Source organism: Streptomyces misionensis (assembly GCF_007896895.1).
Classification (GTDB): domain Bacteria; phylum Actinomycetota; class Actinomycetes; order Streptomycetales; family Streptomycetaceae; genus Streptomyces; species Streptomyces misionensis_A.
This window is the reverse complement of the sequence record NZ_VOGW01000105.1, coordinates 1-56,731: the sequence shown is the minus strand read 5'-3', so window position 1 is coordinate 56,731 and position 56,731 is coordinate 1. Positions and strand designations below refer to the sequence as shown.

At 70.5% G+C, this 56,731-nt stretch carries 49 protein-coding genes and 1 tRNA gene; 21 read left to right on the top strand and 29 right to left on the bottom strand.

Annotated features, from left to right (window positions below; translation table 11 throughout):
- Window positions 1-93 precede the first annotated feature (93 nt).
- On the bottom strand, window positions 94-1,326 hold the full coding sequence (locus FRZ03_RS18845) for an ROK family protein (protein WP_146466334.1): 1,233 nt from the start codon (window positions 1,324-1,326) through the stop codon (window positions 94-96).
- 311 nt (window positions 1,327-1,637) lie between these two features.
- Here FRZ03_RS18845 and FRZ03_RS18840 point away from each other — a divergent pair, with 311 nt between their 5' ends.
- From FRZ03_RS18840 to FRZ03_RS18820, 5 genes are read left to right on the top strand one after another with little or no spacing between them, the layout of a single operon-like run.
- Window positions 1,638-3,455, top strand: a complete 1,818-nt coding sequence (locus FRZ03_RS18840) for a peptide ABC transporter substrate-binding protein (RefSeq protein ID WP_146466333.1) — start codon at window positions 1,638-1,640, stop codon at window positions 3,453-3,455.
- A 50-nt stretch (window positions 3,456-3,505) separates the two neighbouring features.
- A complete protein-coding gene (locus tag FRZ03_RS18835) occupies window positions 3,506-4,465 on the top strand; it encodes an ABC transporter permease (RefSeq protein WP_146466332.1) in 960 nt (319 codons plus the stop codon).
- Window positions 4,462-5,361 (top strand): ABC transporter permease, encoded by a 900-nt coding sequence (locus FRZ03_RS18830; protein WP_146466331.1) that lies wholly within the window; start codon window positions 4,462-4,464, stop codon window positions 5,359-5,361. The genes FRZ03_RS18835 and FRZ03_RS18830 overlap by 4 nt, the downstream gene beginning before the upstream one ends.
- Window positions 5,358-7,088 (top strand): dipeptide ABC transporter ATP-binding protein, encoded by a 1,731-nt coding sequence (locus tag FRZ03_RS18825; RefSeq protein WP_146466330.1) that lies wholly within the window; start codon window positions 5,358-5,360, stop codon window positions 7,086-7,088. Before FRZ03_RS18830 ends, FRZ03_RS18825 begins: the two co-directional genes overlap by 4 nt.
- A 17-nt stretch (window positions 7,089-7,105) precedes the next feature.
- Window positions 7,106-8,053 carry an ROK family protein gene (locus FRZ03_RS18820; protein WP_398660663.1) on the top strand — a complete coding sequence of 316 codons (948 nt, stop codon included), beginning with the start codon at window positions 7,106-7,108 and terminating at the stop codon, window positions 8,051-8,053.
- Window positions 8,054-8,150: 97 nt separating this feature from the next.
- Here the strand turns inward: FRZ03_RS18820 and FRZ03_RS18815 are convergent, their stop codons facing one another.
- The 3 genes from FRZ03_RS18815 to FRZ03_RS18805 are packed head-to-tail and all read right to left on the bottom strand — an operon-like array spanning window position 8,151 to window position 13,942.
- Window positions 8,151-11,072, bottom strand: a complete 2,922-nt coding sequence (locus FRZ03_RS18815) for a hypothetical protein (RefSeq protein ID WP_146466328.1) — start codon at window positions 11,070-11,072, stop codon at window positions 8,151-8,153.
- A gap of 2 nt (window positions 11,073-11,074) precedes the next feature.
- Window positions 11,075-12,922: an HSP90 family protein gene (locus tag FRZ03_RS18810; protein ID WP_146466327.1), complete on the bottom strand. Its 1,848-nt coding sequence runs from the start codon at window positions 12,920-12,922 to the stop codon at window positions 11,075-11,077.
- Between the two features lie 42 nt (window positions 12,923-12,964).
- On the bottom strand, window positions 12,965-13,942 hold the full coding sequence (locus FRZ03_RS18805) for a hypothetical protein (RefSeq protein ID WP_146466326.1): 978 nt from the start codon (window positions 13,940-13,942) through the stop codon (window positions 12,965-12,967).
- Between the two features lie 220 nt (window positions 13,943-14,162).
- Here FRZ03_RS18805 and FRZ03_RS18800 point away from each other — a divergent pair, with 220 nt between their 5' ends.
- Window positions 14,163-14,885, top strand: coding sequence for a maleylpyruvate isomerase family mycothiol-dependent enzyme (locus FRZ03_RS18800; protein ID WP_186785491.1), 723 nt, complete (start codon window positions 14,163-14,165; stop codon window positions 14,883-14,885).
- A 131-nt stretch (window positions 14,886-15,016) separates the two neighbouring features.
- Here FRZ03_RS18800 and FRZ03_RS18795 read toward each other — a convergent pair whose 3' ends face one another.
- A complete protein-coding gene (locus FRZ03_RS18795; protein ID WP_261399252.1) occupies window positions 15,017-16,183 on the bottom strand; it encodes an MFS transporter in 1,167 nt (388 codons plus the stop codon).
- A 100-nt stretch (window positions 16,184-16,283) separates the two neighbouring features.
- Here FRZ03_RS18795 and FRZ03_RS18790 point away from each other — a divergent pair, with 100 nt between their 5' ends.
- Complete coding sequence (locus FRZ03_RS18790; RefSeq protein WP_146466324.1) at window positions 16,284-17,216, top strand: LysR family transcriptional regulator; 933 nt, start codon at window positions 16,284-16,286, stop codon at window positions 17,214-17,216.
- A gap of 124 nt (window positions 17,217-17,340) precedes the next feature.
- A complete protein-coding gene (locus tag FRZ03_RS18785; protein ID WP_146466323.1) occupies window positions 17,341-18,567 on the top strand; it encodes a cytochrome P450 in 1,227 nt (408 codons plus the stop codon).
- Window positions 18,568-18,670: 103 nt separating this feature from the next.
- Here the strand turns inward: FRZ03_RS18785 and FRZ03_RS18780 are convergent, their stop codons facing one another.
- The 6 genes from FRZ03_RS18780 to FRZ03_RS18755 form a co-directional block, all read right to left on the bottom strand.
- Complete coding sequence (locus FRZ03_RS18780) at window positions 18,671-19,927, bottom strand: cytochrome P450 (RefSeq protein ID WP_146466322.1); 1,257 nt, start codon at window positions 19,925-19,927, stop codon at window positions 18,671-18,673.
- Window positions 19,924-20,541, bottom strand: coding sequence for a GTP-binding protein (locus FRZ03_RS18775; RefSeq protein WP_146466321.1), 618 nt, complete (start codon window positions 20,539-20,541; stop codon window positions 19,924-19,926). Before FRZ03_RS18775 ends, FRZ03_RS18780 begins: the two co-directional genes overlap by 4 nt.
- Window positions 20,522-20,878, bottom strand: coding sequence for a DUF742 domain-containing protein (locus FRZ03_RS18770; RefSeq protein WP_070022374.1), 357 nt, complete (start codon window positions 20,876-20,878; stop codon window positions 20,522-20,524). Before FRZ03_RS18770 ends, FRZ03_RS18775 begins: the two co-directional genes overlap by 20 nt.
- On the bottom strand, window positions 20,875-21,294 hold the full coding sequence (locus FRZ03_RS18765; RefSeq protein WP_261399251.1) for a roadblock/LC7 domain-containing protein: 420 nt from the start codon (window positions 21,292-21,294) through the stop codon (window positions 20,875-20,877). Before FRZ03_RS18765 ends, FRZ03_RS18770 begins: the two co-directional genes overlap by 4 nt.
- A 120-nt stretch (window positions 21,295-21,414) precedes the next feature.
- Window positions 21,415-23,235, bottom strand: a complete 1,821-nt coding sequence (locus FRZ03_RS18760) for an ATP-binding protein (RefSeq protein WP_146466319.1) — start codon at window positions 23,233-23,235, stop codon at window positions 21,415-21,417.
- Between the two features lie 428 nt (window positions 23,236-23,663).
- Window positions 23,664-24,575: a LysR family transcriptional regulator gene (locus FRZ03_RS18755; RefSeq protein WP_186785490.1), complete on the bottom strand. Its 912-nt coding sequence runs from the start codon at window positions 24,573-24,575 to the stop codon at window positions 23,664-23,666.
- A gap of 137 nt (window positions 24,576-24,712) precedes the next feature.
- Between FRZ03_RS18755 and FRZ03_RS41235 the strand changes: the two genes are divergently transcribed.
- The 6 genes from FRZ03_RS41235 (at window position 24,713) to FRZ03_RS18725 (ending at window position 30,445) form a co-directional block, all read left to right on the top strand.
- Window positions 24,713-24,796 (top strand): putative leader peptide, encoded by an 84-nt coding sequence (locus FRZ03_RS41235; protein ID WP_350720278.1) that lies wholly within the window; start codon window positions 24,713-24,715, stop codon window positions 24,794-24,796.
- Between the two features lie 198 nt (window positions 24,797-24,994).
- Window positions 24,995-26,113: a dimethylsulfone monooxygenase SfnG gene (sfnG, locus tag FRZ03_RS18745; protein ID WP_146466317.1), complete on the top strand. Its 1,119-nt coding sequence runs from the start codon at window positions 24,995-24,997 to the stop codon at window positions 26,111-26,113.
- Between the two features lie 110 nt (window positions 26,114-26,223).
- Complete coding sequence (locus tag FRZ03_RS18740) at window positions 26,224-27,441, top strand: acyl-CoA dehydrogenase family protein (protein ID WP_146466316.1); 1,218 nt, start codon at window positions 26,224-26,226, stop codon at window positions 27,439-27,441.
- 57 nt (window positions 27,442-27,498) lie between these two features.
- On the top strand, window positions 27,499-28,053 hold the full coding sequence (gene ssuE, locus FRZ03_RS18735; protein WP_070022390.1) for an NADPH-dependent FMN reductase: 555 nt from the start codon (window positions 27,499-27,501) through the stop codon (window positions 28,051-28,053).
- A 3-nt stretch (window positions 28,054-28,056) separates the two neighbouring features.
- Window positions 28,057-29,241: an SfnB family sulfur acquisition oxidoreductase gene (locus FRZ03_RS18730; protein WP_146466315.1), complete on the top strand. Its 1,185-nt coding sequence runs from the start codon at window positions 28,057-28,059 to the stop codon at window positions 29,239-29,241.
- Window positions 29,242-29,302: 61 nt separating this feature from the next.
- A complete protein-coding gene (locus FRZ03_RS18725; RefSeq protein ID WP_146466314.1) occupies window positions 29,303-30,445 on the top strand; it encodes an LLM class flavin-dependent oxidoreductase in 1,143 nt (380 codons plus the stop codon).
- 274 nt (window positions 30,446-30,719) lie between these two features.
- Here FRZ03_RS18725 and FRZ03_RS39185 read toward each other — a convergent pair whose 3' ends face one another.
- From FRZ03_RS39185 to FRZ03_RS18700, 5 genes are all read right to left on the bottom strand, one after another.
- The gene (locus tag FRZ03_RS39185) at window positions 30,720-31,373 is read right to left on the bottom strand and encodes a hypothetical protein (protein ID WP_186785489.1); all 654 of its coding nucleotides are present in this window, start codon (window positions 31,371-31,373) and stop codon (window positions 30,720-30,722) included.
- A 280-nt stretch (window positions 31,374-31,653) separates the two neighbouring features.
- Window positions 31,654-32,037 (bottom strand): RidA family protein, encoded by a 384-nt coding sequence (locus FRZ03_RS18715; protein ID WP_070022394.1) that lies wholly within the window; start codon window positions 32,035-32,037, stop codon window positions 31,654-31,656.
- A 61-nt stretch (window positions 32,038-32,098) separates the two neighbouring features.
- Entirely contained in the window at window positions 32,099-33,592 is a 1,494-nt protein-coding gene (locus FRZ03_RS18710) for a carboxylesterase/lipase family protein (protein ID WP_146466313.1), read from the bottom strand.
- Window positions 33,593-33,614: 22 nt separating this feature from the next.
- Complete coding sequence (locus FRZ03_RS18705; protein WP_146466312.1) at window positions 33,615-34,529, bottom strand: MBL fold metallo-hydrolase; 915 nt, start codon at window positions 34,527-34,529, stop codon at window positions 33,615-33,617.
- A gap of 307 nt (window positions 34,530-34,836) precedes the next feature.
- Complete coding sequence (locus tag FRZ03_RS18700) at window positions 34,837-37,038, bottom strand: FUSC family protein (RefSeq protein WP_261399250.1); 2,202 nt, start codon at window positions 37,036-37,038, stop codon at window positions 34,837-34,839.
- An 856-nt stretch (window positions 37,039-37,894) separates the two neighbouring features.
- Here FRZ03_RS18700 and FRZ03_RS18690 point away from each other — a divergent pair.
- Together FRZ03_RS18690 and FRZ03_RS41230 are read left to right on the top strand one after the other, a co-directional pair.
- Window positions 37,895-40,681, top strand: coding sequence for a helix-turn-helix transcriptional regulator (locus FRZ03_RS18690; protein ID WP_146466309.1), 2,787 nt, complete (start codon window positions 37,895-37,897; stop codon window positions 40,679-40,681).
- 277 nt (window positions 40,682-40,958) lie between these two features.
- Window positions 40,959-41,288 (top strand): hypothetical protein, encoded by a 330-nt coding sequence (locus FRZ03_RS41230; protein ID WP_222443392.1) that lies wholly within the window; start codon window positions 40,959-40,961, stop codon window positions 41,286-41,288.
- A 718-nt stretch (window positions 41,289-42,006) separates the two neighbouring features.
- Here FRZ03_RS41230 and FRZ03_RS18670 read toward each other — a convergent pair.
- On the bottom strand, window positions 42,007-42,216 hold the full coding sequence (locus FRZ03_RS18670) for a DUF397 domain-containing protein (protein ID WP_146466308.1): 210 nt from the start codon (window positions 42,214-42,216) through the stop codon (window positions 42,007-42,009).
- 104 nt (window positions 42,217-42,320) lie between these two features.
- Entirely contained in the window at window positions 42,321-42,620 is a 300-nt protein-coding gene (locus FRZ03_RS18665) for a hypothetical protein (protein WP_146466307.1), read from the bottom strand.
- 690 nt (window positions 42,621-43,310) lie between these two features.
- Here FRZ03_RS18665 and FRZ03_RS18655 point away from each other — a divergent pair.
- Entirely contained in the window at window positions 43,311-44,528 is a 1,218-nt protein-coding gene (locus FRZ03_RS18655; RefSeq protein ID WP_146466305.1) for a helix-turn-helix transcriptional regulator, read from the top strand.
- A gap of 66 nt (window positions 44,529-44,594) precedes the next feature.
- Here FRZ03_RS18655 and FRZ03_RS18650 read toward each other — a convergent pair whose 3' ends face one another.
- From FRZ03_RS18650 to FRZ03_RS18620, 8 genes are all read right to left on the bottom strand, one after another.
- The gene (locus FRZ03_RS18650; RefSeq protein ID WP_146466304.1) at window positions 44,595-45,950 is read right to left on the bottom strand and encodes a DUF3987 domain-containing protein; all 1,356 of its coding nucleotides are present in this window, start codon (window positions 45,948-45,950) and stop codon (window positions 44,595-44,597) included.
- An 88-nt stretch (window positions 45,951-46,038) separates the two neighbouring features.
- Window positions 46,039-46,731, bottom strand: a complete 693-nt coding sequence (locus FRZ03_RS18645) for an Lsr2 family DNA-binding protein (protein ID WP_146466303.1) — start codon at window positions 46,729-46,731, stop codon at window positions 46,039-46,041.
- Between the two features lie 192 nt (window positions 46,732-46,923).
- The gene (locus FRZ03_RS18640) at window positions 46,924-47,394 is read right to left on the bottom strand and encodes an HNH endonuclease (RefSeq protein ID WP_222443391.1); all 471 of its coding nucleotides are present in this window, start codon (window positions 47,392-47,394) and stop codon (window positions 46,924-46,926) included.
- Between the two features lie 310 nt (window positions 47,395-47,704).
- Window positions 47,705-48,055, bottom strand: a complete 351-nt coding sequence (locus FRZ03_RS18635; protein WP_261399249.1) for a hypothetical protein — start codon at window positions 48,053-48,055, stop codon at window positions 47,705-47,707.
- Window positions 48,056-48,173: 118 nt separating this feature from the next.
- Entirely contained in the window at window positions 48,174-49,082 is a 909-nt protein-coding gene (locus FRZ03_RS18630; protein WP_146466301.1) for a phage major capsid protein, read from the bottom strand.
- 15 nt (window positions 49,083-49,097) lie between these two features.
- The gene (locus FRZ03_RS18625) at window positions 49,098-49,442 is read right to left on the bottom strand and encodes a hypothetical protein (protein WP_146466300.1); all 345 of its coding nucleotides are present in this window, start codon (window positions 49,440-49,442) and stop codon (window positions 49,098-49,100) included.
- A gap of 335 nt (window positions 49,443-49,777) precedes the next feature.
- The gene (locus FRZ03_RS39180) at window positions 49,778-50,377 is read right to left on the bottom strand and encodes a hypothetical protein (protein ID WP_186785488.1); all 600 of its coding nucleotides are present in this window, start codon (window positions 50,375-50,377) and stop codon (window positions 49,778-49,780) included.
- A 66-nt stretch (window positions 50,378-50,443) separates the two neighbouring features.
- Window positions 50,444-50,596: a helix-turn-helix domain-containing protein gene (locus FRZ03_RS18620; RefSeq protein WP_146466366.1), complete on the bottom strand. Its 153-nt coding sequence runs from the start codon at window positions 50,594-50,596 to the stop codon at window positions 50,444-50,446.
- A 148-nt stretch (window positions 50,597-50,744) separates the two neighbouring features.
- Between FRZ03_RS18620 and FRZ03_RS18615 the strand changes: the two genes are divergently transcribed.
- Together FRZ03_RS18615 and FRZ03_RS18610 are read left to right on the top strand one after the other, a co-directional pair.
- Complete coding sequence (locus tag FRZ03_RS18615; RefSeq protein WP_146466299.1) at window positions 50,745-51,314, top strand: hypothetical protein; 570 nt, start codon at window positions 50,745-50,747, stop codon at window positions 51,312-51,314.
- An 8-nt stretch (window positions 51,315-51,322) separates the two neighbouring features.
- The gene (locus FRZ03_RS18610) at window positions 51,323-52,594 is read left to right on the top strand and encodes a tyrosine-type recombinase/integrase (protein ID WP_146466298.1); all 1,272 of its coding nucleotides are present in this window, start codon (window positions 51,323-51,325) and stop codon (window positions 52,592-52,594) included.
- A gap of 88 nt (window positions 52,595-52,682) precedes the next feature.
- On the opposite strand, the gene FRZ03_RS18605 is transcribed toward FRZ03_RS18610, so the two are convergent.
- Together FRZ03_RS18605 and FRZ03_RS18600 are read right to left on the bottom strand one after the other, a co-directional pair.
- Window positions 52,683-52,770: transfer RNA gene (locus FRZ03_RS18605), tRNA-Leu, on the bottom strand.
- A gap of 257 nt (window positions 52,771-53,027) precedes the next feature.
- Window positions 53,028-53,975 (bottom strand): beta-ketoacyl-ACP synthase III, encoded by a 948-nt coding sequence (locus FRZ03_RS18600; RefSeq protein ID WP_146466297.1) that lies wholly within the window; start codon window positions 53,973-53,975, stop codon window positions 53,028-53,030.
- A 299-nt stretch (window positions 53,976-54,274) separates the two neighbouring features.
- On the opposite strand from FRZ03_RS18600, the gene fdhD reads away from it, so the two are divergent.
- Window positions 54,275-55,123 (top strand): formate dehydrogenase accessory sulfurtransferase FdhD, encoded by an 849-nt coding sequence (gene fdhD, locus FRZ03_RS18595; RefSeq protein ID WP_146466296.1) that lies wholly within the window; start codon window positions 54,275-54,277, stop codon window positions 55,121-55,123.
- Between the two features lie 606 nt (window positions 55,124-55,729).
- Here fdhD and FRZ03_RS18585 read toward each other — a convergent pair.
- Entirely contained in the window at window positions 55,730-56,167 is a 438-nt protein-coding gene (locus tag FRZ03_RS18585; RefSeq protein WP_146466294.1) for a MarR family winged helix-turn-helix transcriptional regulator, read from the bottom strand.
- Window positions 56,168-56,295: 128 nt separating this feature from the next.
- Between FRZ03_RS18585 and FRZ03_RS18580 the strand changes: the two genes are divergently transcribed.
- The coding region (locus FRZ03_RS18580) for an alcohol dehydrogenase catalytic domain-containing protein (RefSeq protein ID WP_186785487.1) at window positions 56,296-56,731 on the top strand (436 nt) is incomplete at its 3' end.

The window sequence follows — 56,731 nt, the reverse complement described above, 5'->3', positions numbered from 1 at the left end:
TGTGCCGCTAGGGGGAGGGCGGAGTTTCTGCGCGTGTGGGCGGGCGGCGGCGGTGCGGGATTCCGACATGGCTCCTCGTAGGGGTGTGGTGCGTCAGCGGGTGCGGGGGGCGGCGCGGCCGGGGCGCGCGGCGCCCGGCCCGGTGCCGCCGAAGTCGCGCACGGCGTGGGCCATGCCCTGTTGCAGGGCGAACTGTCCGGCGCCGACGACTCCGGCGTCCGCGCCCAGGCGGGCCCGTTCGATGGTGAGGTGCTCGGTGACCAGCGGGTGGCAGCTCTCGTACAGCTGGCTGCGGACCGCGGCGACGAAGGGTTCGAGGGTGGAGAGGATGCCGCCGAGGTAGACGGCGTCCGGGTTGAAGAAGTTGACGTTGGCGGCGAGGACCTGCCCGAGGTGCTCCCCGGCCCGGCGGACCGCGCCGGTGGCCTCGGGGTTGGCGTCGACGGCGAGGCGTACGACGTCCTCGATGCAGCCGACGTCGGCGCCGCGTTCGCGCAGGATGCGCACCAGGGCGGCGCCGGAGGCCACGGTCTCCAGGCAGCCGGTCTTGCCGCAGGAGCAGGGGATGTCGGCGGCGCCGTCGATCCGGATGTGGGTGATGTCGCCGGCGGCGCCGGTCGCGCCCCGGTAGAGGCGGCCGTCGACGATGACGCCGGCCCCGATCGCCGAGCCCATCTTCACCATGATCGACTGCCGGTGCTCGGCGGGCCGTACCGTGTGCTCGCCCATCGCCATGCAGTTGGCGTCGTTGTCGACCGCGCTCGGCACGCCGAAACGGTCCTCCAGCCAGGCCGCGACCGGGAAGCGGTTCCACCCGGGCATCCGCGACGGGAGCACGACGGCTCCCGCTTCGATGTCCACGGGGCCCGGCAGGGAGAGCCCGACGGCCCGCATCCGGTCGCGTCCGCGCTCCTCGGCCAGCGCCTCCAGGGCTTCGGCGAGCCGGGGCAGCGCCTGCTCGGGGCCGTCGGCGATGACGAACGGCACGGTGGAGACCTCGCCCAGCCGGCCGCCGGGCAGCACCACGCCGATCCGGGCGTGCCGGCCGCCGAGGTCGGCGGCGACGGCGAACTCGTCGGTGCCGCCGAGCCGCAGCACCTTGCGGGGGCGCCCGCCGGTGGACGACTGGGTGCCCTCCTCGGCGATCAGCCCGCGCTCGACCAGCTGACCCACGGCGACGGAGACGGTCGAGGCGGCGGCGCCGAGCAGTGCGGCGAGTTCGGCGCGCGACGACGCCTGGCCCGAGGCCACGAGTTCCAGGACCCGGACGGCGAGGGGGGAAGTCCCTTTCGCGGGCTGGCGGTTCGGGGCACTTATTTCAGTCATGTACGAAGTAACTTCCGCAACAGTTGGTGTGACGCAGACAGTACGCCCGCACAACGCGGACGGGAACCACTTCTTGGACGTCATTGCCGTGACAGGCAGCCCGGCAAATCACATCAAAGGCTGTGCTTTCGGGAACCGGACAAGCCCTCAAGGGCTTATGTCAGAACCGCAGAAACTTACTTGTTATTAATTCGTGTTTGTTTGTTCGGCGCGTGGGTCGTTGACTGTCCACCACGCGGCGCCGATCCCTCCGGCGCCCGCCCCGGCCTGCACCGGGACGCATCGCGGGTTTTTTCGATCCGAGGAGAATCATGTTTCTTGCTCGTACGGCGACCGGCCGCCGCTGGGCCCTCGTCGCAGGCGCCGCCGTCACGTCCGGCGCCCTGCTCACCGGTTGTTCCGGGGGCGGCACCTCGTCGTCCGGCAGAAACTCCAGCGACACCATCAACTACGCGCTTCCGGCGAACTTCACGCCGAACTGGATCCTCCCGGTCGGCACGGCCGCACACCTCAACACCAACAACTCCTCCATATCCCAGGTCCTCTGGGAGCCGCTGATCGCCTACGACGGCTCCACCGGCCAGGTCGGCTGGAACAAGGACAACTCCCTCGCCACCGCCGCGGACTTCGGCAAGGACGGCAAGAGCGTCACGATCACCCTCGGCAACCGGCACTGGAGCGACGGAAAGCCGATCACCTCGCGCGACGTCGAGTTCTGGTTCAACCTGGTGAAGGCCGACAAGGCCGACTGGGCAAGCTACAGCCCGGGCAAGGCGCCGGACAACTGGACCTCTCTGAAGATCGTCGACGACACGCACCTCACGATCACGTTCGACAAGGCGTACAACCAACAGTGGATGCTCGCCAACGAGTTGAGCATGATCCGCGTGATGCCGCAGCACGTCTGGGACAAGACCAGCGACTCCGGCGCCGTCTCCGACCTGGACCGCACCCCCGCCGGCGCCAAGCGGGTCTGGACGTACCTCAACAACGCCGCCAAGAACATCTCCGGTTACGCCACCGACCCGCTCTGGAAGACGGTCAGCGGTCCCTACACCCTCAAGTCCTTCTCCACCGCGGGCAAGGTCGAGCTGACCGCCAACGCCAAGTACGACGGCGGCGGCAAGGCCAACATCAAGAACGTCAACCTGCTGCCGTTCACCACGACCGACGCCGAGGAGAACGCGCTGCGGGCCGGCACGGTCGACTACGGCTACATCAACGCCACCGACCTCGGCCAGGAGGCCTCCTTCAAGTCGCGGGGCTACACGGTCAAGCCGTGGGCGGGCTGGGCGATCACCTATATGCCCTACAACTTCAACAACCCGGCCATGGGCGCCGTCTTCAAGCAGCTGTACGCCCGCCAGGCGATCCAGATGTCGGTCGACCAGACCAGCCTGTCCAAGGTGGTCTTCAACGGCACCGCGGTCCCCACCTACGGCCCGATCCCCCAGGGCCAGGCCTCCGACTTCGTCTCCCCGAAGCAGAAGGACAACCCGTACCCGTTCGACACCGCCAAGGCCAGGCAGCTGCTGACCTCGCACGGCTGGACCGAGCGGAACGGCACCATGGTGTGCGACCACGCGGGCAGCGGCAGCGACCAGTGCGGCGCGGGCGTCGCCAAGGGCACCACGTTCGAGATGCAGGTGCTGTCCCAGTCCGGTTCGACCGTGACCGACAACATGATGAGCGCGCTCCAGTCCTCCTTCGCGAAGACCGGCATCAAGTTCACCATCAAGACCGCCCCGGTCAACTCCGTCCTCTCGCAGGCCGGCCAGTGCACCTCCGGCCAGTCGGGCTGCAAGTGGCAGCTGTCCTTCTTCGGCACCGCGGGCAGCTGGTACTTCCCGGCGTACCCGAGCGGTGACGCGCTCTTCCAGACCGGCGGCGGCTCCAACTTCGGCAGCTACTCCAACCCGTCGGTGGACAAGCTGATCACCGAGACCACCACCTCCGGCTCCACCGCCGCCGTCCAAAAGTACAGCGCCGCGCTGGCCGAGGACCTGCCGGTGATCTGGCTGCCGGAGCCCGACTACCAGGTCTCCGTGGTCAGGGACGGGCTGGGCGGCTTCGCCCAGGACTCGCTCGCCAACTTCCACCCCGCCATGTGGAAGTGGACGAACAAGTGAGCCCGTCCGGCGACCCCGCGCACACCTGAGCCGAAGCGACCGGAAAACACATGAGTACTCCCTCGTACCTGATCAGACGCGTCCTCCAGGCCGTCGCGGTGATCCTCATCGTGACGATCGTGGTCTTCGGTCTGCTGCACGCCCTGCCCGGGGGCCCCGCCCGCGGCATCCTCGGCCCGCAGGCCACGGCACAGCAGATCGCCCGGTTCAACCATGAACAGGGCCTCGACAAGCCCTTGCCCGTGCAGTACCTCTACTACCTGAACCAGCTGCTGCACGGCGACCTCGGCACCTCGTACACCCTGAACGCGCCGGTCGCCCGGCTCATCGGGGAGCGGCTGCCCAAGACCCTGGTCCTCACCGTCCTGTCGGCCGTCATCGGCCTCCTCCTGGCGATCCCGCTGGGCATGTGGCAGGCCGTGCGGCGCAACAAGCCGGTGGACTACGTCATCACCACGCTGAGCTTCATCGCCTACTCCACGCCCGTGTACTTCCTCGGGCTGATCCTGGTGCTGCTGTTCAGCCAGGTGCTGCCGTGGTTCCCGTCCCAGGCGCCGCAGGGGGACACGCTCGCCCAGGTGTTCTCCGACCCGCAGGCCCTGGTGCTGCCGGTGGTCGCCGGCGCCGCCTCCATGGTCGCGGTGTTCAGCCGCTACATGCGCGCCGCCACCCTGGAGAACCTCTCCGAGGACTACGTCAGGACGGCGCGGGCCGGCGGTTCCCGCCCCCGCGCCATCCTGCGGCGGCACGTCTTCCGCAACTCCCTGACCCCGGTGGTCGCCATGCTCGGCTACTACGTGCCGGTGCTCTTCGGCGGTGCGCTGGTGGTGGAGCAGCTCTTCAACTACCCCGGCATGGGGCTGCTGTTCTGGACCGCCGCGCAGGCCTCCGACTACCCGGTCCTGCTGGGCTGCGTGCTGGTCATCGCCGTCGCCACCGTGGTCGGCACGCTGCTCGCCGACATCGTCCAGCGGATCATCGATCCCCGAGTGAAGGCAGGCCGGTCATGAGCACCGTCATCCAGCCGGCCGAGACGCCCGGCACGGCCGGCGCCCCCCGTGAGACCTCGGGCGCCCGGCTCGCCGTCCGGCGCTTCCTGCGCAACCGGCTCGCCGTCGCCGGCCTGTGCGTCGTGGCCTTCTTCGTCCTGTTCTGCTTCGTGGGCCCGCTGGTGTACTCCACGGACCAGACCCACACCGCGCTCCAGCAGGTCAACCTCTCCCCCAGCGGCGCCCACTGGCTCGGCACCGACGCCGTCGGCCACGACGAGCTGGGCCGGCTGATGTACGGCGGCAAGGTGTCGCTGATCGTCGGTCTGGCCGCGGGCGTCCTGGCCACCGTGATCGGCACCCTGTGGGGCGCGGCCGCGGGCTACGCCGGCGGCTGGATCGACGCGGTGATGATGCGGATCGTGGACGCGGGCATCGCCATCCCCGCCCTGTTCATCCTGCTGGTGGTCTCCGCCATCACCACACCCGGCCTCGGCGGTCTGATCCTCATCCTCGGCCTGGTGTCGTGGCTGGTGCCGTCCCGGCTGATCCGGGCCGAGACCCTGACCCTGAAGAACCGCGACTACGTGCTGACCCTGCGGGCCATCGGGGGCACGCACGCCCGCGCGATCCTGCGGCACATCCTGCCCAACTCCGTGTCGACCGTCATCGTCGCCACCACCTTCCAGATCGCCGACGCCATCCTCCTCGTCGCCTACGTCTCCTACCTGGGCCTGGGCGTGCAGCCGCCGGCCACCGACTGGGGCGGCATGCTCTCGGCGGGGCTCACCGCCGCCTACTCCGGCTACTGGTGGCTCATCGTGCCGCCCGGCCTGGCCATCATCCTGGTGGTGTGGGCGTTCAACGCGATCGGGGACGGGCTCCGTGACGCATTCGACGTGAGGGGACGCGGATGACCGCCACCCAGGCCAGTGCCGCTGCGACGGCCGAGCCGATTCTCGAACTCGACGACCTCGCCGTCGTCTTCACCACCGAGTCCGCCCGGGTGCCCGCCGTACGGGGCGTGTCCCTGCACGTCCGCCCCGGCGAGACCCTCGCCCTGGTCGGCGAGTCGGGCTCCGGCAAGTCCACCGTCGCGCTGGCCGCGATGGGGCTGCTGGCCGGCAACGCCCGGGTCACCGGCCGGGCCGTGATCGACGGCACCGACATCGTCGCCGCCGACGAGGCCCGTCTCGCCGCGCTGCGCGGCAGGACCGTCTCCATGGTGTTCCAGGAGCCGGCCACCGCGCTCGACCCGCTCACCCGGATCGGCAAGCAGATCGCCGAGGTGATCCGCAACCACCGCGACGTCTCCGCCCGGGACGCCGCCGACCAGGCCGTCGACCTGCTGCGCAGGGTCGGCATCCCGGAGCCGGAGAAGCGCGCGGCCGCCTACCCCTTCCAGCTCTCCGGGGGCCAGCGGCAGCGGGTGGTCATCGCCATGGCGATCGCCAACGACCCCGCGCTGCTGATCGCGGACGAGCCGACCACCGCGCTCGACGTCACCGTGCAGGCCGAGATCCTCGACCTGCTGCGCAGGCTCGCCGCCGAGACCGGCACCGGCGTGCTGCTCGTCACCCACAACATGGGCGTGGTCGCCGACTTCGCGGACCGGGTCGCGGTGATGTACCACGGCCGGATCGTGGAGACCGGCCCCGTCGAGGACGTCCTGCTGCGCCCCTCGCACGACTACACCCGGCGGCTGCTGGCCGCCGTGCCCCGGCTGTCGGTCGCCGAGGCCGACCGGCCCGCCCCGGACCGCGAGCCCGCCCCGGAGGGCGCATCCGGCAGCGCGACCGACGTCGCACCGGTCGTCGAACTGCGCGGCGTCTCCGTGGTGTTCGGCCGCGGCAGGCGCGCGGTGCGCGCCCTGGACGACGTCTCGCTCGCCGTCCGCCCCGGCGAGACGCTGGGCCTGGTGGGCGAGTCGGGCTCCGGCAAGTCCACCGCGGCGCGGGTCGCGCTCGGCCTGATCACGCCGACGTCCGGCACCGTGTCCCTGTTCGGCGCCGACCTCGCCCGCACCCGCTCCCGCGCCCGCCGGGCGCTGCGGTCCGGCATCGGCGTGGTGCTCCAGGACCCGGTCGCCTCGCTCGACGCCAGGATGACGGTCGGCGAGTGCGTCGCCGAGCCGCTGCGGGTGCACCGCCGTGAGCTGTCCGCGCAGGACCGGCGCGGCCGTGTGGAAGCCGTGCTCGACCGGGTCCGGCTGCCCCGCGACATCGTCCGCCGCGCCCCCGGCGAGCTCTCCGGCGGGCAGCGCCAGCGGGTCAGCCTGGCCCGCGCCCTGGTGCTCGAACCCCGGCTGCTGGTCGCCGACGAGCCCACCAGCGCCCTCGACGTGAGCGTGCAGGAGTCCGTGCTGGAGGTCATCACCGAGCTCCAGGACGAACTGGGCTTCGCCTGCCTGTTCGTCTCCCACGACCTCGCCGTCGTCCAGCACTTCGCCCGCCGGGTCGCCGTCATGCGGGCCGGGCGGATCGAGGAACAGGGACCCACCGGCACGACGCTGCTGCACCCGGAGACCGGCTACACCCGGCGGCTGCTGGCCGCCGTTCCGGTGCCCGACCCGGTGGTCCAGCGCGGGCGCAGAGCCGAGCGCCTGGCCACCCTGGCGGCCGGACGCACGGAGGGCGAGGCGTGAGCGAGCACGACCGGACGCTGTACGCCGGCGTGGACATCGGCGGGACCACCACCCAGGTGGTGCTCTGCGACGACGACCTCACCGTGCTGGCCCGGGCCGAGACGGGCACTCCGGCGGCCCGTGGCGGACAGGCCATGATCGACGCCGCGCTCGGCGCGCTGACACCGCTGCTGCGCCGCGTCCCCGGCCGGCTGGCCGGCGCCGGCGTGGGCGCGGCCGGGGTGGTGGACTCCGCCGCGGGCCGCATCCTGGTGGCCAGCGACTCCTTCCACGGCTGGGCGGGCTTCCCGGTCACCGCGGCCGTGGCGGACGCCCTGGGTGTACCGGCGTACCTCGACAACGACGTCAACGCCTTCCTGCGCGGGGAGGTGGCCTCGGGCGCGGTCCGGGGCGAACGCGACGTGCTGGGCATCGCGTTGGGTACGGGCGTGGGCGGCGCCGTGTGGACGGACGGCCGGCTGTTCGCCGGACCGCACGGCGCGGCCGGCGAGATCGGGCACATCCCCGGGTTCGGCGACCTGGGCTGCACCTGCGGCGGCCGCGGCCACCTGGAGACGCTGGCCTCCGGCCGCTCCATCGGCGCGCGCTACGCCGAGCGCACCGGCCTTCGCCGCACCGCGCGGGAGGTCGCCGACGCGGCCGCGCACGGCGACGAGGACGCCCTCGCGGTGTTCCGCGCGGCGGGCGCCGGGCTCGCCCGGGCGGTCGTCATGACGGCCGGCCTCGTCGACATCACCACGGTGGTGATCGGCGGCGGCGTCAGCCGCGCCTGGCACCTGCTCGAACCGGCCGTCCTCGCCCGGCTCGCCGAGGAGCCCCCGGTCAGCGGTCACCCCGTCCGCCTGGTCCGGGCGGGACTCGGCACCGACGCCGTACCGGTGGGCGCCGCCGCCCTCGCCCGCCTGGGCACGACCTCTGACGGGGGCGCGCGCCCCGCCCTGTCGGCATCGGCGCGCGAGCGCTGACGCGCGGCGCTCGACAACCGGCGCAGGCCGATGGGACAGCCCCGCCGAGCGGGGCTGTCCCATCGGTCTGCGCCACGGGGTCGCGTGCGGTGCGCGGTCAGCCCTCGCGCAGCCGGGCCGCCAGCGAGGTCAGCGGCTTGGTCTCCTCGGTGTGCCCCAGGGCCGTGAGACGGGAGAGGGCTTCATCGAGGCGGGCGCGGGCGGGGTCGGGGCGCTCCAGGTAGATGCCCTCCACGGCGGCCGCGAGACGGACGCACTCGGCCCACTCGCCGGCGTGGTTCTCGTCGGCGCCCGGTTCGCCGAGCAGGGTGACGGCCTCCTCCAGGGCGGCCAGGGCGGTCTTGTACTCCCCGGCGTAGGCGTTGACCCGTCCGTGCTCGTAGGCGAGGGCGCTGTCCAGGCCGCGGCCGCGCGCCCGGTGGTTCGCGGCGCGGGCCTCGTCGGCGATCCTTCCCGCGTCGGCGAGGAAGGCAAGGGCTCCGGCCAGGCCCTCGGCCCCCTGCCGCTCGGCCTGGAGGCGGGCGAGTTCGCGCAGGCAGTTGCTGAGCTGCTCGTAGCGCGGGGCCCGGACGTGGGCGGCGAGGGCCTGGTCCGCGGCCTCGCGTGCGCGGCCGAACTCGCCGGACTCCGCGAGGAGCACGGCGGTCTCCGCGGCGATCATCGCGTGGCTCCCCGGGTCGTCGTCCCAGCCGGCCGACTCGGCCGCGAGGGCGGCGAACTCCACCTTGGCGGCCTTGAGGTCCTCCCCGGCGTGCAGGGCGCGGGCGCGGGTCAGGCGCAACTGGGCGACGAGCCGGTCGTCCAGCGCGCCGGCGGTGACGTCCGGTTCGGCCAGGAGGGAGTCGAGCAGAGCGATGCAGTCCTCGATGCGGCCGAGGTCGAGGCCGAGCTGCGCCGCGTTGGCGTAGGCGCAGAACGCGTCCGTCCGGCTGCCGTGGCGCAGTTCCGTCTCCGCCGAGCGCGTCAGGTGCCGCAGTGCCTCGTCGGGCCGGCCCAGGCGCATGCACGCCTCGGCCAGATCACCGTGGAGGCGGGCGGTGCCGAGCGTGCCGGAGGGCCAGTCGGAGGCCAGTCGCAGGCCCTCGGTCAGGTCCGCGTGCGCGGCCTGCGCGTCCTTGAGGCCGAGCCGTATCCGGCCGCGCAGCCCCAGCGTGCGGGGCAGGTGCCAGGCGGGGCCGTGCGCCCTCAGCCGGTCGAGGAGGGCGTCGATCTCCGTGGCCGCGACGGGCAGCTCGCCGGAGAGGGCGTACGTACTGGCCCGCAGCATCAGGGCGCCGGAGATCTGCCCGTCGATCTCGTGCCGGGTGGCGAAGGCCAGCAGCAGGTCCGCCTCGGCGAGGACGGGCGCGATGTGCTCCTCGTTCCTCGACGTCTGCAACCGCAGGCCGAGCGCGGTCGCCCGCAGCCGCAGCAGACGGGCCTCCTGGTACGGGGCGAGGCCGGACGTCTTCTCGTGCAGCTCCACGAGAGCGGCGTGGGCCGCGGTCAGCGCGGCGGCCTGCGCCTCGGCACCGTCGCCCCGCTCCTCGGGGACCCGTGCCGCGAGGAGCAGGGCGCAGGCGCGGGCGAGGACCGCGTGCCCCGGCGCTCCGGCCTCGTCGTACAGGCTCGCGGCCTCCTCGTACCGGGCGGCGGCCGCGTCGAACTCGTCCTTGTCGCCCGCCAGGCTCGCCTCGTCGGCCAGCAGGTCCGCGCGCAGCAGTACCAGCGGTCCGAGGGCCGGGTCGTCGGGGTGGGCGTAGTCGGGGGCGGCGACGAGCGTGCGCAGCCGCGCCCAGCAGGCCGTCGCGTCCGGATGGCCCCGCTCGTCCGACTCCCGGGCCCGGAGGATCAGTTCGGGCAGCGTCTCGGGGAGGGCGGCCGCCGCGCGGGCGGCGGGCGCGGCGACCGGGGCCATGTCGTCGAGGCCGCGGGTGCGCAGGGTCAGTTCCAGTGCGTCCAGGAGGGGGGCGCGGTCGAGGCGGGCCCTGCGCCGGTCGGTGTGGGCCGTGGTCCCGTTGCGGGCGTCGAAGCGGGCGGCGAGGTCGTCGGCGCGGTCGCGCACCTCGGCGCGCAGGCCGGTCACCGTCCAGGTGCGGCCCGCGTACCCGGCGACGCGCAGTTCGCCGTGGCCGAGGAGATCGACGCGCTGCAGGAGGACCTCCACTCCGGTGAGGAAGTCGAGCAGGTCCAGCGGCGAGTCGACGTCGTCGAACAGGTTCCGGTTCTCGGCGAGCAGTTCCAGGCCGCGTGCCTCGTTGCCGGTCAGCGCGCAGAACTCCAGGTGCCGGCCGACCTCCCCGGACATCGAGGAACTGCGGCGGCAGGCCCGGTAGCCGGTGAGGTGCAGTGCGCGGGCCCGGTCGGCGTGGCCGGTACGCAGCAGCGGAAGCAGCGCGTACGAGATGGAGCGGGCGGGCTCCTCCTGGCAGGACTCCGCCCCGGCCAGGACGGGCTCCCAGGTGCGCAGCGCCCGCTCGTCGTCGCCCGCCGCGAGGTGGTACAGGGCGCGTTCGCAGATCTCGCAGGCCTCGCAGTCGCTGAGCCCGGTGCGGGGCCGGGCCGCCCACAGCTCGTAGGCGAGGTCGGTGCCCTCGCCGACGTGGGCGGCGAGCTGGTAGGCCTGCCCGTAGTAGGGCTGGAGGCCGAGGCCGGCCTTCTCGTACCGGTCGCGCATCTCCGTCAGCCACTGGCGAAGGCCGGTCAGCGGTACCTCGGGCAGCGCGCGCAGGGCGTGCGCCACCCACTTGAACCGCCAGAACAGCGTGTGGCGCAGCCGCTCGTCGAAGACGTCGGGCTGCTCGTCGAAGAGGGTCAGCAGGCGGGCGAAGACGACGGGCGACTTCCGCGGTTCGGCGCCGTAGTTGTACGCCTCCTGGAGTTCGAGGAGCGCGTGCACGAGCGGGACGGGGTCGGCGAACCGCTCGGCGGCGTCGACCAGTTCCTCGGCGGTGACGGTGCGGGTACGGCCGTAGGGGCGCCGGTCGTTCTCCTCGAGCGCCCGGTACAGCTCGTCGGTGGTCTGGGGTGCGGTCGGCATCGTCAGCTGTCCTTGCGGAGGGCGTGGGCGAGGAGGTCGAGGAAGGAGCGGTTGATGAGGCTCGACTCGGCGGGCCTGAGCGGGCGCCTGGACAGCATCGCGGCCTGGCCGTAGAGGGCCTCGGCGCTGGTGCGGGCGAGTTCGGGCTCGTCGATGGCGACGGCCGTCCGGACCAGGGGATTGAGCTGGTTGAGGATCAGCTGGGCGCGCGGGGCCTCCTGCCGCAGGTGGCCCAGGATGTCGCCCCACACGCCGCCCTGCTGCTCGCGGGCGAGTTGGGAGCGGGTGCGCTCGTGCCGGGCCTCGCGGCTGTCGAGGAGGAGGGCGGGCGCGGAAGCGGGCTGGAAGGTGCGCAGCGCGACGTCGCAGTCGAAGACCGCGAGGGCGTCACGGGCCAGGGCCAGGTAGGACGCGGCGGCCAGTTCCGTCTCCCGGTCGACGGAGTCGAGGTGAGCGGTGAGCGTCGCCGGGTCGAGGTCGGCGACGCTGACCTCCGGCCGTATCTCCGGCAGCCGGTGGACCAGTTCACGGTCGTAGGTGTAGCCGCCGTTGACGACCCCGAGCCCGGCGGCCGAGGCGATCGCCGCGACCTGCCGGAACTCCTCCACGCTGGACGTCACGAGGACGGTGCGGTGGGTGCGCGCGAACTCGTCCAGCGTGGCGTGTCCGTCGGTGGTCTCGAACGGCAGCCAGGGCAGCAGCATCCGCATGATCTCGTCGTCGTGCACCGCCAGCGACTTCACGGCCAGGTGGTGGACGCGGAGGAAGCTGCCGAGGAGTTCGGGGTCGCTGGCGGCGATCCGGGCGATCCACGCCCGCAGCCGTTCGGCGAGGGCGTCACGGACCGCGGCGAGGGTGTCGTCCTCGTACAGGGACTCGCGGGACGCCGTCGGGCGCAGGCTCTCGGCGTCGACGACGCAGCGGACGAAGAACGCCCACTCGGGCAGGATCTCCTCGGCCTGCTCGGCCAGCAGCATGCCCTTGACGTGCACGCGGTGGCCGTGGCGGCGCCCGGCCGGCACCGCCTCGGGGAGCACGCACGCGACGCCCCTCAGGCCCACGGCGGGCAGATCGAGTTCGATGGTGTCCAGCGGCGTGAAGCCGAAGACCTCCTCGCCGTACGCGGCCAGCGCGCGGGTGCGTGCTCCCGGCGTGGGGTACGCGCGCGCCCAGGGTGCGGGCTCGGGATTGACGGCCGCGCCCGGACCGCCCGTGCCGTCGTCGAAGGTGACCGGGTGGCGCAGCAGGGAGCCGAAGTGCCGGGCCAGCGCGTGCACCCGCACCGGCCGGGTCCACTCCTGCGCGTCGGCGCGGGGCGTCAGCGTGATGGTGGTGCCGGGCCGCGGGCGGGCGGAGGCGGGCAGGGTGCGCACGGAGTAGCTGCCGTCGCCGCGGCCCCGCCACTCGACGACGGGGGCGTCCGGGGTGCGGGCGGAGCGGCTGCGGACATGGATCTCGTCCGCCACCAGGAAGCAGGAGAGCAGACCGATGCCGAACTGGCCGATGAAGTCGGCGCGCTGCTCGGCTATCGCCTCGGCGCGCTTGCTGCTGCGGCCGATCGTGGAGAGGAAGGCGTGCACGTCGGCCTCCGTGAGACCGACTCCGTCGTCCTCCACGCGCACGTGCGAACCGTCGGCGTACAGGCGGATGCCGAACGCGCCGTCGGTGGCGGCCGGTTCGAGGCCGTACCGCGCGGTCGTTGCGTCCACCGCGTTCTGCAGGAGTTCGCGCAGGTAGACGCGGGGGCTGGAGTAGAGGTGGTGGGAGAGGAGGTCGACGAGGCCGCGCAGATCCACCTGGAAGGTGCGATCGGTGCCGGCCGGGCTCGAAGGGGTGTCGGGCAGAGTCATCGGGCAGTCCGGGGTGAGATGAGCGGCGGGTGGGCAGCGGGTTCAGGCATTGCTCCGGGCGCGGGCGTACGCCTTTTCCGGCTGTCCCATGTACTGCCAGGGCCACGCGGTGTAGGCGCCCTTCAGCTCGCGGAAGACGAGCGGCAGCGCGATGCGCTCGCAGGCCAGGGACAAGGCCATGGCGAACATGTTGAAGTCGTGCTGCCAGCCGGGCCGCCGCACATAGGCGGGGTGCAGGATGCTGCGCTCGGCCGCTTCCAGCAACTCGTCCTGGATCTCGGGGGTCATGAGGCAGTTATCGCGTCCGGTCTCGACCCAGTCCTCGATGTGCGCCATGGCGATCACGCATCCGAGTCGATGGCCGTCGGGCGCGGCGGCGAACGCCTGGCGGGCGAACGCCAGGGCCTCGCCGGGCTCGCCGCCCCAGCGGGGCTGCAACTGCGACACCCACTGGACGTGGGTCTCCAGGTCCAGCGGAGCGCGGCGCAGGGCGGCGTCGAGCCGGGTCTCGTTGACGGCGGGGCCCAGCGACATGCCGCGGCCGGAGGTGAGGAGGCGGCGCCATGGCGTGACCCAGTCCGGCCGCAACTCGGCGGCCTCGAAGAGCTGTTCCTCGGCGAGCTGGAGGCGCTCGTGGAAGACCCTCCACTGCTCCTGTGTGACGTCCGCGGCACGCGCGCGGGTCCGCGCCTCCCAGCCCCAGACGATGTGGCGCGCGCCGGAGATCAGCAGGGCCGTCGCCCGGTGTTCCTTGTCCTCCTCGACGGCCCGGCCGATCCAGTCCTGCACACCACTGACGTCGGCCAGCTCACCGAGGACCTGATCGTCGCGGCCCAGGTCGAAGGGGGCCAGCGCCGCCCTGACCCCCGCCCAGTCACCCGCGGCCGCCGCGTCCACCAGCGTCAGCACGCGCGCGTCGCCGAGCGCGCGCAGGGTGTACATCCCGTTCCTCTGCCACCGCGGGACGGGCAGGGCGTGCGGATCCGCCGCCGGTCTCTCCCCGAACAGCTTGTCGAACATGCCGCGCCCTCCCCAGGTTCCGCGTGATCGTCCGGTGCAGCATAAGCGGACCCACCGACACCACCTCCACGGGATCTCCGCCGGTACTTCACCACGCCGGTACCGCCCTCGCGCCCCGCCCGTTCCGGGGCCGGCTCCGCGCATCCGCCCGACGAGCGACGTGCCGGGCGCCGCGGCCGGGGAACAGGGGAGGCGACGCGTCGTCACCGATCGGAGACCCATGCCCGCCGACAGCCCCGCCTCGCTCCTGCCCCTGCTGCGCACCCGCGTCGACCGGTTGCTGGCGACCGCCGCCGTGCTGTCGGACGAGGAGGTACGGGCCCCGTCGCTGCTGCCCGGGTGGACGAACGCCCACGTCCTCACCCATCTGGCCCGCAGCGCCGACTCCCGCCACCGGCTGCTCGCCGCCGCCCGCTCGGGGCTCGACCTGCCGCAATACGCCGACGAAGCCCAGCGGGCGCGGGAGATCGAGGAGGGTGCCGGCCGGCCCGCCGCCGTCCTCGTCGACGACATGGAGACCGCGCTGCGCGGCTTCCTCGCCGCGGCCGGCGACCACCCGGCGGACGCCTGGGAGGTGCCGGTGCGCTGGCTCGGCGGCGGCCTGCGGCCGGTGCGCGGGGCCGTCGGGAGCATGCTGCGCGAGGTGGAGGTCCACCACACCGACCTGGCCACCGGTCATGGCCCGGACCGCTGGCCCGCCCTCCTCGTCGCCCGTGAGCTTAGGACGACCGTGCAACGTCTGCGCGACGACCCCGCCGCCCCGCCGATGACGCTGGTCGCCGTCGAGGACCGGGTCCCACGGGTGGTCGGAGCCGGAGCGGGGCCACGGGTGACCGGTCCTGCGGCGGAGTTGCTGGGCTGGCTCACCGGGCGGACCGACGGCGGGTCACTGGCCGTCGAACCGCCCGGCCCCCTGCCGACTCCGCCGGTCTGGCGCAGCTGACCGGGCCTCGGCCCGGAGCGAGGCCCCGCGCCCCGGCCCGGCGGCGCTGTCATGGGCGGGACGAATCCCCGATGCATTCCCCTACGGCTCGTTCGGCGGCTCGACGGCTCATTCGGCGGCGCCGGAACGTGTCACGGCGTGCGGGCTCGCGTCGGCCGGCCGGCCTGGAACGCGGCGAACCCGGCGTGGGCCAGGGCGAGCAGTGCGACGGCCGCGAGCAGCACCGGCGTCGTCGTGAGGCGGCCGAGGAGCGTGAGGACGTACGGGGTGAACATACCGAGGTAGGCCACCGCCCAGAACCGGGCCGTCCAGCGGGCGAGCCGGTGGGGCGGGGCGAGGGCGGCTGTGCGGGTGAGCCCGTGGGTGAGGGCCAGTCCGTAGCCCGCGCCGAGCACGATCGCGGCGAGGAGGGCGAGGGGCTCGTTCCCCCGCGCGGCGGCGACGGCGGCGGTGGCCGTGCCGGCCGCCACGAACAGGAGGCCCGCGGTGGGCGTGGACCGGGCGTGCCGGGCGGTGAGCAGACCGGTACCGGGGACGACGGCCGTCGCGAGGCCCGTGAGGACCAGACCGGTGTGGAGGGAGCTCGGCAGCGTGACGAAGCCGATGGTGGGGGCCGCGAAGACCCAGGGCGCCAGCGGCAGCACGGTCCGCCGGAAGCGGTGCCCGGTGTGTTCGTGGGCGGCCGCGACGCCGTGGGCGGGGGCCGGCCTGTGCGTCTCCGGTGCGGCCAGCGCGAACCACCCCGCCGCCACCCCGAGGACGACGTGCGGGACGTACGCCGTCACCATCGGCCAGGGGGCCCAACGGGCTATGAGCGCCGCCGCGAGGCCGCCGGTGGCGAAGCCCGCGGAGACGAACAGGCCGGGGCGGCGCGGCGAGCCGGAGAGCTCCTTGACCCAGGCGCTGCCCGCGGCCAGCAGCGCGCCCGCGCCGACACCGGTCAGGAAGCGGCCGGGCAGCAGCGGCCAGGTGTGGCCCCACGCGCCGCCGGCCATCAGGAACAGGGTGGACAGGACGTTGAGCGCGAGGGCCGTGAGCGCCACCCCGCGCCGTCCCCCGCGGTCCGCGAGCGGGCCCGCGATCAGCAGCCCCGGGATCAGACCGACGACGTACACCGCGAACAGGCCGGTCACCGAGGACTCGGTGAGGCCGAAGTGGCCGCGGTAGGCGCCGAGCAGGGCCGAGAACTGGTTGGCGCTCCAGCCGGAGGCCAGCATGATCCAGGCGGCGCGGGCGCCCCGGGCGACGGCGGTCGCGGGAACGGCGGCGGCGGGAGCGGTGGCAGGGGGTGCGGTCATGCTCCCCTTCGTACGTGCCCGACCGTTCGGCGCGCGCCGCACCTTCACGATTCGTGAACGGCCCGCGCCCCCTGCCCGGCTCCCCGTCTACCCTGCTCGCATGGTGCTTGACCTGCGGCTGTTGTCGTCGTTCCTGGCGGTCGTCGAAGAGGGGCACTTCGGGCGGGCCGCGGCGCGGCTCTTCCTGTCGCCGCCCGCCGTCACCCAGCACGTGCGCCGTCTGGAGAGCCAGGTCGGCGCCCGGCTCCTCGACCGCTCCGGCTCGCCCGTCGTGCCGACGGCCGCCGGTGTGCGGCTCGCCGGACACGCGCGCACGCTCCTCGACGCCGCGAACGCCGCCCTCGACGACCTGGCGGAGGTCACACGGGAGGCGGACGGCGGGCGGCCGCTGCGGGTGGGCATCATGGGGCACGGTTCGGCGGAGCTGACGCCCGCGGCCATCAACGCGTACCGGCGGGCGCGGCCCGAGGTGCGGGTGGAGATCCGGCAACTGGACTTCACGGAGCATGTGACCGCACTGGTGGAGGACCGGGTGGACGTGGCCTTCGTGCGGCCCAGCCCGCAGGACGAGCGGCTCCTGACGGACGTGCTCACCACCGAGCAGCGGATCATCGTCGTGCACGAGCGGTCGCCGCTGGCCGACGCCCGGACCTCCGGGGTCGGGGTCGCGGACCTCGCCGAGCTGCCGCTGTTCCGCGTCCCCGGGCACACCCCGCACACGTTCACCGAGTACCTGTACTTCGACGACCGCGTCCAGCGCCGCAGCTCCGAGTTCGCCGTCACCCCGCAGGAGGTGCTGACCGGGGTGGTCACCGGGCGGGCCGCGGGCTCCGGCCTGCGCTCCTTCGCGCGGTACTACGCGTGGCCGGGCGCCGTCTTCGTCCCCGTCCTGGACGCGCCGTGGGCGAGCAGCTACCTCGCGGTGCGGGCCGGTGACGACAACCCGGAGGTACGGATCTTCCGGGCCCTCGCGGTGGCCCTCGCGCAGGACATGGGCCCCATCGTCAACTCGCCTTGGCCCAACGCCGTCTGACCCGCGTGCCGGATTCCGGTTGCAGGGATATCCCGCCAACTGCCCTTCCGGTGAGGGCCGCTTGGGTTGATCATGGTTCAACCACCGTGTGGCGTAAGCCAGTCACCGATCCCGAGGGAGCTCCATGCCCACCGTGCAGGTGCCCGACATCCTCTCGCCCGAATTCGCCGCGGACCCCTATGCCGCGTACCGCCTGATGCGCGACGCCGCGCCCCTGATCTGGCACGAGGCGACGGGGAGTTACATCATCTCGCGCTACGACGACGTCGAGCGCGTCTTCAAGGACAAGAACGGCGAGTTCACCACCGACAACTACGACTGGCAGATCGAGCCCGTGCACGGCAAGACGATCCTCCAGCTCAGCGGCCGTGAGCACGCCGTGCGCCGGGCCCTCGTCGCCCCCGCCTTCCGCGGCGCCGACCTCCAGGAGAAGTTCCTCCCCGTCATCGAGCGCAACTCGCGCGAACTGATCGACGCCTTCCGGGACGCCGGCTCCGCCGACCTGGTCGACGACTACGCCACCCGCTTCCCGGTCAATGTGATCGCCGACATGCTGGGGCTCGACAAGGCGGACCACGCGCGCTTCCACCGCTGGTACACGTCCGTCATCGCCTTCCTCGGCAACCTCTCGGGCGACGCCGAGGTGGCCGCGGCGGGCGAGCGGACCCGCGCCGAGTTCGCCGCCTACATGCTGCCGATCATCCGGGAACGCCGCGAGAACCCGGGCGACGACCTGCTGTCCACGCTGTGCAGCGCCGAGGTCGACGGCGTGCGGATGAGCGACGAGGACATCAAGGCGTTCTGCAGCCTGTTGCTCGCCGCGGGCGGCGAGACCACCGACAAGGCGATCGCCGGCATCTTCGCGAACCTGCTGCGCCACCCCGACCAGCTCGCCGCCGTCCGCGCGGACCGCGACCTGATCCCGCGGGCCTTCGCCGAGACCCTGCGGTATACCCCGCCCGTCCACATGATCATGCGGCAGTCCGCGACCGAGGTGAAGCTCAGCGGCGGCACCATACCCGCCGGCGTCACCGTCACCTGCCTGATAGGCGCCGCCAACCGGGACGAGAGCCGCTACCGCGATCCCGACCGCTTCGACATCTTCCGCGACGACCTGACCACCACGACCGCCTTCTCCGCCGCCGCCGACCACCTCGCCTTCGCCCTCGGCCGGCACTTCTGCGTCGGCGCGCTGCTCGCCAAGGCGGAGGTCGAGACCGGCGTCGGCCAACTGCTGGACGCCATGCCCGACATGCGCCTCGCGGACGGCTTCGAGCCGGTCGAGGAAGGCGTCTTCACCCGCGGACCGCAGCGACTGCCGGTGCGGTTCACCCCGGTTTCGGCCGTCTGAACGGCGCCGCGGCGACGGGCCCCGCCCAGGGACCCAGGGGCCCGCGCTGCCGCACCACCGGGTGGGGCGGCGCGCCCGCCCTCCGGATCACCGGGCGCCCGCCCTACTGCACCACGGGAGTGAACCGCACCGGCAGCGCCGTCAGCCCCCGCATCCAGATCGACGGGCGCCAGGTCAGCGTCTCCGGCTCGACCGACAGCACCAGGTCGGGCAGCCGCTCCAGCAGCGTTTCCACGGCCGTGCGCGCCATCACGTCCGCCAGCAGCGGTGCCGGATAGGGGCAGCGGTGCTCGCCGTTGCTGAACGACAGGTGCGCGGCGTTCTCCGCGCCCACGTGGGCGTCGGGCCAGATCTGCGGATCGGTGTTGGCCGCGGCGAGGCCCAGCACCAGGCAGTCGCCCGCCCGGATCTGCCGCCCGCCCAGCTGGGTGTCCCGGACGGCCCAGCGGCCGATGAAGTTCTGCGTCGGCGTGTCCAGCCACAGCGCCTCGTTGAGCGCCTCGCCCACGCTGAGCCTGCCGCCCGACACGTTCACCGCGAACCGCTCGTCCGTCAGCAGCAGCCTGAGCGTGTTGCAGATCCAGTTCGCGGTCGGCTGCTGCGCCGCGGCGATCACCGAGATCAGGTCCTGGACGATCTCCTCGTCCGTCAGGCCCGCCGGATGCAGCAGCATGCGCGAGGTGACGTCCGGGCCGGGGTTCTCCCGCTTGTCCTTCACCAGCTGCCGCAGCCGCTCGCCCACCCGCCCGTACGCCGCCACCGGGTCGTCGCCCTCCGCGGCGTCGAGCGAGATCCGCAGATCCTCGACGAGCCGCTGGGTGTCCTCGCCGGAGGTCGGCATCCCGCACATCTGCACCACGGCCCGCATCGGCAGGGCGTGCGCGTACCCGGTCATCAGCTCGGCCTGACCGCTGCCCGCGAAGGCGGCGATGAGCCGGTCGGCGATCAGCTGGCAGTTGCGCGCCAGCTCGAACTGGTCGACGCCTTCCAGCGCCTCCGTGATCACCCCGGCCCGCCGCCGGTGCTCGTCTCCCTCGGTGAACAGCACCGACGGCTGGTAGCCGACGTACGGCAGCAGCGGCCAGTCCGCCGGGATGTTCTCCCACTGGTTCCAGCGCCGGGAGTCCCGCGCGAACAGCTCGTCGTGGCTGGTCACGTAGGTGACCTCGGAGTAGCCGAGCACCAGCCAGGCCGGGATGTCCCCGTCGAGCAGCACCGGCGCCACCGCGCCGTGCTCGCGGCGCAGCGCGCGGTACATCTGCGCCGGCGTCTGCTGGTACTCGAGCCCCGCCAGGCGCACCGCTGCGGTGTGGGCGGGGCAGCCCGGCGGGGCCTGGTGCGCGGAAGAGGGATCGGTCACGGTGTCGCCTCCTGGGCCATCGCCAGTTCGTACAGGTGGTCCACGAGGGTGATCAGCACGTCCTTGCCGGACTGCCGGACCCGCGCGTCGCAGTCGACCATCGGCACCTCGTCGGAGAGGGCGAGCGCCTGGCGGATCTCCTCCAGGGAGTACCGGTGGGTGTCGTCGTCGAAGCGGTTGACGGCCACCACGAAAGGCGTCTTGTGGTGCTCCAGCCGGTCTATCGCGTACCAGGAGTCGTTCATCCGGCGCGTGTCCACGAGCACCACGGCACCCAGCGTGCCGGAGAACAGCCGGTCCCACAGGAACCAGAAGCGCTCCTGCCCCGGCGCCCCGAACAGGTAGAGCACCATGCGTTCGTTGAGGCTGATCCGCCCGAAGTCGAACGCCACCGTCGTGGTGGTCTTCGACGCGACCGCGCTGGTCTCGTCGAGGCCGACGCCGGCCTGCGTCATCACCTCCTCGGTGTTCAGCGGCCGGATCTCGCTGACCGAGCGGACCAGGGTCGTCTTGCCGACACCGAAACCGCCCACGATGACGATCTTCAGTCCGGTCTCCGCCGCATCGTCCAGTGGCGTGCGGCGGGCGGGCAGCTCAGAGGTTGCGGAGCCCATGGAGCACCTCCTTGAGAAGGGCGGAGTCGGGGAGCGAGGCGACGGACTGCGCCGCGCGCGGACGGCGGGCGGTGATGCGGCCGGTGTCGAGCAGGTCCCCGAGCAGGATGCGCACCACCGTGATGGGCAGTTTCAGCTCCGCGGCGATCTCGACGACGGCCGTGGGGTGTTCGCACAGCTCCAGGATCCGGGCGTGCTCCGACTGCATGCCCGCCGTGGGCCGGCACTCGCTGACGATCAGGGTGACCAGGTCGAAGGAGTCGTCGGCGCGGCTCCGGCCGGCCGTGACCGTGTAGAGCCGGTCGGGGTCACCGGTGTCCACGGGCTTGCGCATCACGACGCGGCACTCCCGGGAAGGGGCTCTCGGGGCTCGGCGCGCAGGTGCTCGCCGATCTGCTCCACCAGCTCCGTCATCTGGTGGCCCACCACGCCCGGGTCGGCGTCCTCCTCGGCGAGGACGGCGAGGTGCGCGCCCTCGCCGGCCTCCACGATGAACAGCAGACCGCCGTGGAACTCGGTCATGGACTGCCGGACGCCGCCGGTGCCGTCGCCGAACTCCACGGACGCGCCGTGGGACAGGGCCTGGATGCCGGAGCAGATCGCCGCCAGCTGGTCGGCCTGGTCGAGCGTCAGGTGTTCGGTCCAGCAGAGCTTCAGGCCGTCCCGGGACAGGGCCAGGGCGTGCCGGGTGCCAGGGGTGCGCTCCAGGAGGTTCTGGAGGAGCCAGGTGAGGCTGTTGTCGGTGGTCTGCATGATGGGTGAGGGGACGGTGGTACCCGGCTGACCGGTCACCGGCCCGTTCCTCCAATCTCATGAACTCGGGCGGAAGCGGGCGCCGGCGCCCTGGGCGCCGTACGGGAAAGGGGTCGGCGGCTACGGGGCGGGCGGCGGCTCGGCCTCGGACCGGGCATCGGACTCGGCGGCGCCCCGCGCGGACCGGCGCCCGCGGTGGAAGGCGCCGAACCGTGCGCCGGCGTCCCGCGCCGGACGCTGCTCCGGGCGGGCCGCGTCCACCGCCTCGGATGCCGCGTCGGACGCCGCGTAGGACCCCGTCCCGGGCACCGCTTCGGACCTCGTGTCGGAGGCCGACCGGCGCTGCTCGCGCCCCCGTTCGGCCTCGGCCATGGTGCGGCCGGGCGCGCGTACGGGCAGGCCGTTCGGCGTGGAGCCGGCGGCGCGCGCGTGCTGCTCCTGCACGGGCGGCTCCGGCCGGACGGCGGGCCGCTCCGGGACGCCGGGGCGCGCGGCGGGCCCGGGCACCGGGGCCGGGGCGGGTGCCGGTGCGGGGCCCGGTGTGGGCACGGTTCCCGCGGTGGCACGGCCGACGGCCCCGGGCGCCACCGCCTCGCGCTGCTGGGCGATCAGCTGCGGGGGCAGCAGGACGACGACACCGGTGCCGCCGCGCGACGAGGGGCGGTAGTTGACGCTGATGCCGTACTTCACCGCGAGCCGTCCGACCACGGCGAGGCCGAGCCGGGTGCCCTGGAGCGAGGCGAGGTCGGTCATGCGGCCGGACACCGCCTCCTCGGCGCGGCGCATGGCCGCGTCGGCCATCTTCAGGCCGCTGTCCTCGATGGTGACGACCAGGCCGGCGCTGCGGTCCTCGACGTAGACGTGCACCTCGTCGATGGGCGGGGAGAAGTTCGCGGCGTTGTCCATCAGTTCGGCGAGGAGATGCATGACGCCCTCGGCGGCGAAGCCGGAGATCGCGGCGGTGGTGGAGCAGTGCAGACGCACCCGCTGGTAGGCGGCGATGCGGCCGACGGCGCCGCGCAGGATGCTCTCCATCACGATCGGCTTGTTCCAGGCGCGGCTGGACCGGCCGCCCATGAGCAACGCCAGCCGGTCGGTCATCAGGCCGAGCTGAGAGGTGCTGTGGTCCAGCTTCAGCAGGTCGCCGAAGACCTCCTCGCCGTGTCGTTCCTGCATCTCCCGCAGGTCGGCGAGCATGCTGACGGACTTGGCCTGGACGCGGCTGAGCGCCTTGGCGGAGGCGGCCTGCGCGGCGGCGGCGCGCCGCTCGCTGCGGGCGAGTTCGCGCACATACGACTCGGTCGGGATGCGGACCGCGGGCAGCCGGGGCAGGTCGAGTTCGGCGAGCACCGTGTCGGCGGACGCGCCCTCGCGCAGTCCCGCGAGGGCGGCGGGCAGGGTCTCCCGCGCCACCCGTTCCAGCGCGGCGACCATCTCGTCCAGCTCGTCCCGGGCCCGCCGGCGCTCGCCGTCCGACGCGGCCGCGCGCCGCACGTGTTCCTCGACGGCGGCGGCGAAGACGTACCCGATCCGCCCCAGCTGCGGGTCCGACGGCTGGGTGACACCGCCCAGCGCGTCGGCCGCGCTCATGCCCTCGCGCAGGCGGTCGGCCACGGCGGGCAGCGTCACGTTGGCCAGGTGCGCGGTCTCGGCCGACAGCTGCGCCGCCTGCGCCTTGAGACGGCCGGCCTCGGCGGTCTGCGCGGCGGCCGTGCGCCGGGCCCGCGCCACGAGCCGGTGGCCGACGAGGACGGCCGCGGCCAGGCACACCCAGGCGACCGCGACCACGGTCAGCGCCCAGGTGCCGGCACCGGACGGCGCCAGGACGACGGCCACGCCGCCGGCCGCCGCGCCGAGCACCAGCACGGCCAGGGGCACGGCCGGCGAGGTGCGCGGCGCCTTCGTCGGCCGTTGCTGACTGAGCGGTGCAGGCAGTGACATTCCGCGGTCCCTCGGTCCAAGAGATCAGGAGAAACGGGCCGCCGACGCACGGCGGCCGCGGGCCGGAAAGGGGGGCGCCAAGAGGACGACGATCTTCCGACCGGGTACCTGCTCATGCTAGCCACACTGACGCGCCAGAAAATCTGACTGGCAGCACAGTTCGCCGCCAACCGGAGTTCGTCGCGAACCGATCGACGGAACGTCCGTGTGTGGTAAAGAAGTTGTCTACCCCCTCAACCTGTCGCCACAGGACGGCGGCACCGCGCCGCGCACTGACCTTTCGTCAAACTGTTATCAAGCGGACGTCGTTCGGACACTCGATCCCATCGGTCAACGTCACTTTCCAGCCAACTGTGCACTCCGCAGCCGGATCAGGGCATCCGAGCAGCAGCCCAGATCCTTTTCACGCCGGCCCCGCCGCCGACGTATCAGCAGGCGGCGCCGTCCAGTTCCCGGGCCCGGCGGACGAACACCTCATGCAGGTCCTGCGCGGCCTGTGGCACGGAGTCGGCCTTGCGGCGCTGGAGCGTGAGCAGAACACGGGGGACGTCACCGGCGAGCGGCCGATGGGTGATCGTGCCGATGCGCTGCAGGGGGTCGCCGACCACGCTGAAGTCCGGCAGGACGGTCACCCCGAGCCCTTCGGCCACCATCAGCTTGCCCATCTCCGCGCCGTCCGTCGAGTACGAGAAGGCGGGGACGGCGCCGCCCAGGAGCCGGTGCACCAGCCGGTGCATGACGTATCCGGAGCGCATCGCGATCAGCGGCTGCGTCAGCAGTTCCGGGAGGGTCACGACGCGACGCGAGGCGAGCGGGCTGTCGGGACGCATGCACACCACGGGCCGGCCCCGCAGCAGGCGAGTGCAGTCCACGCCGGCCGGTATGTCGTCACCCTCGAGGTGGTTGACGAGTCCGAGGTCGAAGGCGCCTTCGGCCAGGGCCCGCTGAATCTCCGTCTGCTGCGCCCCCACCACCTCGACCTGGGTCAACGGGTGTGCCGTCCGGAACGTCCGCACCACCGGCACCAGCAGCGGCACCGTCGCCGCGTTCACCGTGCCGACCCGCACCATGCGGCTGATCCGGTGCTGCTCCCCGGCCGCGGCGCGCAGCCGGTCCACCGCCTCCAGCACCCGCACGATGTGCGGCAGCAGCTCCCTGCCCTCCGCGCTCATCGTCGCCCCGGACCGCTTGCGGTCCAGGAGGTCGACCCCCAGCTCCCGCTCCAGGTTCCGGACGGTCTCGCTCAGCGCGGGCTGTGAAATATGCAATTCCTCCGCCGCCCGGCGCAGTGAGCCGAGCCGGGTCACCGTGGCTATGTATTCGAGCTGTTCGGTCCGCATTCCGGCATCGTGTGTCCGAATCGGCGGGCCGTTCAAGGGTTTCCCTGTCACAGGTTCGTGAAATCCCATGGTCAACGGCCTGGAATGAGTTGGTTTTCCCTTGACGGCCCGCGCGGCGTCCTGCCAGGATCAATGGCATGAAGAAGCGACTGGAACTCACGCGGCGACGCCATGTCGACCTCGCACGCGTTTCCAGCGCCTCCTGTCGTGCTGCGGCCTGATCTGCGATCCGCCGCCTTTCTTCCCCACGTTCGTACCGTCTGACCGGCTCACGCACCCGCTGAGCGACCGGCTTGGACCCGGTACGGCGTGCCGTCACAGGCCGGCCCGGCTCCCCTGCGGCCCATCCGCGCCATCAGCCCTGCCTCGCGCCCACGCATATCACCGTGCATTCTCATGTTCCGCCACAGGAGTTCCGCATGCCCGCGCCCATTAAATTCGCCTACTGGGTTCCCAATGTCAGCGGCGGTCTGGTCACCAGCACCATTGAACAGCGCACCGACTGGGGATACGAATACAATCGCGAACTCGCCGTGCTCGCCGAGAACAACGGATTCGAGTACGCCCTCAGTCAGGTCCGGTACATGGCCAGTTACGGCGCCGAGTACCAGCACGAGTCGACCAGCTTCAGCCTGGCCCTGCTGCTCGCCACCGAGCGGCTGAAGGTCATCGCCGCCGTGCACCCCGGTCTGTGGCACCCCGGCGTCCTCGCCAAGCTCGGTGCCACCGCCGACCACCTCTCCCACGGCCGCTTCGCCGTGAACGTCGTCAGCGGCTGGTTCAAGGATGAGTTCACCGCGCTCGGTGAGCCATGGCTGGAGCACGACGAACGCTACCGGCGCGCCGAGGAGTTCATCCGGGCCCTGCGCCAGATCTGGACCGAGGACCACACCGAGCTGGCCGGCGACTTCTACCGGCTGCGCGACTTCTCCCTCAAGCCCAAACCGCTCAACACCCCCGAGCGTCCCCACCCCGAGATCTTCCAGGGCGGCAACTCCACCGCGGCCCGGGCCATGGCCGGACGGGTCTCCGACTGGTACTTCTCCAACGGCAGGGACTTCGACGGTGTCGTCGAGCAGCTCACCGACGTCCGCGCCGCCGCCCGCCAGGCCGGGCGCACCGCACCGAAGTTCGGCCTCAACGGCTTTCTCATCGCCCGGGACACCGAGGCCGAGGCCCGCGACACGCTGCGCGAGATCGTCGCCAAGGCGGACCGGGAGGCCGTCGACGGCTTCGGTGCGGCGGTCAAGCAGGCCGGGCGGTCCACCCCCGACGGCAAGGGCATGTGGGAGAACTCCACTTTCGAGGACCTCGTCCAGTACAACGACGGTTTCCGTACCGGTTTGATCGGTACCCCCGAGCAGGTCGCCGAGCGGATCGTCGCCTACCGCAAGCTCGGCGTGGACCTGCTGCTGCTCGGCTTCCTCCACTACCACGAGGAGGTCGCCTACTTCGGCAAGCGGGTGCTGCCGCTGGTGCGCGAGCTCGAGGCGCGGCTCGGCGACAACGAGCCGGAGCCCGCGGCCCGGCCCGCCTGAGCCGACCGCGCCCGAGCAACCCCGCCCAGCCACCTGCGCCGCGTACTTCCGCCGGCCACAGCACCAGATCCACCCACCGCAGCACGCACATCACGAAAGAGGTCACCCGCATGAGCACCTCCGCCCTGCCCGACTGGCAGACCCGTCCGGTCCCGCGGACCGCCGAGGAGTGGATCGCCCGCGCCGCCGAGGTCGCCTCGGTCCTCGCCACCGACGCCGCCGCACGCGACCAGGCCGGTGCCACCCCGTACGCCGAGGTCGAGTTGCTGAAGGACTCCGGCCTGGTGACGCTGCTGGGCCCGGTCGAGCACGGAGGCGCGGGTGAGAACTGGGTCACCGCCTACCGGGTGGTCCGCGAGGTCTCCAAGGCCGACGGCTCCATCGGCCAGCTCCTGGGCTATCACTACCTGTGGAACTGGGCAGCCCGGCTCGTCGGCACGCGTGAGCAGTGGGAGCACGTCGAGGCCGAGGCCGCCCGCAACCGCTGGTTCTTCGGCGGGGCCGTAAATCCTCGGGACGCGGACGTCGTGGTGACCGAGGACGGCGACGAGCTGGTGTTCACCGGCCGCAAGACGTTCTCCACCGGCAGCAAGGTCTCCGACGTCACCGTCCTGGAAGGCGTCTTCGAAGGCACCGACCGGCATGTCTTCGCGATCGTGTCCTCCGACAGCCCGGGCCTGACCTTCCACGACGACTGGGACAACATCGGCCAGCGGCTCACCGAGAGCGGCGGGGTCACCCTCGACGGGGTCCGTACTCCCTGGTCGTCGGCGGCCGGCTACGTCGACGGCGAGTTCACACCTCGCGTCTACAACACCCTCAACGTCCCCACCATCCAGCTGGTCTTCGTCAGCCTCTACCTCGGCATCGCGGGCGGTGCCCTGCAGACCGCGGCCACCTACACCCGGGAGAAGTCCCGGTCCTGGCTGCACGGCGGCTACGACCGCGCCGTCGATGAGCCGTACGTCATCGACACCTACGGCGACCTCACCTCGAAGCTGTGGGCGGTGGAAGCCCTCGCCGACGCCGTCGCCGCCGAGGGCCAGCGGTTGCACGACGACCCCGACGCGGTCACCGAGCAGGCGCGCGGCGAGTTCGAGGTCCGGGTGGCCGCGGCCAAGGCCCGCGCCACCGATGTCGCCCTGGAGATCTCCAGCCGGATCTTCGAGGTCACCGGTGCCCGCGCCACGGCCACCGCCGAGGGTCTCGACCGCTTCTGGCGCAACGTCCGCACCCACACCCTGCACGACCCCGTCGCCTACAAGCGGCGCGAGGTCGGCCGCTGGGTCCTCGAAGGCACGCTGCCCGAACCCACCTGGTACTCCTGACCGCTGCGGGGCGCCGCACCCGGGTGCGGCGCCCCGCCTTCCCGAATCGAGAACCCCATGGCCACCGTCCTGTCCGTCTCCGGCAGCCCCTCCAAGACCTCCCGTACCGACCGCCTGCTGCGCCACCTCGATCGGCGGCTGACCGCCCAGGGCCACGAGGTGATCCCGCTCGACGTCCGTACGATCCCCGGCGAGGCCCTGCTCGGCGCGGACTTCCGGCATCCCGCGATCGTCGAGACCACCGAGTTGTTCGCGGCAGCGGACGGGGTCGTGATCGCCACCCCCGTCTACAAAGCCGCCTACTCCGGGGTGCTCAAGGCGCTCCTGGACCTGCTCCCGCAGTACGCGCTGGCCGACAAGACCGTGCTGCCGCTGGCCACCGGCGGGTCCACCGCACACGTCCTCGCCGTCGACTACGCGCTGCGGCCGGTGCTCAGCTCGATGGGCGCCGCGCACATCGTGCAGGGGTGGTTCACCCTCGACACGGACATCACCGTGGACCAGAACGGCTCCGTCACCGTCGCTCCGGCCGGCGCGGCGGCACTGGGCCGGGTCGTCGACCAGTTCTCCGCGGCCCTGCGCCGTACGCCCCTGCTGGCTTCGGCGGGCTGAGCCATGACCGCACACGTCATCGCCGACGACGTCGAGGCCCTCGGGGTCGCCGCCGAGCTGGCCGAGGAGTTCCGGGCGGGTGCCGCCGAGCGCGACGCCGAGCGGCGGCTGCCGCACGCCGAACTCGACCGGCTCTCCCGGTCGGGTCTGCTCGCCGTCACCGTCCCCGCGGAGCACGGCGGCGCCGATGTCTCGGCCGCCACCCTCGCCGAGATCTTCCGGCTGCTGGCCACCGCCGACGCCAGCATCGCGCAGATTCCGCAGAGCCACTTCGCCTACGTCAACGTCATCCGCCGTCAGGGCACGGCCGAGCAGCAGGCGTTCTTCTCCGCCGAACTGCTCGCCGGGCGGCGGCTCGGCAACGCCCAGTCCGAGGCGGGCACCCGACACGTCCAGGACTTCCGTACCCGCCTGACGCCCCGGCCCGACGGCTCCTTCCTGCTGACCGGCGTCAAGAACTACTGCACCGGCGCCCTGTTCGCCCACTGGATCCCCGTCCTGGCCCTCGCCGAGGACGACCGGCTGCACGTGGCCTACGTGCCGAGCGACGCGCCGGGCGTCACGGTCGTGGACGACTGGGACGGCCTCGGCCAGCGCACGACAGCCAGCGGCACCGTGCGGCTGGCGGACGTGGTCGTTCCCGCCGACCGGGTCCTGCCCCACCACCTCACCTTCGAGGGACCGCAACTGCACGGCTCCACCGCCCAGTTGCTGCACGCCGCGATCGACGCCGGCATCGCCCGGGGAGCACTCGCCGAGGCGGCCGCCTTCGTCCGCACGAAGAGCCGCCCCTGGTTCGAGAGCGGTCTGGAGACGGCCGCCGAGGATCCCCTGCTGATCCAGCGCTTCGGCGAACTCGCCATCCAGGTACGGGCGGCGGAGGCGCTGCTGCGGGAGGCCGCGCGCACCGTGGACATCGCCCGTGCCGACCTGACCGACGACACGGCGGCGGCCGCGTCGATCGCCGTAGCCGCCGCCAAGGTCCAGGCCGCGCAGAGCGCGGTGGAGGTCGCGAACGCTCTCTTCGAGGTCTCCGGCACCCGGTCGGCGCTCGCCTCCCTCAACCTGCACCGCCACTGGCGCGACGCCCGCACCCACACCCTGCACGACCCCGTGCGCTGGAAGATCCAGCACATCGGACGCCACGCCCTCACCGGCACCAGACCGCCCCGCCACGGCCTGCTGTGACCTCCTCCCCCGACGCGCGTCCGGACGGCGCGCCCCGCTGCTTCCTCACACGGAGACTCACGTGTCCCTCACCTTTCACTGGTTCCTGCCCACCAACGGCGACAGCCGCGATGTCGTCGGCGGCGGTCACGGCACACCGGCCCGATCCCTGGGCCGGAGCCGGCCGCCGACGGTCGCCTATCTGAGCCAGATCGCCCGCGCCGCGGAGAACCTGGGCTTCGAGGCCGCGCTCACGCCGACCGGCGCCTGGTGCGAGGACGCCTGGCTGACCACCGCGATGGTCGCCCAGCACAGCGAGCGGCTGAAGTTCCTGGTCGCCTTCCGCCCCGGCCTCACTTCCCCCACGCTCGCCGCGCAGATGGCCGCCACCTTCCAGCAGCAGACGGGCGGGCGGCTCCTGCTCAACGTCGTCACCGGCGGCGAGAGCCACGAACAGCGCGCCTACGGCGACTTCCTCGACAAGGACGACCGCTACCGCCGTACCGGGGAGTTCCTGGAGATCGTCCGGGCGCTGTGGGAGGGCAAGACCGTCGACGCGCACGGCGAGCACCTGCGGGTCCAGGGGGCGAAGCTGGACAGGCTGCCCGACCCGGTGCCCGAGGTGTACTTCGGCGGTTCCTCGCCGATCGCGGGCGACATCGCGGCCCGGCACAGCGACGTGTACCTCACCTGGGGCGAGCCACCTGCCCAGGTCGCCGAGAAGATCGCCTGGATACGCGGGCTCGCGGCGGCCCAGGGCCGCACCGTGCGTTTCGGTGTCCGGCTGCACGTCATCACCCGGGACACCTCCGAAGCCGCGTGGGCCGAGGCCCGCCGCCTGCTGGCCGGGTTCGACGAGGCCACCGTACGGTCGGTGCAGGAGGGACTGGCCCGCAGCGAGTCCGAGGGCCAGAGGCGCATGCTGGCCCTGCACGGGGGCAGCACCGACCGGCTGGAGATCCACCCCAACCTGTGGGCCGGCATCGGCCTGGTGCGGGGCGGAGCGGGCACCTCCCTGGTAGGCAGCCACGAGGAGGTCACCGAGCGGATCAAGGAGTACGCCGCTCTGGGCATCGAGGAGTTCGTGCTCTCCGGCTATCCGCACCTGGAGGAGGCGTACTGGTTCGGCGAGGGCGTCCTGCCCCGGCTGGCAGCGGCGGGCCTGTGGACGCCCCCGCCCGGCACGCCGCTCACCGACGCAGCCCGCGTGCCGTTCGCCGGCTGACCACGCCGGAGGGACCTGAGTGCCCATACGGCGGTGGCAGAGTGTGGTGGTGTGACGGCGGCCAGTGCCGCATCAAGCAACGTTCGCCCTGTAATGCCGCGCTATTTGAAGGACGTGGCCGCAAGAGGGGAGAAAGCCACGCCAACTCTCGAGGGCGGGCAGAGGTCGTTTCCCGCGCTCGCGTAGATCGTTTCCCGCTGCCCTGGCCGTCCCGGCATCTGCTCAGGGCGCGGTCGACGTCGTACTTCGAGAACGGAACGAATCGTCGCGCCCTTCACAGACTGCATCTTCCGGCGGCGAGTGCCGTGATCGCGCACTCGGCGGCGTGCCGTGCCGCGAGCGCGGAGGGGACCGGCCCGCAGCCGTGGGAGGCGCGCCCGGTCGGTCCGTTCGTGATCCGCCACTGCCAAGCGGTACGTGCGGCTGGGGGTGACGGGTGGTGCCAGACGGGCTGTGAGGGCGCGTGCTCCGCCTTCTGGACCACCCCGTCGTGGACCACTCCGCCGATCACGGCCGAGGCCCGCCATCCGTCGTCGTCGGCGGTCCAGTCCAGGGGCGTCGGGGTGGACTCCGACACTTCGAGGAGGACGTCGGCGAGGTCGGCCAGAGTCCGGTACAGCGCGGCACGAACGGCGTCGGTGTGATGACGGCCCCACCGACAGGGGGTCCGTTCGGCGAGTTCGTCCACGATGGCCTGCGCGGCGAGTTCGTCGAGGGGGTCGGGTTGTGCGAGGCGTTCCCGCGCCAGGGCCGCGCCGGCGCCCCATGCGAGGTCGTCGCGGGTCATGGCGGTGTCGCGGGCCAGCGTCCAGAGGTCGGCGGGGCCCAGGTCGTCGACCGTGTGCTGGATGCAGCGGGCGGCGGCGTCCGACGCGGGCGGTACGTCGGCGTTCAGGAGGCCGGCGCGTACCTCGGTGGCCGCGCTCACGTCGCCCGGTTGCACCGCGCCCGGCGGCAGCGAAGCCGCTGCGTGGAGCACCTGACCATGGACCCGGCGTACCGGATGAGGCCCTGAAGGCGGTGAAGGGCGCCCGGACAGGGAGCACAGGGCGTCCAGCAGGTCCGCGGGAACAACTCTCAGGTTGATGCACGCCTTCGGCAGACGGCCATCCACCCTGTCCTCCCCCTTTCCGCTGTCTGGAATGGCTGGCCGGTCCGGCGCGGTCCCCCTTTGAACCGCGCCGGACCGGCCTTGTCCTGTGGCTGTGTCAGTCGTCCAGCACGGCCAGGGCGTCGATCTCCACGAGGAGTCCCGGCGGGAGCTGCATGTAGACGGTGGTGCGGGCGGGGAAGGGCTCGCCGACGGCTGCGGCGTACGCCTCGTTCAGCTCGGGCAGGTGGGTGGGGTCGGTGAGGTAGACGCGGAGCATCACGACGTCTTCCAGCCCCGCGCCGGCCGCCTTGAGGACGGCGGTGACGTTGCGCAGGACCTGTGCGGTCTGCTCGGCGACCGTCGTGCCGACGACCTCGCCGGTGGTCGGGTCGAACGGGAGCTGTCCGGATACCTGCAGGACGGGTCCCTTGCGGATGCCCTGGGACAGCGGGGCCGGGAGAGAGGGGGCGTGCTCGGTGGTGATGACGGTTCTGGTCACGGTGTTCCTTGAAGCGGTGGTGGTCCTTGGAGGGGATGAGCAGGCGAGAGCGGTACGGGCGTCAGCTCCAGGCCTGTCGTTCCTGGCTGCGGGGGTCGTCGACCTGGGTCCACTCGGCGTCGATGTGCATCGTGGCCCTGCGGTCGGTGTCGTAGGGGTCCCAGCCCGGGTCGCCGGTGGCGGCGAACCGGATCCAGGTCTCGTGCATGCGGTCCGCGAGATCCGCCGGGGGCTTGTCGGGGCCGAGCAGGGCGGCGGGGCCGTTCAGCTCGGGCCGGTCCGCGAGGTCGAAGACGAAGGGCAGCTCGACGGCGTGGGTGGCGCCGAGTTCTCCGTCCAGGGCCTGGGAGCGCCAGGCGAACTCGTACGCGTAGGTGACGGACTTCGGATGGGCGGCATGGGCGTCGGCCAGAGCGCGGGTACCCGCGCCGAACAGGGCGTCGGCCATGATGGCCGAGCGCAGTTCCGCGAAGGAGGCCTCGGGGCGTGACGTGCGGTAGGTCTCGACGAGCCGCGCCGGATCCGGGTGCGAGCGCGCCGCCGCGTCGTCGACGTCGGCTGCGGTCGAGGTGGCGTACCTGCCCACCGGGACCAGATAGAGGTTGCCCTCTTCCGTGTTGGTGCCGATGAGCAGGTCGACGTCGGCGGCGAGGCCTGCGGCGACGGCTTCGGCGGGCTGGGTGTCCAGGACCAGACTGAAGGGGCTCAGACCGATCAGCGGGTCGCCGTGGGTGGCGGTCTGCAGGTCGATGCCCGCGAGCTTGGAGGCGGCCTCCACCAGACGCTCGTCGGAGATCTCCGCGAAGGCGTCCACGTGCGGCTCGACGCCCAGGACCTCGGCAGCCGCGGCGGTGACTCGGGCGGCCTGCTCGGTGCTGAACGCGCCCAGTCCGCTGCCGCTCTGCACGATCGCCCGGCGGAACAGGCCCGCGGCCTCCGCGGTGGCGAGGACGCCGCCGACGACGGTGGCCCCGGCCGACTGGCCGAAGAGCGTCACGTTCTTTGGGTCACCGCCGAACCCGGCGATGTTCTCCCTCACCCAGCGCAGCGCGGCGACGACGTCGAGCAGACCGCGGTTGGCCGGGGCGCCGGGCAGGTCCAGGAACCCGGCGATGCCGAGCCGGTAGTTGAGCGTGACGAGGACGACGCCGTCGCGGGCGAAGGCGGAACCGTCGTACATCGCGGACCGCGTGGATCCGGCGACGAAGCCGCCGCCGTGCACGAACACCATGACCGGCAGGTCGCTCTGCGCGACGGCGGGCGTCCAGACGTTGACGGTGAGGTAGTCCTCGCCGCGGCTCCAGCCGGGGCCGAAGTAGGGGGCCATGTCGATGCTGCCGAGCTTGCGCTCGGACTGCGGCGCGTTGGGTCCGGGGACGGTGGCGTCCCGCACGCCGTCCCACGGCTCGTGCGGCTCGGGCGGCGCGAACCGGCCGGCGCCCAGGGGCGGGGCGGCATAGGGGATGTTCAGGAAGGCGGCGGTGCCGTCCTCCTGGCGCAGACCGCGGACGGCTCCCTGCGCGGTGGTCACGACGGGTTCGGGGTGGTGGTTCATCTCTGGTGCCTTTCCGCGGGCTTCAGCCCTGCTCGGTGTACGGGGCGAAGGGCGCCCAGCCCTTCACGGCGAAGGTGCTTCCCTCGCGTACGACTTCGGTGGCGCCGTGCCCGCCCAGATGCGCCGGGATCACGAGCGCGTTGTTGTCGGCCGCCCAGCCCAGCACCTTGCGGCGGGTGGCACGGGCTTCGGCGGGGTTCTCGCAGAAGCAGCTGTTGGCGTCCGGCTCCAGGATCTGCACCGGGCTGTGCAGCATGTCGCCGACGAACACCGCGCGGTCCGTGCCGGAGGTGAGGGTCAGCACGGAGGAGCCGGGGGTGTGCCCGGGAGCGGCGTCCAGGCGCAGGTTCGCGTCGATCTGGTGGCTGTTCTCCCACAGCTGCGTCAGGCCGGCCTGGTGCACCGGGGCCACGCTGTCCTCGAAGACGTTCTGGTTGCCGCGGCCGAGCAGCGGCTGGTGGCCGTTCTCGGGGTTCCAGAAGTCGAAGTCGTCCTTCGGCATCAGGTAGGTGGCGTTGGGGAACGTCGGCACCCACTGCCGCCCGTCCAGGTAGGTGTTCCAGCCGACGTGGTCGATGTGGAGATGCGTGTTGATCACGATGTCCACGTCCTCCGGCTGGACACCGGCCCGGGCGAGGTTGGCCAGGAAGTCCGTTTCGAGGCGGTTCCAGACCGGGGCGTAGGGACGGTCCTTGTGGTTGCCCACGCCGGTGTCGACCAGGATCGTCTTGCCCTCGCTGCGCAGCAGCCAGGTCTGGATCGCCGAATTCACAATGTTGGTCTCGGAATCCAGGAAATGCGGGACAAGCCAGTCGGAACCGTTCTCCCAGACTTCCTTCGAGCTTTCCGGGAAGAAGGTGTCGGGCGCCATTTCGACGGAACCGTAGTATTCCCACACCCGAGTGATGGAGACATTGCCGAGGGTGATCTGTTCCATGGTATTTCCTTGCAATCCGGGGGATTTACTCAACCGTACGAGCGGCCCCGGTGGGTGCGGTATCCGTCACGTGACTGCACCTGTGCGTACACCTCTGACCAGGGGTCTTTCCCCTGGGAGGCCGGCGAAAGGCGGCTCCTGTCCCGTGTTCCATTGGTGGATGCCTCTTCAATGGGCACATGGCGACCTCGCTGCGGTCACGAGGCTGGAGACGGGTCCGTATCGGGCCGCTTGAGCCAGCCAACCGCCGGCCGCTCGAATACCCCGGAGCGTCACCAACGTCCCGGGACAGCACATCTAGCTATAGCTAGCCGGCTTGGGCGCGTTCGCACCGGTCGGCGAGGACGGCGCAACTCACTGCGGCAGCCTGTACCGGGCGGTGCGGCGACGGGATGTCCACGCTCTCGGAGGGCACCACGGTGGTGCGGTCGGGGTCCGAGGCAAGTGGGTCCAAGGCTCGTACGAGCGCGGTCAGGGCCACGTCGAGGCGATCGATGTGCAGCAGCAGGCGGTGTTCCGGCGACCGCCGGTTGCGGCTCACGCGTTGCTCCTCCGAGAGCAGGGCCAGTGCCCTGACGACCGTGGGGCGTGCCGTCGGTGAGGCGCTTTCCGGTCGATGGCCGGTGACGCGGATCAGGTGGGTCACGGTCTCGTGCGCGCGGTCGGCCGCGGCGGTGAGGCGGGCGGTGCACTCCGGGACGCCCGCCGGGAGACGTTCGGCCGTGGCGGCCAGGCTCCGTGCGTGGTAAGCGCCGGTCTCGAGGAGTTCCAGCAGGTGCCGGGCGCGGTGACGGCGGCGGCGCTGCGGAGCAAACGGATGAGTGAGAGGCAGACTGGCCTTGCGGAAGGATTCCAGTGCCTGGTCGAGGTCATGTGCCGCGCGGACCCAGCTCGTCGGGGTTTCGGTGTCCGTGCTTCCCGATGCGACGGCCCGCAGGACGCGGTCGAGGACGCGCAGGAAGCCGACCAGTTCCTCGTCACTGGCGTGGCGGACCGTGGTGGGAAGTACGAGGACGGCGGCAAGGGTCCCGCAGGACACTCCCAGTGCGGTCTCCTGGACGCGCAGGAGCAGCACTTGCGTCGAGAAGGTGTCCATCACCGCGAGCAGCATGCTGAGCGTGCCGGTGATGAAGAACGTCACGGCCCAGTAGGCGTGCGACGGGGTGTAGAACATCCCGAACATACACAGCAGGAGCAGGAGCAGGACCAGGAGGACGGGGCCGTCTCCGCCGACCAGGGCGGCGAGGCCGTAGCCGAACACCACGCCGAGGACAGTGCCCGCCAGCCGCCGGAGACTCTGCAGCAGTACCTCGCCGGTGCTCTCGTTCTTGATGAAGACGACCCATGCGGCCGCGACGGCCCAGTACCACAGGTGCGGCGACAGGAGATGACCGCCCGCGATGGCGAGCGCCGAGGCAGCCGTCACCTGAAACGCCTGACGGGTGGCTCCCCGCTTCAGGCTTTCGGTGGCTCTGTCCCTGCGCAGCAGCACCCCGAAGGTGGGTGAGGCGGGCCTGCGCGGAGGCGTCCCGAGTCCTGCCGGGCGACCCCGTGGGCCGAGAACCCGCAGGGCTTCGGCGAGTTCGTCGACCGCGGGAAAGCAGTCCAGCACGAGTGCGGAGCCGGTCGGCCGGTTCGCCGGGCTACCTTCGTACCCCTCTGCGCACCGCTCGGTCGCGCAAGTAGTTCCCACGGTGAGCTGGTGCCGGAGAGCCCGGATCCGCCGAGCGAGCCGCTGTCGCGCCGTCCGTCCCGCCAGATCACTGCGGGCCGCCGGGCTGCGGACCGCGCGGACCGCCAGTACGGCCAGGCGCTGCGCGGCCACCTCCACCCGGCTGAGGTGCGGCAGCAGAGCCTCGGTGTCCTCGTCGACGGCGTGCTCATCGAGAAAGTCCTCGATCAGCAGCACTGACGCGTGCAGTCTGTCGAGACGGTCCTGCAACGACCGGCTCCGGGTGTCGACGTCCTGCCCGGCGGCGACCATCGCGGCCGTGTCCCGGAGGACGTCGTACAGACGCACGTCGAATGCGTGCCGCAGCCGCCTCAGGGCTCGGGACGCCGTAACGGGGCCGACGCAGTACCACACGGCGGTGACGGCCCCGAACGCAACCAGTACCGATACCCCGAACTCCGGAAGGCGGTCTGCCCGGGCCTGGGTGAGCTGGGACAGCAGGAAGGCCATGAAACCGAAGATCCCCAGGCCAAGCCCTCGCGGGCCGAACCGGCGGGCCTGAACGGCGAGGTAGATCACCACCAGGAAGACCAGCTTGGCTGCTGTCGGGTACGGCGTCAGCGCGGCTCCGGCGGCCAGGGACGCGAGGAAGAGCGGAACGCCGAGTCCGAGCGTGATGAGCTGGTTGCGCGGGTGCAGGTCGCTGACGGCCAGTGACGTCGTCATCGCGGTGAAGCCACCGACTACGAGCGCCGTCTCGGGCGCTCGCAGCGCTGTCAGCACGGCGAGGGTCGCGGCGGTACCGAGCACGGCACGCATCGCGGAGGCCAGACGCACGAGCCCAGGGTCGAAGGCCGCGAACCGGTCCCACAACGATGTCGCTGTCCTTGCCACCATGGGGATCTCCGTAGGTCCTTTTCGCGTGTGCACGGCCGTACGGGAGCCTTCAGGTGCTGAACGGCCACCGCCCGCGTCACCAGTCTCGGCATGCGGGGTTGCGTCCGGTATGCGTCAGGTGACTGCTTTCGGGGGTTCTGCAGCACGTGGGCGTCCCTTGCCGGCGTCGGCGACCGCGCAGCGCTGACAGGCCTGCACCCGTCGGCGATGGCTTCCGGGTTCAAGGGGCTACGCAGTGCACGGACTTGGGACGGACAGCCGCCAGGCGCCCAGAAGGTCACGCGACATTCGACGCGTCTCGACACAGCCGTCATCGCGCCGCAGGTTTCCATGCGCCGCGCGTTCGCCCGGGTCGTTCGCCCGCTCAAGAGCAGCCTCGCGGGCCTGCTCGGGACCGGCCATGCCGTCGACGACGTAGAAGTGGCGTACAAGCCGACCGCATGGAGTGCGGAACCCGAATCCGACCAGCCACGAGCGTCCAGTAACCATGTCAGCGCCTTCCGGTCGAGATGCCCGGCTTCCGTGATCCCCGTCTGTGACGGCACGACGCCACCGGCGACGCACGATCGTGCTTGCCCGCCGCCCCGGAAAGGCGCGACCGTACTCGCTTCACGATTCTGTGGCCGGACGAACAGCCGAGGGTATGCGTCACGTGACTGCATCGGTGCTGGTCGGCCACCGGATGGGGCGTTTGCGCCTGCCGACCGGCTGTCCCGCCGCGGCGATCCCGAGGCTGACGGTGCGGAGACGTACGGCTCGACTAGTATCTGGGGTATCTCAATTCCCTGGAGCATCCGTGGAAAACGATGGAAGGGCTCGTGGGGGCCGGCACTACTCGATACGGAATTCCGGTCTGGCGCTGGTGGGCCGGGAAAGCGAGACCGCAGAAATAGTCCGGCGGGTCGGCGCCGATCGGTCCCACAGTGACGTGTTGATCCTCACGGGTGACCCCGGTGCCGGAAAGAGCACACTCCTCGACATCGCGGCCGATCGCGCACGGAGTGCGGGTGACCGAGTGCTGCGAGCGGTGGGAAGCGAATCCGAGGCCCACCTTGGCTTCGCGGGTCTTCACCAGATGCTGCGCCCGGTACTCGGCGAGGCGGAAGGTCTGCCATCGCGGCAGCGCTCCGCGCTTCGTGCCGTCCTGGGGCTCGACGAGTGTGCCGAGGCCCCCGACGGGATGATGGTGGGTCTGGCGGTTCTGACCTTGTTGTCGGACCTGGCGGAGACCGCCCCGCTGCTGGTCGTGGTCGACGACGCCCAGTGGATCGACCGCGCGTCTCTGGACGTGCTCTCCTTCGTGGCGCGGCGCATGGACAGCGAGCCCGTCACGCTGCTGCTCGGAGTCCGCACCGCGGCCGTACTGCCCGGCTTCGACAAGGGGTACGAGCGCCTCGAACTCGGCCCGCTGGACGGTGCTGCCGCCAACCGGCTGCTCGACCGGCAGCCCACACCGCCCACCGGCCGAACCCGTGTGCGAATCCTCAAGGAAGCGGCCGGCAACCCGCTGGCCCTGGTGGAACTCGCCCATGCCACCGCGATCCGCAACGCCGAGGGCAGCAGCGTGCAGGGCCCGCTGCCAGTCACCGACCGACTGGAGCGGATCTTCGCAGGGCACGCGGCGGACCTGCCGGAACCGACCCGCCGCATCCTGCTACTGCTCGCGGCCGCCGACGCGGCGGACGCGCAGGCAGCCGCCGTGGGACTGCCCGATGCGGACGACAAGGCATGGGAGCCCGCGGACCGGGCCGGTCTCGTACGCCAGGACGGGACCGGGATCGTTTTCCGTCACCCGCTAGTCCGCTCCGCCGTCTACCATGCCGCGTCCTTCGAGGAACGCCGCAGGGCACACCTGGCTCTCGCGGAACTGCTGCGCCAGGAGCCCGACCGCCGCGCCTGGCATCTGGCCGCCGCGACCGTACGCCCCGACCAGGACGTATCGGCCGCCTTGCAGCAGACGGCCGACCGGGCCCGGCGCCGAGGTGGCTTCGCGGCCGCCGCCGCAGCCCAGGAGCGCGCCGCGGAACTCAGCCCGCACCGCGAGGACCGGGCGCGCCTGCTCACCGAAGCCGCTGCCAGCGCCGTCTTCACCGGTCAGCTCGGCTGGGTGGAGCACCTGGCCGCAGCAGTCCGCGAGTGCACCGACAACCCGGCACTGCGGGGCAAAGCCGCGCTGGCCACCGGCCGGCTCATGTCTCTTGGCCCCCATCACACGGCAGCCTTCGCCCTGCTCATGCGCGTCGCCGACGAGGCAACGAACACCCGGTCGCCCCTCGTACTCGACGCGCTGGCCGCAGCAGCGGTGGTCCGCTACTACTCGGGCGAGGAGTCCCAGCGGCAGCAGCTCCAGAGCCTGCTCTCCGGCATGCCCGACGATGCCGCCGGAGCGGCGCTGCGCGCCTGGGTCATGGCCGTCTCCGACCCCGGCGGCGCAGGAGCGTTGCTCGCACCGGTGCTGCCCGAGCTCATCGCCGAGGCCAAGGGCGACGCCCAGCGTCTGACCGCGCTCGCCATCGTCGCCTGGCTGCTCGACCAGACCACCCTCGCCGCCCAAACCTTCGACGAGGCCTTCGACCAGTGGCAGGCGCATGGCCCGCTCCCGGACGGACTGGTATGCGCGGCCGGCTGGACCCGCCTGGAGCAGGGCCGATGGGCCGCGGCCCGCTCGGTGGCGGCCGACATCGCGGCCATGGCGTCATCGGCCGGGCTCGACCATGCCGAGGCGTGTGCCCAGGCACTCGACGCCACGGTGGTCGCACTGCTCGGCGACGCGCCCGCCGCGCGCCGGCTCGCCGAGCGAGCCCTGTCTCTCGTCGACCCGCTGGAGAGCCGCTCCGTCGCGGTCTTCGCACGGCGGGCCCTGGGAATGGCGGCAGTGGCCGAGGGCGACTACGACACCGCGTACACACAGTTCCGCTCCGCGTTCACCGACGACGGCGATCCGGTCCACTACCACGTCTCCTACACCGTCCTGGCCGAACTCGCGGCGGCAGCCGTCCGCAGAGGACAGCAGGAGCACGCCGCACAGCTGCTGGAACGGTCGGCGAAGCGCCTCGGTACGGGCATGTCGGCACGGGTGGCCGCACTGACCGACCGGGGCCGCGCCCTGCTGGCGGATCCCGAGCATGCGGAGCCGTTCTTCCAGGCGGCGCTCGCGCAGCCCGCGGGTGAGCAGTGGCCGTTCGAACGGGCGCAGACCCGGCTCGACTACGGGGAATGGCTCCGACGTCGGCGCCGTATCGCCGAGGCCCGTCCGCTGCTGAGCGCCGCGCTGGAAACCTTCCAGCGCCTCGGCGCGCGGCCGTGGGCCGAGCGGGCACAGGCAGAACTGCGCGCCGCCGGCATTGAGGTGACCGACGTCGTGCCCAGTGCCTTCACCGAACTCAGCCCTCAGCAGCAGCAGATCGTCCAGCTGGCGGCCCGGGGTCTGACGAACCGCGAGATCGGGGAGAAACTGTTCCTCTCACCGCGCACGGTCGGCTCCCACCTCTACCGGGTCTTCCCCAAGCTGGGCATCACCGCCCGCTCGCAACTCCGCGACGTACTCGAAGGCACCCTGTCAGATAACGACGCCCGGAGCTGACAGCCGAATACGCCTCAGGTACGCGCTGCCGCGCGTGCCGCCTGCCGGGCGTCTCCCGACAGGGCGACGGCCGTCGCTGTGCAGTCGGCTGACAGATACCACGACCGGATTCCGCGTGACAGATTCATGGAGCGCGACGACGAGAGACCGCACAAACTCGTCGAATCGCACAAGGGAATCACCCGGGCGCCCTACCCCTGCGCCCTTGCCCTTGGGGGGCGTGAGAGCCGTCCAGCCCTGGCCTGCCTTTCACGCCCCCGGATCTGCAACCGCGACCGTGTCGAGAACTGCGCCCACCGGCGCCGACGAGACGGCAGAGCATGTGGGTCCTGGTCCGTACCGCTACACCAACTCCCTGGCCATGGTCCTCGGAGATCACGCGCCGTCGACCACGGTCATCGAGACCCTGACGGGTTCGCCATTCGGCATGCAGCTCATTGCTGGCTCCTTGCCGCTGTTCGACCCCTACGGCTGTGACCCCGAGATCGGACTCGATGCCGCGATCGGTCTCCTGGGCTGGCGCTGCGAGCGCAGCTGCGGCGGCACTCCGGAAGAGGCAGCCACCTACCCGGAGTTGGTCAGTCGCCTGTTCACACTCGACACATGACGGGGAGAGAAAGCGGTCAGCGTCGTGACGCCACCGACGACGGACCGTCGAACGGCTGATTCCGCTCGACTGTCCTCGTCTCACCGTCACGCCGCTGCTCACGGCGGGCAGGCGCGATGATGGTGGGCGTCTGTCCCGGAGGCAGGGAGCTGTCCGCTCCGAGTACTTGGCAGCGCGCCAGTCGAGGCCTGGAGGCCCGGAAACGACGAAATACCGGCGAGTAACATGACTCGACCGGTATTTCGTGAACGCTCCGGGATGATCCCACGAACGCCCCAGCAAGTGTCCGAGGGGGGACTTGAACTCTCCACTCGGGCACCAGCCTATTAATTAGCTGACCTGCGGATACGGCCTCTCTGGGCCCACTTCGGGGTGTGGGGGTTGGTCATGCTCACCTGCTGTTTCTGCCCGTTCCTGGCCGCTGTTGGTCATGCGTTGGTCACGTGACCAACCCGCTCTGAGCAGGGAGAAGCCCCCGCCATGCACCACGGGGGAGGCACACGACGGGGGCGGAGTGTGGGGCGGATCAGCGGCGTAGATCCCGGTCCTCGTCCAGCCTGCGAAGCGCAGTGATCAGAGTGGGCCGGTGGCCGGGACAGGTCCGGTCACGGGGCAGTGTCCAGACGAGCCAGCACGACAGGCACCACAGCACCCCGGAGTGCTCCGGGTCGGGCTCTGCACTGCCTCCGCACTGTGGGCACTGCCCCATGAGGACTCCCTACACCGTGACGTCGAACTCGCCCACCTTGGCACTGGTCAGGAAGTCAGTCCACTCGACGGTCGTGAACTCGACCGTCTCACCGGTCACGGAGTTGCGGACCGCGACCTTGCCGGGGACGTTGGTCGCCACCTCGACACAGCGGGGGTCGCTGTTGTTGTAGGTGCACGCCGTAGACGTACGGAACTCGAACGCGGGGACTGCGGTCATGTTGCCTATCCCTTCGTCGTGCTGCTTCGGGGATACGGTCCCCGCGCCGTCTTACAACCCGCTCCCGGCGTGGCAGCGGACCGGGAATGGGAGTTCAGGGGTTGTCACTCACGAGACCTGAACACGTGGGACAGGCCCCATTCCTTGATTAGTTGGTCAGCCATCGCTTGAGCGGCCACCTGTGCCGGATCGATGTACTGCCACTCGCAGCGGCCGGGGTGGTCTTTGAAGATGGTGCAGCCGGTTCCCAGGGGATTCGGCCTGTTCATGCAGCACTCAATGTCTTCGAGCCACTGCTTGGACGCGCCGTCGCGCCAGCACACGTAGACGTCCGTGTCCGGGTCGGTCCTCGCTCCGGTACGGAGAAACGCGGCATGGTGCGCATGCGGCACGTCCTCGACCATGCATTGAAGCGTGTCGAACGATGTCCATTCGATGTCCGTATGCGGGGTAGGGATCTGTGCTGCGAGAGCTCGAACGTCACCGTCCAACTCGATCTCGGCAGTGCATCGGTAGGTCATCGAAGCCCCCCGCTCATCGGGCTCAACTGGGAGGGCGGTGCAAGCCACTCACGCCCTCCAGCGGACGGACGGACGAATGCAACCGTCTGCTTGAGGCGTTCACCAGGGGCAGCCGCAGGGTCTTCCCAGTCCTTGATGATCTCCTGGAGGACGCCGGTACTGGTGCCGTTCGTGACCAGCCGACCAATGTGGTCTCGGGTGACTGCCATCACTCGTCACCTGCCTCGGCACACCGCATGTGCGCGTACGGCCGGCCGTTGGGTTCCTCGCCGGACGGTTGCACCCGCCGGACGGCTTCAAGGCTGCCGAACGGTTTGTGGCACCTACGGCACTTCTCGCCCTTGGGTGCGTATGTCGTGTACTCGCCGCCCCGTACGTCGGTCTCCGCCCACTGGTGCTGCATGGGCGGTCTGGCTGTAGCTTTGGGCACTGTCGTCAACCCCTTGGCTGGTTGGTGACCACGCCCCCGGACGTTCGCGCGTCGCGGGGGTCCTTGCGCCTGTCGACCCTTCTGCCTCAGACAGTGAGGGCATAGCGGCCACCTGTAGGCCACCTGTCGGCCAGAATGGGGACATGACCAGCGTCATCGGGGCCAACATCCGTCGATTCCGCGAAGATCGGGACTGGAGTCAGGCACGGCTAGCGCGTGAGGTCTGCCGTGCAGCTGGGGTGATCGGCGAACCAGTCGGGCGTCAGGAGATCAGCCGTTGGGAGACAGGCAAGCGGACGCCCCGCGAATGGCTGCCGTTCCTCGCTGCCGCCCTGAGTGTGCCCGTCGACGCCCTTAGGGCGCCCCAGAAGCCCGCTGAATCACCTTTGCCGACACTTGCTGACTTCCTACCCGAAGACGACCCGCTAAGCCCACTGGGAGCCCGCACAGGACGCCGCATCGGAATGAGCACGGCGGAAGTTCTGCAACAGCGCGTGCACGGGCTCAGGCTTGCTGATGATGTGCTTGCCGGAGGAGACCTAATCCGCCCGGCTCTCCGAGACCTTCGGCGCGCTGTGAAGCTGTACCGAGAGAACACCTACAGCAGCGAAGTAGGACGCCAACTTCTCAGACAGATTGGCGAATTAGCTCAAATCGCCGGATGGATTGCGAGCGATGCCGGGCAACACGAAGAGGCAGAGCGCATCTATCGGATCGGGATCAGCGCAGCGAGACAGGCGGAAGACCACACTCTTGCTGGGAATATCGCCGGATCACTCGCCTACCAACTCAGCAACACCGGAAGGGAAGTTGAAGCCGTAACGTTGGCGGAAGCCGCACTAAATGACGCTGGCCTCGGTGCCCCGCCGAAGGCCCGCGCGCTGTATTTGGATCGTGTGGCGTGGGCTCACACGAAAGCTGGGGGCATCGAACATGGCCAACAGGCCATGCGTGCGTTGGGGGAAGCCGCAGAGGCGCTTAGCGAAGACACGCCCGGCACGGAGTCACCCGCTTACCTGTATTGGGTGGATGCTGGCGAACTCCGGGTCATGGAATCCAGGGTCTACACAGAACTTCACCGCCCGTTGCGCGCTGTACCGCTGCTCCGGGACGTGCTCAGCGATTACGACGCAACGCACACGCGCGAAATGGCGCTCTATCTGTCGTGGCTTGCTGTCGCATTTGCGGACGCCAACGAGCCTGAAGAGGCAGTCTCAGTAGCGGAACGGGTGATTGCAATATCATCTGATGTTGCGTCCGAAAGGACAGCGGAACGAGTGAGGGTGGTGCTTCGGAAGTTGAAGGATTTCTCGGATGTGCCGGAGGTTGCCGCCCTGCTTACTGAGCATCAGACAGCTTAGAAAGTAAAGAATCCCCGTACTCGCTACCAGACAAAGGTAGCGAGTACGGGGCTGACATTTGATTCGCTAGAGCAGCGCGCGGAATGGATTGCCTTCGAGCGCTACAGGCCGCTTCGGTTTTGACGCAGGTCCGGGGGCCCGTGTCGGTTCCGAGCGGTAAGCATCCAGACGGACAACCCGTGCACGGTTCTGCTCACGCTCCGGCTCGGCCGGCACCGGTTCCGCAACCGTTTCTGTTGACTCTCCGTTTCCTCCGAGGGTGAAGACGGTGGCTGGCCGTCCCGTCCTCCCCGACCGTTCCACGGTCACGACGATTCCGGGCAGTGCGCGAACCTCAGCCGCGCTGGCACCCACGTACGGGAGCACCTGAGAGGAAGTGGCCCGGCCGCCGTGCATCTCGATCCGGGCCCGCACCTTGTCCTCAAGGCTGAGCGGCTGACGCTTCACCTTCGGAGAGGTCGCCCCCTTGGTGATGCGGACGGCGTCTTGCACAGACCGGCGTACCAAGCTGAAGGCGGCGGACAGCATCTCTTCCGTGACCGTCTCCGAGCACTCGGACGCTGCCAGACAGGCCGCAACCCTGAGCGTCTGTTCGGCCGTTCGCTCGATGAACACGGCCTGCCCCTCGGGCAGGGCCTCACCCAGGATGCGGGCGTAGCGGCGCACGATCCGCCACAGTGGCCGGGCATCCTCCGTAAGCGTGATCACACGCGGCCTGGCCGTGGCCCATCCGTAAGCGTCGGCCAGTTCCCGCCCGTCCACTTCCGGCAGGCTTACCCGGTCGTCGTCCAGTAGGGGCACCGACCCCAGCAGGAAGGGGAGGATGCGGTTGTACGAGCCTCCGGCCGCTTCGGACTCACCGACGTACTTGGACCAGTCAGAGGGCGTCACGTGACAGTGCAGGACCATTGCCGGGTCGCGTACTTCCTGTGCCTCATCCTTCGTGGTGTTGCGGAGCGTTGCCCCATCCCAAGCGGTCCGTAGCTTGGTCGTGAACGATGCGTCCCGCTTCACTCTGCGGAGCACTTCCGACCACTCCTCTTCGACCACCAGGGCGCGCACGTCCCGCCCGTGCTCGGTCTCGGCCGTTGCTTCCTGCTGCTCCCAGAGGTGGTTCACCAGACTCGCCCCGGACGTGATCCCACTCGTTGTGTGAGTCGCCAGAAAACGGCCCAGAGCCTTGTCCAGGACGTGATGAGCGGCCCGGAGCGCGGTTCCCTTACCGCGCCCGGTACCGGCCACCAGAGCGGACCACAACAGCACGGGTCGGGGGCCACGGGAAGACACCTTGACCGAGCCACCGATAGCAGCCGACCACATCGAGAGGGCGGACACGTACACCCCCAGCGCATCCGTTTCCAGGAACGGCGTGATCTTACGAACCGCGCGACCGATGGGACCGTAGAGAACGGGGGTGCTCATGCTGCCTCTATCTCGAACAGGGTTGGTTGGGCGGCCCGTGGCCGGGGAGGCCGGGCGCACTCGACGCCCGGCACGGCAAGGGCGGCGGTCAGGCCGCTGCCGCTTTTCCCTCCGACTCGTCCCGGTGCTCCCATGCATGGCGCACGTGCATCGGGATTCGACCCTTGGTCGGCACGGCGTAGCCGTTCTCTCGTGCCCACGCTCGTACGGCACGGTTCCGCTCACGCTCGCTCATCCCCGAGCGGTCGACCTTGGCAGGCTCCGGAAGCGGGTCACCACCGACCAATTCACCTGAGCGAATAGCAGACTTGAAGCGTCCCGGCTTGCGCACATCCATGACAGGAATGCCACGCTCGGAAGCATCCCGCAGCTTGGTGGCGTTCCGGTCGCCACCCTCACCCAGGATCAGAAGGACCGTGCTGTCATCGGCACGGCCGACCACCTCATAGCCCAGGTTGCGTACCGCTTCCCGCGCGTCGTCCCACTCGTAGCCGGGTACCTCACCAGCGATCATGACGGACTGAACAGCGGCAGGCTCCGGCTCCGGCTCCGGCTCCGGCTCCGGCTCCGAGACAGGCTCAACCTCTACGGCCTCACTCTCGGGCGGAGCGCCCAGAGCGTCACAGAGGTACCGCCCGAATGAGACATTGTGTTCCAGGCAGAGATGCCACGTGTCCCTACCAAGCTTCAGTGACGCTGTGGCCTCTACCTCAGATCCATCACGCGCAATGTGGGCATCGCAGTACAGCTTTTCAACGAGCACCAAAACCGTCTTACGCATGGCGCTGCATTCCTTTGATAGTGCGGAAGTCTGAGCGAGGTTCCGGAGCGTTGCTCTACGGCCTCCCCGCTTGACTTCTATTCTTCCGCACCCCTATCACGGGACGGTAACTAATGAATAACTGACACATTACTCAATATGGGGGTAATGGTAATTGAATAAAGAATAGGACCCACCGGGGGTGTGTTCCTGTCATCGCGTTCGCCAATCAAAATATGGAAGTGGTGGAGGCGGCGGATACCCTGCCTCGCGAGCAGCGCGCTCCTTTTCCCTCAGGATTTCTCCCCTCCATTGATCAATAAATGCCTTACTCTCTGGAACGCCGAGCCAGGTGTTGTTAATAAACCACTTAATGCGCTTCTCGTTAGCTATCTCGGCATACACGGCCTCTATTCGCTCGATGGCCCCGTTTTGCTCTTTATGGATTACTTCGCAGGCATCTCGAATCGTCAATTGCTCCCATCCCCTAGGATTGGCTTCAATTTCCATGAGCCAGCGAGGGAATAGCCTGTCTCCCTTGCTTTCGTTACAAGCTATGCACGCCGGAACAAGGTTCTTCCAGTGATGTGGGCCCCCTTTGGCTAGAGGGATGACGTGATCCATTACCTCTGACTCTGCGTCTTCGCAGTAGACGCAGAGCCCCTCGTTGGACATGAGCACCATCAGGTGCACCCACAACTGAAACCGTTCCCGCCCCACTGGCCCTCCCGACTCGCCTTTGGCGAGACGGTAGCCGACTGCACTGACAGTCAGTCTTGCTGATCTGCCTATCGGCAGACGAAGCAGTGTTCCGGCTCGTGCCTCAGGGAGCCGTCCCAGGGGCGTTCGAGGCCCGTCAACTCCCAGCCGGTGTGCATGGCGAACTCTTGCACACAACCGGGGCACTGTGACTCTGACCAGGGGCATTCGACGCCCGGTCGATGCGTCCCGTCGTGGATATCAGCGGCTCCGGCCTTCGCCGCTCGTCGTGCGCTCACTGGTCGCCACCCCCGCTCTGGAACGTCCAGCCCAGACGCTTCATACCGTCTGCCGTGAGCCCCAAAGACGTGGCCAGGTGGCGGAACTCCATTTGATGATTGGCGTTCGCCGAGCCGTCCAGAATCTTCCCGAAGTACGTCAGCATCACGGCCACAGCGGGAATGAACGACTCGTCCCACATTGCGGCCTGTGGGGACTCCCACCACTGCCGCCACTGGCCGCGCTCTGCCTCCGTCCACTCCCGGCCAGATGGCATGTCGGGCACCGGTAGACCGTGATCCCAGGGCAGTTCGAGCAGTCCCTTGTATCGGCTGTGCGGAGAGTTCGGGTTACGCATCTTCGGCATGGGACCTCCAGTTTCCGTTACGCACGGTCGATGGCCGGCGCAGGCTTCTGATCGACGGACGGTGAAAAAGAACCGGCCCCCGTTCATCACATGAACAGGGGCCCGAACTAATCAAGGGTTAGGCCGTAGGCCAGGTGACAGCAGTCTTCACGATTCCCTTGGTCGGCTTGGTCTCGTCAAAGGTGTTGTCGGCCTTCTTGGTGTCCAGCTCCGGGTACCGCACAATCTTGCCGCCGTACAGGTGCAGGGTGTCGATGTAGTCAGCGCGGTACTTCTCCGACTGCCCCTCGCGGAAGCCCGTGAACTGGCTGGCGTAGGTGGCGAATTCAGAGTGACCCGCCACGATGTCCACACCGGCAGGCATGGCCGTGGTGGTCAGGATGGTGAAGCCAGCAAGGCGAGCAACAACACCGTTCGCAGTCACGCCACCCTCGCCGTACGCGGCAGCGTCAGCCACGGCGGGGTGTTCGATGAGATACCGCTTCACACGCGGCGAGACGACCACGTAACGGCCTGCCGGGATGTCGTTATCATCCAGGGCCAGCATCATGTCCAGGATCGCGCTGTAGAGGCTCTGGGGGATGTTGGCAGCGGTCGGGGTGATGGCCGGTAGTGCCGTCGCCCCGGCGGCGATGATGTTTCCCATGAAGATGTCAGCCTCGCGGGCCAGGGCCCGGATCATCTGCTGGTTGATCGGCGAGTCAAGGCCCCCGGCAAGCTGAACCCGTTCCGCGTCCTCCACGAGAACCTGAAGGAACTTCGCCTCAGTAATGGTCAGCTTCTGGTCCACGGTTTCCGGCCGCTGGGCCGTCATCCCATCAGCGATCGTGTAATCGCCCACGGTGGGCCGAAGAAGGCTGTTGATGTGGACCACATCGCCCTTCTGCCGGATCTCCCCTTCATACTTGTTGTTGCTACAAATGGGAGAGGCCCAGACAAGAAGCGGATCGAACTGCGTAATGAGGTCGGCGTCGAAAATTTCCGGAATAAAGGTCGTGGTGCCAGGCTGCTGGTAGGCAAGAGTCATATGGAGTGCTCCTAATTATCGCTTACGAACATCGAGAGAAACGCGGGGGCGCTCGGGAAGAGGGCCGCCGCTGCGGTTAGGGCCCGCGCCGACCAGATGAGGGAAAGTCGGTTCCTTGGGCCTGAAGGGTGCCAGGGCCTTGTCCATGGCGTCAGCCGAAGGCTTACCGTCTTCACCTAGCAGCTTGGAACCATCCAGATAGTCGGTGAATCCGTCGGGGAGAGTGATCCCGGCCTGGGCTGCGTAGCCCTTGAGTTCAGCCCGAGCCAGCTTCTCGGAATACTCCCGTTCCACCTGGGCTAGAACGGGGTTGGAAGGTTCGGCCGGCATGGCCTCGGGAATCTGTTGTGCGTCGCTCATTGGCGACACCTCCTAGAGAACTAAATGAGAGAAGAAGATGTGGTAGAGAGAAGGGCCGCTCTTAGGCGGCCCTATAACTCACAACAGGACAACGTAAGAGAAGACAGGTCCCTTACCCCGTACATTTACTTCACAGGGTGTGGGACTGACTCTGTGTTGTCGCTGCTGTGTCTCACAGGCAGGTATCCGCAGAGCTGCATTTGAGCACCTTCACAACATGCTCTGGACTTCAAACAGGCCCGGACTCTCGTCCGCGTCGGGGTACCGGCGCCCACTGGTCCCCAACTCAAGAGAAAGCTCTCTCACTCCTATAAATAATCGGACATGGGTCGGCGTCACGCGCCCATGACGAGCGGTTCCATGCGTTCCAACGGTCCCCTCGTGCACAGCAGGTCCCCAGGCCGGTTGGCCTCGCTCCAAGGACGAGCAGAGCCGATGACGGCTAGCTTCTTTCCCCGGCTGACCGTCTGGCCTAGGTAGTCGCCTGTCTTAGCGGCCCGGCTGTCCTGGAACCACCTTTCTACTGTCTTCCGGTCTTCCTCGTTCGAGTACATGACGGTGCTGTCCACGTCGGTCTTGTCATCGCTCCGCCACTCGTCCCAAAGGTGGCGGTGATTCCCCTCGTTCAGTTCCGTTACCGAGCAACTGCGCCACCAAGGCCGTTCGACGACATCCCGTCGGGCGGATTCTTCCTGCACCGTCAAGTCGTCCGCCCTGGCCGGAGGGCGGAGGTTCCACGCTTCGTAGACGATTCCCTGACGCTCTCGCTGGCGACTGATAGCGCGATTCTGGTTCTGCCGCTTCACTCCGCACTGTGGGTGGTCCGGATTGGTCGCCGGATTCGGCCCCCGCCTGCCTTTGGGGCGGAGGAACGTCCATTCCTCCTTGCACCACGCACAAACCAATTGAACGTGTTTCGTGTCTACTGTTGCCATTCCGTCCTCACCCTGGAAACACAAAAGCCCCCGGTTGCGCCAGGGGCGTTCACCTACCGCAGTTCTTCAGTTCTGGCTGTCCAGCCACTTTTCCAAGTCCGCAGGGCGGCAACGGAGGGACTGACCCACCTTGCGGAACGGGATCTGCTCCGCCTTCCAGTTCCCGTACACCCAAGAACGGGGCTTGTTCAGGTAGTCGGCCACGTCCTCAACTGTCATGAGCTTCGCCAATGCGTCTCCTCCGATTCGCGGCCCACGGGCGGAGTGTCCTGCCCGGTGCTGTCCGGCCTACCTCCAGAAGTACGCTCACCCACCACGAGTGTCAAACCTGCTTGCCAAACAGGTTGGGCCTGGTAGGTTGGGCCTCGTGAGCAACGAACAAGAAGGGGGCCCGGTCGTCGTACAGGACCTGGGCCCGTGGGTGATCGAGATGCAGTGGCCGAAGGGGGCCACGCAAGGCGGGCCCGCCGTTCTGGTGGTCCGGCCGAAGGGCGGGACTGGCTATCCGCCAGGTGGCATCAGTTCCACCGTGCTGCGACAGATCGACTTCAAGGAGGCAGGGGAAGCGCTGCGGCGTCAGACGGCCGTGTCCGAGCTTCGCAGCGAGGTTCGCGAGCGGTACGAGGCAGATCGCACACAGCGCCTCAAGCGCGCTGCCGCGCAAGGGGTCACGGACGAGTACCTGGCGCTACTTGCCAGCGCGTACGTGACCTACGTCAACCAGGGCGGCATCGGCCCGTTGGCGCACCTTGCCGAACGAGTCGGCAAGAGCCAGTCGACCGTCAAGGGGCACCTGTGGCAGGCCCGGAAACGGGGCCTGCTGACGGGGTCGGCCGGCCGGGCGGGAGGGGCGCTCACGGAGAAGGCATCCGCCATCTTGGCGCGCATCGTTCCTGGCGCTCAGCAAACCAATCCAGATACGCGAGATGAGGAGTAACCACGCCAGTGGCAAAGCGCGGCAACGGTCTCGGGGGGACTCCGGTGGAGATCCCGCGCAAGGGGAGACCGAACACCTGGGGTGTGCGCACGCCCCTTCACTTCAACAAGGCGACAGGAAAGAAGGAGCGCTACTGGATCGGTCGGGAGTACCCGACCAAGACCGCAGCAGAGAAGGCGCTGCGGGAGTGGCACAGCAACTACGACGCGGGCAAGATCGCGGCCCGCTCGGACATGAAGCTGGGTGACTGGCTCGACAAGTGGCTGTCGAATCTGAGGAAGGAGGGAACGACCGTGGCTGGGTACGAGACGAAGATCCGTCTACACATCAAGCCGCACATCGGCAGCGTGAAGCTGTGCGAGGTCACCGACGAGACACTTGATGATCTGTACCGGCTCTTGGAGACCGCTCCGTGTCCGACCAACAAGGGCAAGCCGCTCGGGGCCAAGAGCGTCCGGCACGTCCACAACATCCTGTCCGGCGCTCTCGGGGCCGCAGTGCCCAAGCTGATCCCCGCCAACCCGGCGGCAACGGCTCACCCACCCACGGCGCGGGAGATACGGGCACAGGAACAGAAGTACCCCACCGTGGACGACAGGCAGACGGCCCGCTTCCTGGCAACCGTCTGGGAGCCCTGCGGGAACCGGGCCTGTGACGGTGGCCTGACCCATCACTGTCTCCGGGACGCTCCGCTGTGGACCGTCTACGCCGCTACCGGCGTCCGGCGCAGTGAGGCCCTGGGGATGAAGTGGTCTCTGATCCACTGGGAAGAGGGAGCCATCGAGCTGGGCTGGGTCGTGGTCGAAGAGGGCAACACCTACCGCCTTCGGAAGCTGACCAAGGACGGTGACGACAACGCGCTGATCTACGTGGACCAGAGCGTCATGAACGTTCTGAAGTGGCAGAAGGAGCGGCAGGACGCCGAGCGGGCACGTCTCGGCTCCGCCTGGGTCGATCATGACCTTGTGTTCGCCCGTGACGGCTTCAAGTTGTACCGGGGCGAGGCTGGCGGCCCGCAGGACCCTGAGAAGGTCTCGGCACGGTGGCGCACCCTGCGCACCCGCCTGCACCTGCCGGAGGACTTCCGGATTCACGACTGGAGGCACAGCAAGGTCACGAACGATCTGGAGGCCGGGGAGAACCCCGTAGAGGTCTCCGCCAACGTCCGGCACCACTCGCCGGGCTACACGATGGCCCGGTACGGCCACTCTCGTAAGGACGGAGCGCGCCGACTGGCCGCCTCCGGTGCTGGCCGACTCGGCCTGTCATCCCTGGTCTGACCTGGGAAGTCTCCAGGCTGTTGGTCACGTGGTTGGTCACGCCGCAGTCTGAGAAACAGAAAAACCCCAGGTGACCTGGGGCCTCTGCTGGTGTCCGAGGGGGGACTTGAACCCCCACGCCCGATAAAGGGCACTAGCACCTCAAGCTAGCGCGTCTGCCATTCCGCCACCCGGACCAGGTGTCTGCCGCCTTGCGAGGGGCTTCCCTCGCGGCGACACGGACAACAATACCAAGGTTTCGGAGTGGGTTTCACCTGCGTATTCGGGCCGCAGGGGGTGGGACGGCAGCCGCATACGGAACGCGAGACGCCGCACACGGTGGGTCAGGGCACCGCGCGGTACGGGCGCTGCGGACTCCCCCGTTCCGGTGCCGTGCCTACGGGCTCCCCCGTTCCGTGCCATGCCTACGGGCTCCCCCGTTCCGGTGCCGTGCTTACGGGCAGTGGACGACCTGACCGGCGTACGACAGGTTGCCGCCGAAGCCGAAGAGCAGCACCGGGTCACCGCTGACCAGCGCGCCCTGCTCGACGAGCTTGGAGAAGGCGAGGGGGATGCTGGCGGCGGAGGTGTTGCCGGACACGGTGACGTCGCGGGCGATCACCGCGTTGACGGCGCCCAGCTTCTCGGCGAGCGGTTCGATGATGCGCAGGTTGGCCTGGTGGAGGACGACCCCGGCGAGGTCCTCGGGGGCGAGGCCGGCCCGCTCGCAGGTCCGGCGGGCGATGGCGGGCAGTTGGGTGGTGGCCCAGCGGTAGACGCTCGGCCCCTCCTGCGCGAACCTCGGCGGCGTCCCCTCGATCCGCACCATGTGCCCCATCTCGGGCACCGATCCCCACAGCACGGGACCGATCCCGGGCTCCTCCCCCGGTGCGCACGCCTCGACCACCGCGGCTCCGGCCCCGTCGCCGACGAGGACGCAGGTGCTGCGGTCGGTCCAGTCGGTGACGTCGGACATCTTCTCGGCGCCGATGACCAGGGCGCGGATGGCCGCGCCGGCGCGGACGGCGTGGTCGGCGGTGGCCAGGGCGTGGGTGAACCCCGCACAGACCACGTTGACGTCCATGGCGGCGGGGCTCGGGATGCCGAGCCGGGCGGCGACCCGGGCGGCGGTGTTCGGGGACCGTTCGATCGCGGTGGAGGTGGCGACCACGACCAGGTCGATGTCGGCGGGGGTGTGCCCGGCGGCGGCGAGGGCCTTGGCGGCGGCGTGCGCGGCGAGCTCGTCCACCGGCTCGTCGGGGCCGGCGATGTGGCGGGTGTGGATGCCCACCCGGGTGCGGATCCACTCGTCGTCGGTGTCGACCATGCGGGCCAGGTCGTCGTTGGTGAGCACCTTGGCGGGCTGGTAGTGGCCGATGGCGGCGATGCGCGAGCCGTGCATGACGGGGGTCCCCCTCGTTGCCGTGGGTAGCGGGAGCCACAGTCTGTCCAGTGACTCGCGGGTACAACGGCACGTGAAGCCACAGGAATCGGGCAGGTGATTTGTCGGCTCTCGGCAGCACCGCCGGGTCGGGGCGGGGTCGCGCTGCACGGATGGCGCAGTGGGCCGCGGCCTCCTCGTCCGTGTGCAGGACAATGAGATCGTGAGGCCGCCCCGCCCCGCCGGTGGGGTGGTCGGCTGTCACCGCAGGAAGGGCCGTTTCGGCCGCCGGCACGGAGAGAACCGGGACTGATCAGGACATGGGACGAGTCACGGAACGACGCAAGGTGCTCCGCATCCGGGACGGGGCGGTCTCCGCGCGGCCCGACACGCTCGTCGCCGAGGAACCCCTGGAGATCCGGCTGAACGGCAAGCCGCTCGCGATCACCATGCGCACCCCTGGCGACGACTTCGCGCTGGCGGCGGGGTTCCTGGTGAGCGAGGGCGTCCTGGCGTCCGCGTCCGACCTGCAGAACATCGTCTACTGCGCGGGCGCGACGGCGGACGGCTCGAACACCTACAACGTGGTCGACGTGAAGACCGCGCCGGGCGTGACGTTGCCCGATTTCGCTCTGGAGCGCAACGTCTACACCTCCTCCTCGTGCGGCCTGTGCGGCAAGGCCAGTCTGGACGCGGTCCGTACGACCACCCGCTGGCCAATCGCCGACAGCCCCCGCCTCCGTGTCACCACCGAACTGCTGGCGGAGCTGCCCGACCGGCTGCGGACGGCTCAGCGGGTGTTCGACCGGACCGGGGGTCTGCATGCCGCCGCCCTGTTCACCGAGGACGGGGAGCTCCTGGACGTCAAGGAGGACGTGGGCCGGCACAACGCGGTCGACAAGCTGGTGGGGCGGGCGCTGCAGAGCGGCGGGCTGCCCCTGTCCCGGACGGTGCTCATGGTCTCCGGGCGGGCCTCGTTCGAGCTGGCGCAGAAGGCGGTGATGGCCGGGATACCGGTGCTGGCCGCCGTGTCCGCGCCGTCGTCGCTGGCGGTGGACCTGGCCGCGGAGACCGGTCTGACGCTCGTCGGATTCCTGCGCGGCAGCTCGATGAACGTGTACGCGGGAGAGGACCGGATCGCTCTGCCGCAGGGTGCCGTGCGCGGCTGACCGCCCGGCCCGCACCGATCAGCCCCCTCGGCCGCGCCCGTGCGCCTCGGCCGCGTTCTCGGCGAACGCGGCGAGCGGCGGCGAGCGGCGGCGAGCGGCGGTCCTGCGCGCACGCCGGCAGGACCTCGTCGGACGTGGGTGTGGCGGGGACCGAACCGGCGCGGGCGCGGCGCTTCCCGAACACGAGGGTGTGGGGTGCCTGCTCGGCGGTGAAGCACGGCGCCGGGTCGGTCCGAGCGGGCGGGCCGGTGGTGGTGACCACGGGGCGGCGGAGTGCCGGCCGCCGCTCGGGGCGAGCGTGGTGGGGGCGCTGTGCGGGGCGTTGGAGTCCCTGACGCGGGCGCCGGCGCTGGAGGAGGCGCCGCTGCGGGTCACCGCGGTCGCGTCCGGCGTGGTGCGCACGGAGCTGCGGCGGGACCTGCCGGAGGCGGAGCGCGGGGCCCGGTTCCGTGCCGCGGCCGCGTCGCTTGAGCCCGCGGATGCGGCGGCGGAGGCGTCTCTGTATCTGATGCTCGGGGGGACAGCACCGGTTCCGTAATGGCCGTGGACGGGGGCGGAACGCTGGTCTGAGGGCGGGGTCGGCAGCGCCCGCCGACCCCGCCCCGGTCACTGGTCCGTGCCGGAGATCCGGGTCAGCAGGTCCATGAAGCGGTCGCGTTCGGCGGCGGTCAGCGGGGCGAGCAGGGTGTCGTTGGCGGCGCGGGCGGCGTCTTCGCAGCGCGCCAGGAGCCGGTCGCCCCGGTCGGTGAGGGAGACGGCGTTCTTGCGGCGGTCGCCGGGGTCGGGAGCGCGGACGACGAGACCGGCGTCCTGGAGGTCGTTGAGGATGCCGACGAGGTCCTTGGGGTCGAGGGCGATGCCCCGGGCGAGGTCGGCCTGGGCGACGGGCGCGAGGTCGCGGACGGCGGAGAGCACCACGTAGTGCCACATCTTCAGGCCCTCCACGGCGAGGGCGTCGGCGACCAGGGCGCGGCCCCGGGCGGCGGCCCGGCCGAGGAGCCAGCTGGGCAGGGAACGGATCGCGGTCAGGGGTGCTTCGGCCATGGCCGGCAGCCTATCCGAGAAACCGTTGGACTTCCCCATGAATCCCCGCCTATCGTTGGGGCTCCCAACGACTTCGTGGGTGTCTCCCACGACCGATCCCGCCGGGCTCCCCGGCTGTGGAGGTGGCGATGCGTCGCGTCCGGTACGAGTCCCGCGGTGGTCCGCTGTTCCTGGAGGAGACCGGTGTCCCGGAGCCCGGCCCCGGGGAGCTGCTGGTGCGCTGCGCGGCGATCGGGGTCACCTTGCCGGTCGTCCGCAAGGTCCGCGAGGCCGCCGAGCCGATTCCGCTGGGCGGCGAGCTGGCGGGTGAGGTGGTGGCGACCGGCGCGGGGGTGACCCGCTTCCGGGCCGGGGACCGGGTGACCGGGCTGTGCTTCGGTCACGGGTACGCCGACTACGCGGTACTTCAGGAGGCCATGACCTCGCCGGTGCCGGAGGGCGTCGGCGCGGTGGAGGCGGTGGCCCTGGTGCGCAGCGGCCTGGTGGCGCTCGGCGCGCTGGCGGCGGCCCGAACGGAGCCGGGCGAGTCGGTGCTGGTGACGGCGGCGGCGAGCGGGGTGGGAC

What these genes read in the sequence shown, in the direction of transcription:
- FRZ03_RS18845 (WP_146466334.1), bottom strand. Translation starts at nt 1,326, where the DNA reads ATGACTGAAATAAGTGCCCCGAACCGCCAGCCCGCGAAAGGGACTTCC.
- FRZ03_RS18840 (WP_146466333.1), top strand. Translation starts at nt 1,638, where the DNA reads ATGTTTCTTGCTCGTACGGCGACCGGCCGCCGCTGGGCCCTCGTCGCA.
- FRZ03_RS18835 (WP_146466332.1), top strand. Translation starts at nt 3,506, where the DNA reads ATGAGTACTCCCTCGTACCTGATCAGACGCGTCCTCCAGGCCGTCGCG.
- FRZ03_RS18830 (WP_146466331.1), top strand. Translation starts at nt 4,462, where the DNA reads ATGAGCACCGTCATCCAGCCGGCCGAGACGCCCGGCACGGCCGGCGCC.
- FRZ03_RS18825 (WP_146466330.1), top strand. Translation starts at nt 5,358, where the DNA reads ATGACCGCCACCCAGGCCAGTGCCGCTGCGACGGCCGAGCCGATTCTC.
- FRZ03_RS18815 (WP_146466328.1), bottom strand. Translation starts at nt 11,072, where the DNA reads ATGCCGACCGCACCCCAGACCACCGACGAGCTGTACCGGGCGCTCGAG.
- FRZ03_RS18810 (WP_146466327.1), bottom strand. Translation starts at nt 12,922, where the DNA reads ATGACTCTGCCCGACACCCCTTCGAGCCCGGCCGGCACCGATCGCACC.
- FRZ03_RS18805 (WP_146466326.1), bottom strand. Translation starts at nt 13,942, where the DNA reads ATGTTCGACAAGCTGTTCGGGGAGAGACCGGCGGCGGATCCGCACGCC.
- FRZ03_RS18800 (WP_186785491.1), top strand. Translation starts at nt 14,163, where the DNA reads ATGCCCGCCGACAGCCCCGCCTCGCTCCTGCCCCTGCTGCGCACCCGC.
- FRZ03_RS18795 (WP_261399252.1), bottom strand. Translation starts at nt 16,183, where the DNA reads ATGACCGCACCCCCTGCCACCGCTCCCGCCGCCGCCGTTCCCGCGACC.
- FRZ03_RS18790 (WP_146466324.1), top strand. Translation starts at nt 16,284, where the DNA reads ATGGTGCTTGACCTGCGGCTGTTGTCGTCGTTCCTGGCGGTCGTCGAA.
- FRZ03_RS18785 (WP_146466323.1), top strand. Translation starts at nt 17,341, where the DNA reads ATGCCCACCGTGCAGGTGCCCGACATCCTCTCGCCCGAATTCGCCGCG.
- FRZ03_RS18775 (WP_146466321.1), bottom strand. Translation starts at nt 20,541, where the DNA reads ATGGGCTCCGCAACCTCTGAGCTGCCCGCCCGCCGCACGCCACTGGAC.
- FRZ03_RS18765 (WP_261399251.1), bottom strand. Translation starts at nt 21,294, where the DNA reads ATGCAGACCACCGACAACAGCCTCACCTGGCTCCTCCAGAACCTCCTG.
- FRZ03_RS18760 (WP_146466319.1), bottom strand. Translation starts at nt 23,235, where the DNA reads ATGTCACTGCCTGCACCGCTCAGTCAGCAACGGCCGACGAAGGCGCCG.
- FRZ03_RS18755 (WP_186785490.1), bottom strand. Translation starts at nt 24,575, where the DNA reads ATGCGGACCGAACAGCTCGAATACATAGCCACGGTGACCCGGCTCGGC.
- FRZ03_RS41235 (WP_350720278.1), top strand. Translation starts at nt 24,713, where the DNA reads ATGAAGAAGCGACTGGAACTCACGCGGCGACGCCATGTCGACCTCGCA.
- sfnG (WP_146466317.1), top strand. Translation starts at nt 24,995, where the DNA reads ATGCCCGCGCCCATTAAATTCGCCTACTGGGTTCCCAATGTCAGCGGC.
- FRZ03_RS18740 (WP_146466316.1), top strand. Translation starts at nt 26,224, where the DNA reads ATGAGCACCTCCGCCCTGCCCGACTGGCAGACCCGTCCGGTCCCGCGG.
- ssuE (WP_070022390.1), top strand. Translation starts at nt 27,499, where the DNA reads ATGGCCACCGTCCTGTCCGTCTCCGGCAGCCCCTCCAAGACCTCCCGT.
- FRZ03_RS18730 (WP_146466315.1), top strand. Translation starts at nt 28,057, where the DNA reads ATGACCGCACACGTCATCGCCGACGACGTCGAGGCCCTCGGGGTCGCC.
- FRZ03_RS18710 (WP_146466313.1), bottom strand. Translation starts at nt 33,592, where the DNA reads ATGAACCACCACCCCGAACCCGTCGTGACCACCGCGCAGGGAGCCGTC.
- FRZ03_RS18705 (WP_146466312.1), bottom strand. Translation starts at nt 34,529, where the DNA reads ATGGAACAGATCACCCTCGGCAATGTCTCCATCACTCGGGTGTGGGAA.
- FRZ03_RS18670 (WP_146466308.1), bottom strand. Translation starts at nt 42,216, where the DNA reads ATGACCGCAGTCCCCGCGTTCGAGTTCCGTACGTCTACGGCGTGCACC.
- FRZ03_RS18665 (WP_146466307.1), bottom strand. Translation starts at nt 42,620, where the DNA reads ATGGTCGAGGACGTGCCGCATGCGCACCATGCCGCGTTTCTCCGTACC.
- FRZ03_RS18655 (WP_146466305.1), top strand. Translation starts at nt 43,311, where the DNA reads ATGACCAGCGTCATCGGGGCCAACATCCGTCGATTCCGCGAAGATCGG.
- FRZ03_RS18650 (WP_146466304.1), bottom strand. Translation starts at nt 45,950, where the DNA reads ATGAGCACCCCCGTTCTCTACGGTCCCATCGGTCGCGCGGTTCGTAAG.
- FRZ03_RS18645 (WP_146466303.1), bottom strand. Translation starts at nt 46,731, where the DNA reads ATGCGTAAGACGGTTTTGGTGCTCGTTGAAAAGCTGTACTGCGATGCC.
- FRZ03_RS18640 (WP_222443391.1), bottom strand. Translation starts at nt 47,394, where the DNA reads ATGGTGCTCATGTCCAACGAGGGGCTCTGCGTCTACTGCGAAGACGCA.
- FRZ03_RS18635 (WP_261399249.1), bottom strand. Translation starts at nt 48,055, where the DNA reads ATGCCGAAGATGCGTAACCCGAACTCTCCGCACAGCCGATACAAGGGA.
- FRZ03_RS18630 (WP_146466301.1), bottom strand. Translation starts at nt 49,082, where the DNA reads ATGACTCTTGCCTACCAGCAGCCTGGCACCACGACCTTTATTCCGGAA.
- FRZ03_RS18625 (WP_146466300.1), bottom strand. Translation starts at nt 49,442, where the DNA reads ATGAGCGACGCACAACAGATTCCCGAGGCCATGCCGGCCGAACCTTCC.
- FRZ03_RS39180 (WP_186785488.1), bottom strand. Translation starts at nt 50,377, where the DNA reads ATGGCAACAGTAGACACGAAACACGTTCAATTGGTTTGTGCGTGGTGC.
- FRZ03_RS18620 (WP_146466366.1), bottom strand. Translation starts at nt 50,596, where the DNA reads ATGACAGTTGAGGACGTGGCCGACTACCTGAACAAGCCCCGTTCTTGG.
- FRZ03_RS18600 (WP_146466297.1), bottom strand. Translation starts at nt 53,975, where the DNA reads ATGCACGGCTCGCGCATCGCCGCCATCGGCCACTACCAGCCCGCCAAG.
- fdhD (WP_146466296.1), top strand. Translation starts at nt 54,275, where the DNA reads ATGGGACGAGTCACGGAACGACGCAAGGTGCTCCGCATCCGGGACGGG.
- FRZ03_RS18585 (WP_146466294.1), bottom strand. Translation starts at nt 56,167, where the DNA reads ATGGCCGAAGCACCCCTGACCGCGATCCGTTCCCTGCCCAGCTGGCTC.